This is a genomic window from Corallococcus sp. CA041A (assembly GCF_003612075.1).
Classification (GTDB): domain Bacteria; phylum Myxococcota; class Myxococcia; order Myxococcales; family Myxococcaceae; genus Corallococcus; species Corallococcus exiguus.
In genome coordinates this window covers 1-56,398 of sequence record NZ_RAWF01000012.1, presented here as the reverse complement: position 1 = coordinate 56,398, position 56,398 = coordinate 1, and the positions used below count along the sequence as shown (strand labels likewise).

At 69.4% G+C, this 56,398-nt stretch carries 51 protein-coding genes and 2 tRNA genes (1 of these 53 cut by a window edge); 20 read left to right on the top strand and 33 right to left on the bottom strand.

What is annotated here, in order from left to right; genetic code table 11:
• The 4 genes in view from D7V77_RS04140 to D7V77_RS04125 are tightly spaced (at most 60 nt apart) and all read right to left on the bottom strand, a layout consistent with a single transcriptional unit that may run on beyond the window.
• Positions 1-244 carry the 5' portion of a two-component system response regulator gene (locus tag D7V77_RS04140; protein WP_120566495.1) on the bottom strand. 170 nt of this gene lie to the left of the window's left edge, so only the first 244 of its 414 coding nucleotides appear in the window; it begins with the start codon at positions 242-244; its stop codon lies beyond the left edge, outside the window.
• Positions 241-1,827, bottom strand: coding sequence for a methyl-accepting chemotaxis protein (locus tag D7V77_RS04135; protein ID WP_120574973.1), 1,587 nt, complete (start codon positions 1,825-1,827; stop codon positions 241-243). The genes D7V77_RS04140 and D7V77_RS04135 overlap by 4 nt, the downstream gene beginning before the upstream one ends.
• A gap of 60 nt (positions 1,828-1,887) precedes the next feature.
• Positions 1,888-3,354, bottom strand: coding sequence for a CheR family methyltransferase (locus D7V77_RS04130; protein WP_120574960.1), 1,467 nt, complete (start codon positions 3,352-3,354; stop codon positions 1,888-1,890).
• Positions 3,351-3,914: a chemotaxis protein CheW gene (locus tag D7V77_RS04125; RefSeq protein ID WP_120574959.1), complete on the bottom strand. Its 564-nt coding sequence runs from the start codon at positions 3,912-3,914 to the stop codon at positions 3,351-3,353. Before D7V77_RS04125 ends, D7V77_RS04130 begins: the two co-directional genes overlap by 4 nt.
• Positions 3,915-4,161: 247 nt before the next feature.
• Between D7V77_RS04125 and D7V77_RS04120 the strand changes: the two genes are divergently transcribed.
• The gene (locus D7V77_RS04120) at positions 4,162-6,219 is read left to right on the top strand and encodes a TonB family protein (RefSeq protein WP_120574958.1); all 2,058 of its coding nucleotides are present in this window, start codon (positions 4,162-4,164) and stop codon (positions 6,217-6,219) included.
• Positions 6,220-6,247: 28 nt separating this feature from the next.
• On the opposite strand, the gene D7V77_RS04115 is transcribed toward D7V77_RS04120, so the two are convergent.
• Genes D7V77_RS04115 through D7V77_RS04100 form a run of 4 tightly spaced genes read right to left on the bottom strand, consistent with a single transcriptional unit; the run spans position 6,248 to position 9,419 of the window.
• Positions 6,248-6,967 carry an HAD family phosphatase gene (locus tag D7V77_RS04115; protein WP_120574957.1) on the bottom strand — a complete coding sequence of 240 codons (720 nt, stop codon included), beginning with the start codon at positions 6,965-6,967 and terminating at the stop codon, positions 6,248-6,250.
• 9 nt (positions 6,968-6,976) lie between these two features.
• Complete coding sequence (locus tag D7V77_RS04110) at positions 6,977-7,942, bottom strand: myxosortase-dependent metalloprotease, MXAN_2677/MXAN_2678 family (protein WP_120574956.1); 966 nt, start codon at positions 7,940-7,942, stop codon at positions 6,977-6,979.
• Entirely contained in the window at positions 7,939-8,838 is a 900-nt protein-coding gene (locus D7V77_RS04105; protein WP_120574955.1) for a myxosortase-dependent metalloprotease, MXAN_2677/MXAN_2678 family, read from the bottom strand. Before D7V77_RS04105 ends, D7V77_RS04110 begins: the two co-directional genes overlap by 4 nt.
• The gene (locus D7V77_RS04100) at positions 8,838-9,419 is read right to left on the bottom strand and encodes a hypothetical protein (protein WP_120574954.1); all 582 of its coding nucleotides are present in this window, start codon (positions 9,417-9,419) and stop codon (positions 8,838-8,840) included. Before D7V77_RS04100 ends, D7V77_RS04105 begins: the two co-directional genes overlap by 1 nt.
• Positions 9,420-9,507: 88 nt before the next feature.
• On the opposite strand from D7V77_RS04100, the gene gltX reads away from it, so the two are divergent.
• From gltX to D7V77_RS04080, 4 genes are all read left to right on the top strand, one after another.
• A complete protein-coding gene (gene gltX / locus D7V77_RS04095; RefSeq protein WP_120574953.1) occupies positions 9,508-10,959 on the top strand; it encodes a glutamate--tRNA ligase in 1,452 nt (483 codons plus the stop codon).
• A 46-nt stretch (positions 10,960-11,005) separates the two neighbouring features.
• Entirely contained in the window at positions 11,006-11,416 is a 411-nt protein-coding gene (locus D7V77_RS04090) for a hypothetical protein (protein WP_120574952.1), read from the top strand.
• A gap of 68 nt (positions 11,417-11,484) precedes the next feature.
• Positions 11,485-11,555, top strand: a tRNA-Gln gene (locus D7V77_RS04085).
• A gap of 81 nt (positions 11,556-11,636) precedes the next feature.
• A tRNA-Glu gene (locus tag D7V77_RS04080) sits at positions 11,637-11,708 on the top strand.
• A 130-nt stretch (positions 11,709-11,838) separates the two neighbouring features.
• On the opposite strand, the gene D7V77_RS04075 is transcribed toward D7V77_RS04080, so the two are convergent.
• Complete coding sequence (locus D7V77_RS04075) at positions 11,839-12,807, bottom strand: response regulator (protein WP_167548480.1); 969 nt, start codon at positions 12,805-12,807, stop codon at positions 11,839-11,841.
• Between the two features lie 72 nt (positions 12,808-12,879).
• Here D7V77_RS04075 and D7V77_RS04070 point away from each other — a divergent pair, with 72 nt between their 5' ends.
• Positions 12,880-13,452, top strand: a complete 573-nt coding sequence (locus D7V77_RS04070; protein ID WP_233596675.1) for a hypothetical protein — start codon at positions 12,880-12,882, stop codon at positions 13,450-13,452.
• Here the strand turns inward: D7V77_RS04070 and D7V77_RS04065 are convergent.
• Positions 13,430-14,587, bottom strand: coding sequence for a sensor histidine kinase (locus D7V77_RS04065; RefSeq protein ID WP_120574972.1), 1,158 nt, complete (start codon positions 14,585-14,587; stop codon positions 13,430-13,432). The genes D7V77_RS04070 and D7V77_RS04065 overlap by 23 nt on opposite strands.
• A gap of 136 nt (positions 14,588-14,723) precedes the next feature.
• A complete protein-coding gene (locus tag D7V77_RS04060) occupies positions 14,724-14,984 on the bottom strand; it encodes a DUF2795 domain-containing protein (protein WP_233596674.1) in 261 nt (86 codons plus the stop codon).
• Positions 14,985-15,179: 195 nt separating this feature from the next.
• Between D7V77_RS04060 and D7V77_RS04055 the strand changes: the two genes are divergently transcribed.
• On the top strand, positions 15,180-15,386 hold the full coding sequence (locus D7V77_RS04055; RefSeq protein WP_120574948.1) for a hypothetical protein: 207 nt from the start codon (positions 15,180-15,182) through the stop codon (positions 15,384-15,386).
• Positions 15,387-15,449: 63 nt separating this feature from the next.
• Here the strand turns inward: D7V77_RS04055 and D7V77_RS04050 are convergent, their stop codons facing one another.
• The 7 genes from D7V77_RS04050 to D7V77_RS04020 form a co-directional block, all read right to left on the bottom strand.
• Entirely contained in the window at positions 15,450-17,087 is a 1,638-nt protein-coding gene (locus tag D7V77_RS04050; protein WP_120574947.1) for a pyruvate dehydrogenase complex dihydrolipoamide acetyltransferase, read from the bottom strand.
• A 6-nt stretch (positions 17,088-17,093) separates the two neighbouring features.
• On the bottom strand, positions 17,094-18,080 hold the full coding sequence (locus D7V77_RS04045) for a pyruvate dehydrogenase complex E1 component subunit beta (protein WP_120574946.1): 987 nt from the start codon (positions 18,078-18,080) through the stop codon (positions 17,094-17,096).
• A 54-nt stretch (positions 18,081-18,134) separates the two neighbouring features.
• Entirely contained in the window at positions 18,135-19,262 is a 1,128-nt protein-coding gene (gene pdhA, locus D7V77_RS04040; protein WP_120574945.1) for a pyruvate dehydrogenase (acetyl-transferring) E1 component subunit alpha, read from the bottom strand.
• 132 nt (positions 19,263-19,394) lie between these two features.
• A complete protein-coding gene (locus D7V77_RS04035; RefSeq protein ID WP_120574971.1) occupies positions 19,395-20,162 on the bottom strand; it encodes a hypothetical protein in 768 nt (255 codons plus the stop codon).
• 45 nt (positions 20,163-20,207) lie between these two features.
• On the bottom strand, positions 20,208-21,803 hold the full coding sequence (locus tag D7V77_RS04030) for a hypothetical protein (RefSeq protein ID WP_120574944.1): 1,596 nt from the start codon (positions 21,801-21,803) through the stop codon (positions 20,208-20,210).
• Between the two features lie 101 nt (positions 21,804-21,904).
• Complete coding sequence (locus D7V77_RS04025) at positions 21,905-23,374, bottom strand: MFS transporter (protein ID WP_120574943.1); 1,470 nt, start codon at positions 23,372-23,374, stop codon at positions 21,905-21,907.
• A gap of 83 nt (positions 23,375-23,457) precedes the next feature.
• Positions 23,458-24,138 (bottom strand): NUDIX hydrolase, encoded by a 681-nt coding sequence (locus D7V77_RS04020; protein ID WP_120574942.1) that lies wholly within the window; start codon positions 24,136-24,138, stop codon positions 23,458-23,460.
• Between the two features lie 130 nt (positions 24,139-24,268).
• Here D7V77_RS04020 and D7V77_RS04015 point away from each other — a divergent pair, with 130 nt between their 5' ends.
• The 3 genes from D7V77_RS04015 (at position 24,269) to D7V77_RS04005 (ending at position 30,281) form a co-directional block, all read left to right on the top strand.
• On the top strand, positions 24,269-26,665 hold the full coding sequence (locus D7V77_RS04015; protein WP_120574941.1) for a bifunctional UDP-sugar hydrolase/5'-nucleotidase: 2,397 nt from the start codon (positions 24,269-24,271) through the stop codon (positions 26,663-26,665).
• Complete coding sequence (locus D7V77_RS04010; protein ID WP_120574940.1) at positions 26,665-28,647, top strand: hypothetical protein; 1,983 nt, start codon at positions 26,665-26,667, stop codon at positions 28,645-28,647. Before D7V77_RS04015 ends, D7V77_RS04010 begins: the two co-directional genes overlap by 1 nt.
• 101 nt (positions 28,648-28,748) lie before the next feature.
• Positions 28,749-30,281 (top strand): hypothetical protein, encoded by a 1,533-nt coding sequence (locus D7V77_RS04005; RefSeq protein WP_169820980.1) that lies wholly within the window; start codon positions 28,749-28,751, stop codon positions 30,279-30,281.
• 66 nt (positions 30,282-30,347) lie between these two features.
• On the opposite strand, the gene D7V77_RS04000 is transcribed toward D7V77_RS04005, so the two are convergent.
• From D7V77_RS04000 to D7V77_RS03970, 7 genes are all read right to left on the bottom strand, one after another.
• Positions 30,348-32,186: a GspE/PulE family protein gene (locus D7V77_RS04000; RefSeq protein ID WP_120574938.1), complete on the bottom strand. Its 1,839-nt coding sequence runs from the start codon at positions 32,184-32,186 to the stop codon at positions 30,348-30,350.
• Positions 32,183-33,940, bottom strand: a complete 1,758-nt coding sequence (locus tag D7V77_RS03995; protein ID WP_120574937.1) for an MYXO-CTERM sorting domain-containing protein — start codon at positions 33,938-33,940, stop codon at positions 32,183-32,185. The genes D7V77_RS04000 and D7V77_RS03995 overlap by 4 nt, the downstream gene beginning before the upstream one ends.
• A 73-nt stretch (positions 33,941-34,013) precedes the next feature.
• The gene (locus D7V77_RS03990; protein ID WP_120574936.1) at positions 34,014-34,775 is read right to left on the bottom strand and encodes a uroporphyrinogen-III synthase; all 762 of its coding nucleotides are present in this window, start codon (positions 34,773-34,775) and stop codon (positions 34,014-34,016) included.
• Between the two features lie 11 nt (positions 34,776-34,786).
• Positions 34,787-35,728, bottom strand: coding sequence for a hydroxymethylbilane synthase (gene hemC / locus D7V77_RS03985; RefSeq protein WP_120574970.1), 942 nt, complete (start codon positions 35,726-35,728; stop codon positions 34,787-34,789).
• Positions 35,729-35,733: 5 nt separating this feature from the next.
• Complete coding sequence (hemA, locus tag D7V77_RS03980) at positions 35,734-37,074, bottom strand: glutamyl-tRNA reductase (RefSeq protein ID WP_120574935.1); 1,341 nt, start codon at positions 37,072-37,074, stop codon at positions 35,734-35,736.
• 2 nt (positions 37,075-37,076) lie between these two features.
• A complete protein-coding gene (locus D7V77_RS03975; protein ID WP_120574934.1) occupies positions 37,077-37,889 on the bottom strand; it encodes an inner membrane protein YpjD in 813 nt (270 codons plus the stop codon).
• 55 nt (positions 37,890-37,944) lie between these two features.
• Positions 37,945-38,307: a hypothetical protein gene (locus D7V77_RS03970; RefSeq protein ID WP_120574933.1), complete on the bottom strand. Its 363-nt coding sequence runs from the start codon at positions 38,305-38,307 to the stop codon at positions 37,945-37,947.
• A 174-nt stretch (positions 38,308-38,481) separates the two neighbouring features.
• On the opposite strand from D7V77_RS03970, the gene trxA reads away from it, so the two are divergent.
• Together trxA and D7V77_RS03960 are read left to right on the top strand one after the other, a co-directional pair.
• Positions 38,482-38,808 (top strand): thioredoxin, encoded by a 327-nt coding sequence (trxA, locus tag D7V77_RS03965; protein ID WP_120574932.1) that lies wholly within the window; start codon positions 38,482-38,484, stop codon positions 38,806-38,808.
• 438 nt (positions 38,809-39,246) lie between these two features.
• The gene (locus tag D7V77_RS03960) at positions 39,247-39,588 is read left to right on the top strand and encodes a hypothetical protein (protein ID WP_120574931.1); all 342 of its coding nucleotides are present in this window, start codon (positions 39,247-39,249) and stop codon (positions 39,586-39,588) included.
• A 16-nt stretch (positions 39,589-39,604) separates the two neighbouring features.
• Here the strand turns inward: D7V77_RS03960 and D7V77_RS03955 are convergent, their stop codons facing one another.
• Genes D7V77_RS03955 through mreC form a run of 5 tightly spaced genes read right to left on the bottom strand, consistent with a single transcriptional unit; the run spans position 39,605 to position 44,817 of the window.
• Positions 39,605-40,246 (bottom strand): PilZ domain-containing protein, encoded by a 642-nt coding sequence (locus tag D7V77_RS03955; RefSeq protein ID WP_120574930.1) that lies wholly within the window; start codon positions 40,244-40,246, stop codon positions 39,605-39,607.
• Positions 40,247-40,264: 18 nt separating this feature from the next.
• Complete coding sequence (rodA, locus tag D7V77_RS03950) at positions 40,265-41,392, bottom strand: rod shape-determining protein RodA (protein ID WP_167548497.1); 1,128 nt, start codon at positions 41,390-41,392, stop codon at positions 40,265-40,267.
• Between the two features lie 7 nt (positions 41,393-41,399).
• Positions 41,400-43,457: a penicillin-binding protein 2 gene (mrdA, locus tag D7V77_RS03945; RefSeq protein WP_120574928.1), complete on the bottom strand. Its 2,058-nt coding sequence runs from the start codon at positions 43,455-43,457 to the stop codon at positions 41,400-41,402.
• Positions 43,454-43,954, bottom strand: coding sequence for a hypothetical protein (locus D7V77_RS03940; protein WP_120574927.1), 501 nt, complete (start codon positions 43,952-43,954; stop codon positions 43,454-43,456). The genes mrdA and D7V77_RS03940 overlap by 4 nt, the downstream gene beginning before the upstream one ends.
• Positions 43,951-44,817, bottom strand: coding sequence for a rod shape-determining protein MreC (mreC, locus tag D7V77_RS03935; protein WP_120574926.1), 867 nt, complete (start codon positions 44,815-44,817; stop codon positions 43,951-43,953). Before mreC ends, D7V77_RS03940 begins: the two co-directional genes overlap by 4 nt.
• A gap of 230 nt (positions 44,818-45,047) precedes the next feature.
• Between mreC and D7V77_RS03930 the strand changes: the two genes are divergently transcribed.
• A complete protein-coding gene (locus tag D7V77_RS03930; RefSeq protein WP_120574925.1) occupies positions 45,048-46,625 on the top strand; it encodes a SurA N-terminal domain-containing protein in 1,578 nt (525 codons plus the stop codon).
• Here D7V77_RS03930 and D7V77_RS03925 read toward each other — a convergent pair whose 3' ends face one another.
• The gene (locus D7V77_RS03925) at positions 46,626-47,726 is read right to left on the bottom strand and encodes a sensor domain-containing diguanylate cyclase (protein WP_120574924.1); all 1,101 of its coding nucleotides are present in this window, start codon (positions 47,724-47,726) and stop codon (positions 46,626-46,628) included.
• 64 nt (positions 47,727-47,790) lie between these two features.
• On the opposite strand from D7V77_RS03925, the gene D7V77_RS03920 reads away from it, so the two are divergent.
• Both D7V77_RS03920 and D7V77_RS03915 read left to right on the top strand, forming a co-directional pair.
• Positions 47,791-48,384 carry a nucleoside triphosphate pyrophosphatase gene (locus tag D7V77_RS03920; RefSeq protein WP_120574923.1) on the top strand — a complete coding sequence of 198 codons (594 nt, stop codon included), beginning with the start codon at positions 47,791-47,793 and terminating at the stop codon, positions 48,382-48,384.
• Positions 48,381-49,049, top strand: coding sequence for a YggS family pyridoxal phosphate-dependent enzyme (locus D7V77_RS03915; RefSeq protein WP_120574922.1), 669 nt, complete (start codon positions 48,381-48,383; stop codon positions 49,047-49,049). Before D7V77_RS03920 ends, D7V77_RS03915 begins: the two co-directional genes overlap by 4 nt.
• Positions 49,050-49,056: 7 nt before the next feature.
• Here D7V77_RS03915 and D7V77_RS03910 read toward each other — a convergent pair whose 3' ends face one another.
• Positions 49,057-49,275 (bottom strand): hypothetical protein, encoded by a 219-nt coding sequence (locus D7V77_RS03910; protein ID WP_120574921.1) that lies wholly within the window; start codon positions 49,273-49,275, stop codon positions 49,057-49,059.
• Positions 49,276-49,568: 293 nt separating this feature from the next.
• On the opposite strand from D7V77_RS03910, the gene D7V77_RS03905 reads away from it, so the two are divergent.
• The 5 genes from D7V77_RS03905 to D7V77_RS03880 all read left to right on the top strand — a co-directional run bounded on the left by D7V77_RS03905 (position 49,569) and on the right by D7V77_RS03880 (position 55,805).
• Positions 49,569-50,375: a DUF3108 domain-containing protein gene (locus D7V77_RS03905; protein ID WP_120574920.1), complete on the top strand. Its 807-nt coding sequence runs from the start codon at positions 49,569-49,571 to the stop codon at positions 50,373-50,375.
• A 36-nt stretch (positions 50,376-50,411) separates the two neighbouring features.
• On the top strand, positions 50,412-52,097 hold the full coding sequence (locus D7V77_RS03900) for a DUF4091 domain-containing protein (RefSeq protein WP_120574919.1): 1,686 nt from the start codon (positions 50,412-50,414) through the stop codon (positions 52,095-52,097).
• Positions 52,098-52,122: 25 nt separating this feature from the next.
• Positions 52,123-53,103 carry a DUF3108 domain-containing protein gene (locus tag D7V77_RS03895; protein ID WP_120574918.1) on the top strand — a complete coding sequence of 327 codons (981 nt, stop codon included), beginning with the start codon at positions 52,123-52,125 and terminating at the stop codon, positions 53,101-53,103.
• A gap of 492 nt (positions 53,104-53,595) precedes the next feature.
• Entirely contained in the window at positions 53,596-54,453 is an 858-nt protein-coding gene (locus tag D7V77_RS03885; RefSeq protein ID WP_233596673.1) for an imelysin family protein, read from the top strand.
• Between the two features lie 20 nt (positions 54,454-54,473).
• Entirely contained in the window at positions 54,474-55,805 is a 1,332-nt protein-coding gene (locus D7V77_RS03880) for a di-heme oxidoredictase family protein (RefSeq protein ID WP_120574969.1), read from the top strand.
• Between the two features lie 9 nt (positions 55,806-55,814).
• Here the strand turns inward: D7V77_RS03880 and D7V77_RS03875 are convergent, their stop codons facing one another.
• Positions 55,815-56,165, bottom strand: a complete 351-nt coding sequence (locus D7V77_RS03875) for a hypothetical protein (RefSeq protein ID WP_120574916.1) — start codon at positions 56,163-56,165, stop codon at positions 55,815-55,817.
• Positions 56,166-56,398: the final 233 nt, after the last annotated feature.

The following is a 56,398-nucleotide window of genomic DNA, read 5'->3' as shown; positions in this document are numbered from 1 at the left end:
GGTCGCCCCGGATGGCCGCGCACAGCGCGAAGCCGTCCATCTCCGGCATCTGCACGTCGGAGATGATGAGGTCCGGCTTCTGCTCGCGCGCCCGCTTCAGTCCCACCGCGCCATTGGGCGCGTCCACGAAGTCCAGCCCCCACCCCATCAGGTAGACCTGCAGGAGGTTGGTGATGGTCTTCGTGTCCTCCACGATCAGCACCTTCGCTGCCTTGCGTGCCCCACCCGTCACGTTGCTGTTCATAGCTGGTACCTGCCTACAAGTTCAGAGAAGCGCTTCGACAAGATGGAGAGATTGCCGGCCACCTGCTCGATGCGCCGGGTGCCCTCCACCGAATCACTCATGGCGGACGTCAGCTCGCCCATCGCCGTGGCGATCTGCTCCACACCAATGGTCTGCTGCCGCGTGTTGCCCGCGATCTGCCGCGCCGCCCCGGACGACTCGCGGATGACCTCCGACAGGCCCAGGATGGTGGAGCCCGCGCCGCGCGCAAGCTCCATCGCCGCCTGGGCGCGCCGGCTGCCCTCGTCCGTCGTGGTCACCGCCAGGCGGGTGCCCTTCTGCACTTCACCCAGGAGCACGCGCACCTGCTCGGCCGCCATGCGGGACTGCTCCGCCAGCGTGCGCATCTCCGTGGCCACCACCGCGAAGCCGCGTCCGTGCTCGCCCGCCTTCGCCGCCTCGATGGAGGCGTTGAGGGCCAGAAGGTTGGACTGCTCCGCCACGTCCTTCACCTGTCCGATGATGTCGCTGATCTGCAGCGTGCGCTCGTTCAGGTCGGTGATGGCCAGGGCAATGGCCTTCACCTGTTCGCCCAGCTTCTCCATGCCCTCCACGCTCTCCGTGACGACCTTCTGTCCCTGAGCGCTGAGCGACTCCGACTTCTGCGTCTGGGCGATGACCGCGTCCGCGTAGGACGTGGCCTGCTTGGAGGTCTGGGCGATCTCCGCCACCGTGGTGCTCGTCTCGTTGATGGCGGACGCCTGCTGGTGCGCCATCGCGGACTGCTGCGTGGAGGTGGCCAGCACGCCCGCGGCCTCGTGCTCCAGGTCCGTGGCCGCGCCGCGCAGGTCGTGCAGCAGGTGCACCAGCGCGTCCGCCATGGTGGCGAAGCTGCCCGCCAGTTCGCCAATCTCGTCCGTGCCGGTGGTGTCGATCTGCTGGCGCAGGTCCCCCGCCGCGATGCCCACCGCCGCGCGGGCCAGCCGCTCCAGCGGCTGGATGAACAGGCTGGCCATGCCGGCCGCCGCCAGCAGGCCCAGCACCAGCACCAGCAGGCCCAGGCCCGCGGTGCGCCAGGTGCTGGAGGACAGCGAGTCCGCCAGCGCCTCGCGGTCCAGCGCCAGCTGCACGGTGCCCACGCGCTTGAGCGCGCCGCCCGGCGGGCCGAAGAGGATGGGCGCCGTCGTCTCCACCACGGGCAGCGTGCCCGCCGTCAGCAGGCGGTCCACCACCGCGTCGCCGTCCGCGGGCTCCACGGCGGCGGCGGTCGCGAAGTGCTCGTCCGCGGAGCGCGCCAGCACCTTGCCGCTCGCGTCGCGGATGACGATGTACGCGATGTCCGGCACGCTCTTGAGAGCCGCGTCGGTGCCCAGTTGGAGCATCATCGCGTCGTTCGCCGCGGCGGACGCACCCACGGCGAACGCCATGCCGATGCCCACCGCGCGCGAGCGCTTGGTCAGCTCATCCAGCAGGCCGTCGCTCATCTGCATCCAGAACGCGAAGGTCAGGATGCCGACCAGCACGACGCCGAAGATGCCCGTGCCCCCGAGGATCTTCGTCCGCAGGCTGAGCCTGGTCGAATCCGCCCCTTGAGGCGACGCCATCTTCAAACCTTTCGCTTCCACGTTGTCCCCACCTCACGTGTACCGGCGCGCCCCACGACTTCAGCGCGCGCCCTGCCAGCCCATCTGCGAAGGCCGGGGAGCCAGCGCCTGCCGCAAGCCCCCCGCCGTCATCGTCGTCTCCACGCCTCGCAGCGGGTGCTCGTCATCCAATCCATCCAGCGCGCGCAGCGCGTTCTGCCTCGCGCGCTCCGCGTCCTCGCGCCGATCCAGGCGGCTGTAGAGCGCCACCAGCGTCGCATGTCCCAGCGCCAGCTGCGGCTCCAGATACAGCGCCTTGCGCACCGCTTCCACCGCCGCGTCCAGGTCGTTGCGCGATTCGGCCACCATCGCCAGGAGCAGGTACGCCTCCGGAGACAGCGCCCGCGCCGCCTCGCGCGCCAGCGCCTCCGCCTCCTCGAAGTGGCCCGCGTGCGCCGCCTCCAGCGCCCGCGTCAGCAGTCCCGCGTCCTGGGCCGCGCGAGCCGCCGGCGTGGACGCCTGGGCACGCGGGGCGTCCGCCACCGGAGCCGGGCTGGACGGCCGCGCAGAGTAGACCGCCATGGGAGCGGACGGCGTGGGGCGGCGGGACGAAATCCGCAAGCTGCCCGGCACCGGCGTCTCCCGGCGGAGCGAGGCGGCGGTGAAGGCCGAGGGCGCGTCGCGACGCGGAGGGGACACGGTGGCGGACTCGCCCGCGGTCCACAGCTGCTCCAGGGGCATGCGCAGGACGGGGGTGCCGTCCACGTCCAGCGTCTCCAGCCCCATCCCGTTGGTGAGCGGCACCTCCGCGGGCGACACGAAGAGCAGCCCGCCCGGCGCGAGCGCGCTCACCAGCCGGCTCAGCACCGCGCGCACCAGCTCCGGCGTGAAGTAGATGAGGACGTTGCGGCAGAAGATGGCGTGGAAGCCCAGGGACGGCACCGCGTCCGTGGCCAGGTTGTGGCGGCGGAAGTCCACCGTGCGCACGACCTCCGGAGTGACGGAGTGCTGCGTGTCATTTCCCGACGAGCCCGGGTGCGGAACGAGGAAGCGCTTCTCCAGGTCCGGCTCGATGCGCCGCAGCGACCACGGGCTGTACACGCCGGCCTTCGCGCGCTGCAGGGCCCGGCCGGACACGTCCGTCGCCAGCACGCGGAAGCGCCCGCCGTTGCCCAGCCCCGCGTCCATCAGCGCCATGGCGATGCTGTAGGGCTCCTCGCCGCTCGCGCAGCCCGCGCTCCAGACGTTGAACGGGCCGCCCTGGTGCAGGCGCGCCCGGGAGGCCAGCGCGCGCAGGTGCTCCGGGTGGCGGAAGAAGTAGGTCTCGCCGATGACGGCGTGCTCGATGAACGCCTCCACCGCCGTCGGCTCGCGAATGAGCAACTGGCGCAGGAAGGCCGTCTCGGACAGGTTGCGCGACAGCGCCGCGCGGGACAGCGCGGGCTCCAACGAGCGACGCAGGCTGCTCGCGAGCGTCAGGCCGCAGGCGCCCTGGAGCACCTCCTCGACCTTCGCGAGCGTGGCGTCGTCGAGAAGCCCGTCGCTCACAGGCCCTCCGTCCCGTTCAGCAGCGCGCTCGTGCGCAGGAGCGGGCGCAGGCCCTCCGGCGTGCGGCACAAGCCCGCCATCAGCCCGGTGCCGTCCCACGGCAGCTTCTCATCGCCGCTCTGCGAGCCGTCCACCAGCACCGGCGTCTCCACCAGGTCCTTCACCCGGTCCACCAGCAGTGCCACCATGCGGCCCGCGTCCACCACCACCAGCAGCGAGTCCAGATCCGGCGTGCGCTTGACGCCCATCAGGCGCGCCACGTCCACCACCACCGCCGGGCTGCCGCGGTAGACGAATGAACCGGACACGTGCACCGGCGCGCCGGGCAGCGGATCCAGCGCCACCAGCCGCACCACCTCCTGCACCTGCCTGGCGGGCACGAGCGCGGTCGTGTTGCCTGCCTCCACGGTCAGGTAGAGGCCCGGCAGGCGGACCTCGCCCTGCAAGGTGACGAGCTCCTGACGCAGCTGGTTCTGCTCCGCCTCCAGCGCGCTCAGGCGCTGTTGCACGGAGAGCCGGCGCGCCTGTGGAGGGACGGGGACTCTGGGGGTTTCGGCCATCGAAGAACTCGGCCCGCCGGATGGCAGGCAGGAAGAAAAACCGTAATCCGGGAGCCCCACCCAAAGCAATGCGGGCTTACCCGAAGGTCGCGACTCACATCCCCCCCTACGACCGGGGTCGCGCTTGCCCCGACGTGGTGGATTCCGGACCCCCTTGGCGTGCGCCGCACCGGCGAGTTGTGCTTGGATACGGAACTGCTGCTTTTGCCGGAGAAACCATGTTGCACGCAGCTTCTAGGGGACACGAATGATCAAGAGCGATTCCCCGAGCCCTGAGGCCCCGGGAACGGATCCGCTCATCGGCCGGACGTTGAACGGCCGCTTCAGCATTCTGGAGCCCCTGGGCGTCGGTGGAATGGGCAAGGTATACCGCGCCCTCCAGGCCCCCTTGGAGCGCGTGGTCGCGCTCAAGGTGCTCAACCCCACCTTCCCCAGTAGCCGCGACCCCGGCTTCCAGAAGCGCTTCCTGCGCGAGGCGTCGCTGACGTCGAAGCTGCGGCACCCGAACACCGTCACCGTCATCGACTACGGGCAGACGGACGACGGCATCTACTACATCGCGATGGAGTACCTGGAGGGCCGCACGCTCCAGCAGGTGCTGGGTCAAGCCGGTCCCCTGCCCTGGGCGCGCGCGGTGTCGGTGGCGCAGCAGGTGTGCCGCTCGCTGCGCGAGGCGCACGCCCTGGGCATCATCCACCGCGACCTCAAGCCCGCGAACATCATGATCCTCAATGAGGCGGATCAGGACCTGGTGAAGGTCCTGGACTTCGGCCTCGTGAAGTCCGTGGGGCCGCAGGAGGGACCGGTCAGCCCCGAAATCACCCAGAACGGTACGTTCCTGGGCTCGCCGCAGTACATGGCGCCGGAGCAGGCGCGCAACGTGGCGGACGCGCGCAGCGACGTGTACTCGCTGGGCATCATGCTGTTCCAGATGCTGATGGGCCGGCCGCCCTTCATCGCGCGCGACCACATCGAGCTCATCTTCGCCCACTACAAGGAACCGCCCCCCACCTTCCAGGCCGTGCGCCCGGATCTCGCGGTGCCGCCGGAAATCGAGATGGTGGTGCGCCGCTGCATGGAGAAGGATCCGGCGCGGCGCTTCCAGACGATGGACGAAGTGCTGGAGGGCCTGCGCGAGGCGCACATGGCCGCGGGCGGCAACAGCGGCGTGTTCCGCCGGCTGGGCGGCGCCTCGACGACGGGCCCCTACCCCTCGCCGCCGACGACGGGCCCCTACGCGTCCCCGCTGTTCGCCAACGTGGGCAACGCGGAGCCCGCGGACGGTGGGCTCGCGGTGGACATCAGCGTGGAGGTGCCGGCGGACGTGCAGCGCGCCCGCCAGCGCACGCTCATGATGGGCGCGCTGGGTGGCGTGATGGTCGCGGGCCTGGTGGGCATCACGCTGTTCTTCCTGCGCGGCGGCAGCCCGGATGAGCAGCCCGCGCAGCCGGTGACCCAGGCCACGGCCCCCGCCGCACCGGCCCCGGTGGCGGAAGCCCCCACGACGGCGCCCGCGCCGGGCAAGGTGCGCTTCCGGCTGATGAGCCAGCCGTCCGGCGCGCGCGTCTATTACAAGGGCAAGGAAAAGGGCGTGACGCCCTTCATGTTGGAGCTGCCGCTGGGCAGCGAGGGCAGCATCACCGCGGAGCTGACCTTCGCGCTGGAGGGCTACCAGACGGAGACCATCATCACCGGCGGCTCCGGTGAGGTGGTGCTGTCCCAGAAGCTGACCAAGCGCCGGGGCGGCGGTGAGCGCCCGAGCCGCGTGGACCTGGCCACCGCCTCCACCCCCGAGGACTTCGAGAACGTGGCCCCGGCGACGCCGGGTGGACTCGCGGCGCCGGTGATGATGACGGCGAACCCGGCCACCCCCGCGGCCGTCCCCGCCACGACGACGGACAAGGCGCCGGGCGCGGTGGGCGTGTCCGCCGCGGCACCGGTCAGCGCGGCGGGCAGCCTCGCGGTGCCGTCGCTCACGACTGGCGCGCTCGCGCCCGTCAACCCGAACGCCGTCATCCCCTTCAACGACGCCATGGAGCGGCCGACGCTGCTGGAGGAGGGCCGGGACATCGCCTACACGCGCGAGGCGCTCGCCATCAAGGCGGAGGGGCTCGTGGCGGTGCGCTGCACCATCACCAACAAGGGGCGCGTGGAGAACTGCCGCATCCTGAAGATGGTGCAGCACATGGACAAGGCGGTGCTCGACTCGCTCCAGTCGCGCGTCTACAAGCCCATCCAGTACCAGGGCCGCCCGGCGAACGTGGACTACACGTTCACCATGCGGCTCGTGTCCCCGCGCCGCTGAAAGAAGCAACGCGCCTCCACCGCGTCCTTCAAGGGCCGGTGGAGGGAACGAGCGGCGGCGACGGAGGGACGGACGGGGTGGCGCCTCCAGAAGGCACGCCCCAGTCCACCACCGGCCAGCCCCGCCTCCGCGCCTCACGGCGCAGCCGGTGGTCCGGGTTCACCACCACCGGGCGCCCCACCACCTCCAGCACCGGCAGGTCCGAGTACGAGTCCGTGTAGAAGGCGCACGCGGACAGCGGCACCCCCGCCTCCTTCGCGGTGGCCTCCGCGTAGAACCGCTTGCCCTCGCCGAAACACACGGCCCCCAGCGGACGCCCGGTGTGCAGTCCCGCCGCGTCCACCTCGAAGCGGTTGCACAGCACGCCGTCCAGGCGCAGCTCGCGCGCCACCAGGTCGGACAGGTAGCCCGAGGACGAGGTCAGCAGTACCAGTCGGTCTCCGGCCTCGCGGTGGGCCTCCAGCGCGAGCAGGGCCCCGGGCCGGTACTGCCCGCGCACGGCCTCCGCGTAGAAGTCCGCGGAGCGCGCCTCCAGGGCCCTGGCGTCGGAGCCCGAGAGCAGCGCCGTGGCGCGCAGGAGCACGTCCTGCATGGCCACGAAGCCCAGGTGGTAACGCGCGAGCAGCAGGCTGGCGCGCAGGGCCTCCCAGCGGGAGATGTGCCCCAACGCCAGCTCGCGGCGCACCCAGAGCGACGCGGAGTTGGCGGCGAGCAGCGTCCTGTCCAGGTCGAAGAAGGCGACGGCCACGGTCAGAGTCTAACCGCGAGGGCCGCCCGGGGCAGCGCCGGGGAGGCCAGCCCGAGGGGCCGCTGACCGCCTGCCCCTGCGCATCAGAGCCACGCCCCAGAGCAGCACGACGGCCACACCCGGTCCTCCCGCGGAAGCGCCGCAGCCGGTGCCCTTCCCGTCCGCCACGAGCTTCAAGCCCGGGTCCTCCGGGATGCGGCACTGCGTGGGAGGCAGGCCGCGCGGATAGGCCGAGCAGAAGCCGGACGCGGAGCCCGCGTCGATGACTCGCTTGGACGTCTCGCCCTGGGAGGCGGTGGCCTCCATGGTGGAGCCCGCGGAGTAGACGTGGTCCAGCCCGACGACGTGGCCAATCTCATGCGTCATCGTGTTCTGCACGTCCGTGGCGACGCAGTCGGTGGACGGTGGGCCCGAGCACGGCGGCCCATTCACGGTGGTGAAGAGGAAGCTGGGACCGTAGTCGGTCTCCGCCGCGTTGAGCTCGATGTCCGAGTCCACCACCGAGCCGTCCTTGAAGCTGAACGACGAAGTGGTGAGCCCGATGGTGGCGCCCCCGTGCGCCCAGCACTGGTAGACGTTGCCGCACGTCTCCTCCGCCCAGCACGCATCGTCCGGAGGGGCGACGTCCTGGCAGTTGCGCTCGCGGAAGGTGACGACGTTGTAGTTGTCGAAGCGGTGCTCCTCGTCGTAGCCGATCTCGACGGGGCGCGACCAATCCTCGCCCCGGATGAAACGGAAGTCGCTGCACGTCGAGGACAGCGCCCGCCACGCGTCGAAGGCCGCCTCGATGGCGACGACCTCCGTGTCCCCGGGCGTGCGCGTGCTGCCGGCCGCGTCCAGGTGGTAGACGTAGTCACGCCCCGGCCAGACCAGACACAACGGCCGGCCCGGCACGAGCGTGCGCTTGAAGTCCTGCTGCGCGCCCGCCGCTCCCGCGCACAGAAGCACTCCCAGGAGCAGCAGGCGACAACTCACCGTCCACCCCGCCGGCGGCGCGCCAGCAGCGAGGCCGCGGCCAGCAGCGGCAGCACCGCCAGTCCGCCAGCCGCCGCGGTGCAGCCATCGCCGTCCCCGTCGCCATCTCCACTCCCGTTGCCGTTGGAGTTGGTCACCGGGAAGCAGGGCTGGCTCGCGCTGCCCTTGGGGTACGCGGCGCACACGAAGCTGCGCGAACCGGGGTCGATGTTGCGCTTGGACGTCTCGCCCGGAGGGGCGCTGGGGTTCATCGTGGAGCCCGTCGCCAGCGTGTGGTCCAGGCCCACGAAGTGGCCCACCTCATGGGTGGCCGTGTTCTGCACGTCCGTGTCCACGCAGTCCGGCGTGGCCACGATGCCGCACGGCCCGGCGTTGCCGGTGGTGAAGTTGAAGCGCGCGGCGTTGAAGGAGATGTCCGAGTCGTAGACGATGCCCGTGCGCTCGTCGTACGTGGTGAGCGTGATGGCGATGGTGCCGTCGCTGTCATCCCAGCAGTCGTACGTGTTCGCGCACGTGTCCTGGGTGAAGCAGGCGTCGTTGGAGTCCACGACCTCGCGACAGGCGCGGCCCCGGAAGAGGATGAGGTTGATGTTGTCGCCAGAGCGGTTGTAGCCCACCGTCCGGGAGTTCACGCGCGCGCCCTCCGCCAGCGTCAGGTTGCCGCAGCTGGCGAAGATGTCCTGCCAGCTCTGGAACGAGCGGGTGATGGCGTCGAACTCCGTGTGGTTCGTCGCCTTCGGGTTGCCCACGGTGCTCTGCTGATAGGTGACGCGAGTCTGCGTCCAATACAGGCACTGCGTGTTCTCATCCCCGGGGGACACGCGGCTGCGCACGTACGGCGCGGAGCTCTGTCCCATCACCGCCGCCAGCACCACCCACGACGCGAGCGCGCCCATCACTTCGCCCCCTTCTTCGAGGGCGCCGCCTGCTGCGCCTGGACCGCCGCGCGCACGGACGCCTTCAGCTCCTCCAGCGTCACCGTCTTCGCGTTGGACGCCGTCTCCTGGCGCGTCTTCGGATCAATCAACACCGCGTCCCCGGTGGACGCCGGCACCGCCATCGTGCCCGGGCCGGTGCGCTGCACCTGGTATTTGCCCTGCGCCATGCCCGCCAGCTGGAACGCGGCCGCGCCGCGCTTCTCCAGGAAGACGACGACCTCCTCGCCCTCGGAGAAGGACGCCAGGCCACCCACCACCTGGCCAATGTCCCCCACCCGGCCTCCCGGCTGGGTGACGACCACCGTGCCGCCGGGCTGCCCCTTGAGGGTCTCCGTCACTTGAATCTCCACGTCGGTGACGATGCGGCGCTTGTCCCCGCTCCAGCGGCTCTGCACGCGGCGGACGACGCCCTGCACCACCGCGTCCGACGTCTGCGCCATCTGCGGCAGGTCCGCCCGCAGCATCGTGGTGGCCCCCACCGGCAGCCCTCCGAGCAGGGTGGCCAGCACCACCGTGCGAACCGCGTGTCGAATCGGCATGGATAGTCTCCTTGGCCGCGCAGCCTAACCCCAAGCGGGCGGCTTGCGTTGACCCTCGTGCACCCGTCCTGCTATCGCGCGCCTGCCCATGGCTCCGTCAAAAACCCGCGTCCGCTTCGCTCCGTCACCTACTGGATACCTCCACATCGGAGGCGCCCGTACCGCGCTCTTCAACTACCTCTACGCGAAGCGCTACGGCGGAACCTTCATCCTGCGCATGGAAGATACGGACCAGGAGCGCTCCACGCCCGAGTCCGTCAAGGCCATCCTGGATGGCCTCAACTGGCTGGGACTGGACTGGGATGAGGGCCCCGGCAAGGAGGACCCGAAGTACGGTCCCTATTTCCAGACCCAGCGCCTGGACACGTACCGCAAGCACGCGGACCAGCTCCTCGCGGAAGGGAAGGCCTTCCGGTGCTACTGCACCCGCGAGGAGATCTCCCAGCGCCGCGAGGCGGTGGAGAAGGCGAAGGGTCAGGGCAGCTACCGCTACGAGGGCACCTGCCACGACCTGAAGGGCCCGCCCCCCGGCAAGAAGCAGGAGGACGCCGTCCTCCGCTTCCGCATGCCCGCGGGCGAGGGCACCGTGTCCTTCGACGACAAGGTGCTGGGCACCATCACCAAGGCGCACTCGGACCTGGATGACTGGGTGATGATGCGCGCGGACGGCATCCCGCTCTACAACTACGGCTGCGTCATCGACGACCACCTGATGGACATCACCCTGGTGTCGCGCGGCCAGGAGCACGTCAACTCCACCTTCCCGCAGTTGATGCTCTACAAGGCGCTGGGCTGGACGCCGCCGGACTTCGCGCACCTGCCGCTCATCCTGGGGCCGGACCGCGAGAAGCTCTCCAAGCGCAAGCATCCGGAAGCGGACGTGATGCTGCACAAGCGCACGGGCATCATGCAGGAGGCCCTGCTCAACTTCGTCATCCGCCTGGGCTGGAGCCACGGCAACGACGAGGTCATCACCCGCGAGCAGATGGTGGAGTGGTTCGACTTCGACGGCGTGGGCAGCACCTCCGGCGTGTGGAACCCGGAGAAGCTCCAGTGGCTCAACCAGCAGTGGTTCAAGCTGCTGCCCCCGGCCGTGGTCGCGGAGCGGCTGGTCCCCTTCCTGGAGGCCCGCGGCTTCCAGGCGAAGGGCGACGCGCGCCTGGAGCCGCTGGTGCTCGCGCTGCGCGAGCGCTCGCGCACCCTGGACGAGATGGCGAACACCGCGTCCATCTACTTCAAGAGCGGAGTCACCCTGGATGAGAAGGCCGCCGCCAAGCACCTGAGCGGGGACTCGCTCAATCTGCTGCGCCAGGCCCGGGAGCAGCTGGCCGCCCTGCCCGCCTGGACGGTGGAGCCGCTGGACGGCGTGGTGAAGACGGTGAGCGAGGCGGCCCAGGTGGGCATGGGCAAGGTGGCCCAGCCCATCCGCGTGGCCATCACCGGCAACACCACCAGCCCCGGCATCGGAGAGACGCTGCTGCTCGTGGGGCGCGACGAAGCCCTGCGGCGCATCGACGCGGCGCTGACTCGCGGGACGTGAGATTGACGGTGGACGCGGGCATCGCCGGGCCCTATCTTGGCCGGCGATGACGCGACCGCTTGACAGCCTGCGACCCCATTTCTATAAGGCGCGCCCGCTCGGGGCGGTGCTGCTGGCCCTCTGGGCAACGGCTTCCGGCGCCGAGCTGGTGAACGGCGCACAGATTCCGGATGGTGCCCAGAAGGTGGGCGAGAACAGGTACCGGGCTTCGCGAGACTTCGAAGCGACGCTCGACTACTACAAGAACGTCTACCCGACCTCGAGCTACCCGAGGCGGTCGATCGTCAACCAGCCGGGCGTCAAGGCCGTGCACATCTCCAACCCCTCGGGGAAGAACTTCGAGGGGCTGAACATTTACGAAGCGAACGAAGAGGTTCGCATCTATGTCGTCCCGCTGCAGGGGGCGGCGAAGCCGGCGAAGAAGACTGAAGGCAAGCCGGTCAGGAAAACGAAGTAGTTGAAGTCAGCAGCAGAAGTCGGTAGTAGAAGCGCCCGCAACAAGCAGCGCCGCAGCACGCAGCTCCTTGGGGAATCGTCTAACGGCAGGACAGCAGACTCTGACTCTGCTTATCTAGGTTCGAATCCTAGTTCCCCAGCTGAAAATCTCCGGTTGACTGGTCAGAACGGAGAATGTAGGAAGCAGCAGCAGAAACACAGCGGTTGTAGGGAAGCAAGCCGGCCCTGTCGTCTAGCGGTTAGGACGGAGCCCTCTCACGGCTCAAACTCGGGTTCGAATCCCGGCAGGGTCACTCAGAAACGCCCACCTTCGGAAACGAAGGTGGGCGTTTCGCTTTGCGGGCTACCGCACTCCGCCCTGCCCTTCCGGCCAGCCTCCGGTGCTGCCGCGTCCAGACACCTGGACGCGGGCGCTGCTCCTCTTCAGTTCGGGGTCGCGATGCTCTGGCGGAAGGTGTCCAACGCGGCGGTGAGCCGCTGCTGGGCGCGCTGGATGCCCCGGCGCATCAGCAGCATCCGCACCTTCTCTGGCAGGACGCGGGTGGCGTTGGACTGGCCGTAGCCCACCAGGTCCATGCGCAGGGTGATGGCCTCCAGCAGGTCGCTCAGGTCCGCGTCCGCGCCAGCCAGGAGCACCACGTCCGGCGAGCGCCCCTGAAGCCGCTCCGCCAGCGTGTGCCACTGCGGATCCCCGGTCTCCACCACCACCACGTCCGCGCTCTCCAGTTGGGGCGAGTACGGCGGCAGCTCCACCACCTCGAAGGACGCGTCGCGCAGCACCTTCACGGCCTCGGCGCTGCCCACCACCGCGACGTTGCCGGTGTGGCCCAGGCGCACTGCCTGCTCGTAGTTGCGCAGCTCCGTCTCCAGCGCCTCATGCGCGGGCTCCGGAGCATCCCGCCCGGCGTCCAGCAGCGCGGCGGCCTGCCGGGCCATCTCCCGGGCACCGTCACGCGTGCGCACGCGCTCCGAGCGGCGCTCCAACGCTGCGCGCACCTTGGCGCGCAGCACGCGCAAATCATCGAAGGGCTTCACGATGTAGTCGCTGGCACCGGCGGCGAACGCGGCGATGACGGACTCGGAGCTGGCGTAGGCGGTGATCATCACCGCCTCCAGCGCGGGCTGCATCCGCCGCGCCTCCGCGATGAGCTCCACCCCACCCATGCCGGGCAGGTTCTTGTCCGTCACCAGCACGTCGAAGCGCTGGTCCTTCAAGAGGACGAGCGCCTCCTCCGCGCTGCCCACGGGGGAGACGATGAGGTCCGCCTCCCGCCCCAACAGGCGCACGCAGATATCCAGCACCACTGGCTCGTCATCCACCAGCAGCACCTTCGAGGCGAGCGTCCCCCGCCCTTCCCCTTCACCTTCACCGGTCTCGAACGGGAGATCCATGAATTGGGAGGATCGCACAGCTCTCGTCCAACTTCGAGGGTGGGAAACAGTCGCGACCACTATGCTCTCCCGGTGAGCTTCGAAGACGCGCTGCGGGAGAACCGGGTGCCGCCGCGGCTGGGCGACGTCCGGCTTTTCTACGACGGGGGCCGCCTGGTGGGGGAATCCCTACCGCCAGCCTGGACGCTGCGGCTCTTGCCCACGCTCCTCGTGGCCCTGGCCGCCGTGTGCACGGGGGTGGGGTTGCTGCTGCTCGTCCTGGACTCGGCCCGGACGCCGGGCGCCGCGGCCCTGCTGCTCGTGCTGGCGGGAGCCATGGTGGGCGGCGCGCTGGTGACGGAGGCGCGGCTTCAACGGCGGCGCTTCGTGCTGCACTTCAAGACGGAGTCGCTGCGACTGGAGACGCTCGCGTGGGCCCCGGGCGCGGCGCGCACGGAGGTGTTCCCCTTCGACGACGTGCGCGCGGTGCACATCGTCCAGCCTCCGAAGGGCGGATACTCACTGGTGGTGGAGTACGGCCCGGAAACAGCGCCCAGACGCGCACTGCTGGTGCGGGACGTACGGGCGCAGGAGAGCGACACCCTCTACCGGGTGTGGCGGCTCCTGCACAACGCCTTCGGGCTCAAGGGAGCAGGGCTCGCTTGAAGATGAGCTCGATTTCGGTGCCCTCGCCCGGCGTGGACGACAGGCGCAGCTGACCGCCGAACTGCATCACCAGCTCGCGGCAGATGGACAGGCCCAGCCCCGTGCCGATGCCCACGGGCTTCGTGGTGAACATCGGCTGGAACACCTTCTCCTGAAGCGCCACGGGGATGCCGCAGCCGTTGTCCGACACGGTCAGCACCACCTCCTCGTCGCGCGCATCCCACCGCACGTCGATGCGGCCCGGACGGCCCGTGCCCTCCATGGCCTGCGCCGCGTTGACGATGAGGTTGAGCAGCACCTGGCACAGCTTCACCGGCCCGAAGACGATGCGGAGGGGCTCGCCGTTGCTGCTGAGCCGCGCCCGGTCCCGCACCTCCGCTCGCGCCAGCTTCACCGCGAAGGAGACGACCTCCGCCACGTCCGCGGTGGCCTCCATGTCCTCGCCGCGCGCCTGCGCACGCAGGCCCAGCGCCACCCCGCGCAGGTGGCTGGCGCCCTCGGACAGGTCCTTGATGAGCGACGGCAGGTCCTCGATGGTGGAGGACACCTCCGCGTCCGGATCCGTGGCCAGGTGCCGCGACACGTACTGCACCACGCGCTCCATGTCGCGCTGGAGCGACGACACGTTCTGCGTGAGGTAGCCCACCGGGCCCATCAGCTCGTGCGCGATGCCCGCCGTCACCTGTCCCAGCGTGGCCAGACGCTCGGACTTCATCATCCGGCCTTCCACTTCGCGGATGCGCAGCTCCAACCGGGCAATCTTGAGCGCGTCCTCGAGCGCCGCCAGCAGCTCCGCGCGGTCCCACGGCTTGACGAAGTAGCGCGTCACCTGGCCGCGGTTCACCGCGTCGATGACGGCCTGCATGTCCGCGTACGCCGTCACCAGCATGCGCTTGGCGTCAGGCGCGATGGTGCGAGCGCGCTCCAACAACTCCACGCCCGTCATCCCCGGCATGCGCTGGTCGGACAGCACCACGCCAATCTCCAGGCGTCGCTGCTCCAGCAGCGCCAGGGCCTCGTTGGGAGACGAGCACCGGAAGATGCGAAACCTCTGCCCGAAGTTGGCGTCGAACACCCTCAGGTTGAGGGCGTCGTCGTCCACGTACAGCACGGCGGGCAGGTCCGAGGCGTTCATGGAGCTCCTCCAGACCATGGCTTCCTCATCCGGAAGACAGGCTGGTCGCGCCGAAGATAACGCGCACGTCCGTCAGCGCGCCTGGGGGTACCTTGTACCCAGGCCGAAAGAGAACGTCGCGCGAAAGCACTCCGCCTCAGACGGAGGCGTTCCCGAGCGCGAGGGCCACCGTGTCCACCGACGGAAAACGGCCCCGCGGCAGCGTGCCCAGCAGCGACACCACGTGGGACGGCGCCTCGTTCTCCCGCGCCACCCAGACCAACTGCTCCGCGCTGAGCGGATACACCGCGCCGCGCAGCGCCTGCTGCAGCGAGTGCGCCAGGGACACCGCCGGAGTCAGGGGGGCCGGTGAAGGCTCCACCTCCCGCAGTCCAAGTCCCAGGCGCTCGCGAGTCATGTCGTCGTTCATTGAGTAAGAAGTTAAGCAGCGAACCGCGCCGCCTGCCGACCTTTTTTCGCCGTCCGAAGGGAGTCAGGCAGCCAGGCGCTCTGCCCCTCCATCCCACCGGGTGGCCACGCCAGCGTGGGCATCCCACCGTACCGCCACGGAAGTCCTACCCACACCCCTGACTTCAGGGAGGAGTGACGCACCATGGCGAACAAGAAGAACGAGGACGTGAAGCCGGTGAAGCACGTGGAAGCCACGCGTCCAGAGCCGTGGCCTGGCATCCAGGGCCGCAGCCGCGAGCACGAGGAAGACCTGGAGACGGGCACGCGCCGCGCGGAACAGGCGGACGTCACGGAGGCCCAGCGCAAGTTGGAGAAGGACGTCGAGTCGGACGAGCCGACGCGGGAGTAGTCCAGGCCAAGCCCCGCCCCCGTGCGTGTCACACGGGGGCGGAGGCGGCGGACCGCTCGACCGCTAGAACAACAGCCGCGACGGGTGCTCCAGCAGCCCCTTCAGCTCGCGGAGGTACTCCGCGCCGGTGGCCCCGTCGATGACGCGGTGGTCACCCGACAGCGTCACCGTCATCATCTTGCGCACCGCCAGCTGGCCGTCGCGCACCACGGCCTTCTCCGCCACGGCGCCCACCGCGATGATGGCGGACTGGGGCGGGTTGATGACGGCGATGAACTGGTCGATGCCGTACATGCCCAGGTTGCTCACCGTGAGCGAGCCGCCCGTGTACTCGGCGGGCTTCAGCGAGCGCTTGCGGGCGCGCTCCGCCATGTCGCGGGACTCGGCGGAGATGGCCTGCAGGCCCTTGAGGTCCGCGTCGCGGATGATGGGGGTGATGAGCCCATCCTCGATGGCGACGGCGATGCCCACGTCCACGGTGCCGAAGTGCAGCACCTGGTCGCCCTGGAGCGACACGTTCATCTTCGGTGAACGGCGCAGCGCGATGGCCGCCGCCTTCACGATGATGTCGTTGACGGACACCTTGAGGTCCAGTGCCTTGGCCTCCTCGCGGATCTTCACCGCGGCGTCCATCTCCACTTCCACCGTGAGGTAGAAGTGCGGCACGCCGGGCTTCACTTCCGACATGCGCTGGCCAATGACCTTGCGCATGGAGGACATGGGCACCGCCTGCGGCTCCGGACGCGTACCGAAGGCGCGAACCTCCGGCTGCGCTCCGGCCTTCTTCGCCGCCGGCGCCTGCGCGGGAGCCTTCGCCAGGCCCTGGCCCAGCGCCTGCTCCACGTCGCGCTTCACCACGCGGCCCAGCGGGCCCGTGCCGCGCACCTGGCTGATGTCCAGCCCGCGATCCTGGGCCATGCGCTTCGCCAGGGGGCTGGCGCGCAGCCGGCCGCCAGCGCCACCACCGGCTGCCGGAGCCTGGGGCTCGCGGCGCAGCGGAACGACCTGTCCTCCGGCGGGCGCGGACGGAGCCGCGGCGGCGGGGGCCTTCGGAGCCTGGGGCGCGGCCGCCGGAGCGGAGGCCCCGGCCTTGGCGCCCTTGGGCGTGAGGAACGCGATGGGCGCGCCGACCTTGGCCATGTCGCCATCGCGCACGGTGATGCGCGCGAGCGTGCCGTCGTCGTACGCCTCCACCTCGAGGTTGGACTTGTCCGTCTCCACCTCGGCGATGGCGTCCCCGGAGGAGACCTTGTCCCCCTCCTTCTTCAGCCACTTGACGATCTTCCCCTCCGTCATCGTCGGGGAGAGGGAGGGCATCAGGATGGCAATCCCCTCGCCCGCGCCGCTGGCGGCGGGAGCCGGGGCCTGCTCGGGAGGCTTCGCAGCGGCGGGAGCGGCGGCCTTGGGGGCCTCCGCCTTCTGGGGCGCCGGAGCCGAAGGCGCACCACTGGTGGCCTTCTCACCCTTGGCGCCGAGGAAGCCGATGGGCGAACCCACCGCGGCGACCTCGCCCTCGGGCACGGCGATTTGGATGAGGTAACCGTCGTCGAAGGCTTCCACCTCGAGGTTGGACTTGTCCGTCTCAACCTCGGCGATGGCGTCTCCGGAGGAGATCTTGTCTCCCACCTTCTTCAGCCATTTGACGATCTTCCCCTCCTTCATCGTCGGGGAAAGGCTGGGCATCTGGATGGGCGTCGCCATACGCGTTCAGGCTCCCTCGCGGTACAGGACCTTCTTGATGGCAGCGATGATCTTGGGCGCGTCCGGCTGGGTCGCGTTCTCCAGGTTCGCCGCATAGGACATGTTCACATCCAACCCGGTGACGCGCGCGACGGGCGCGTCCAGGTCGTCGAACGCCTGGGACTGGATGAGGTCCACCACGGACGCGCCAATACCGGCCAGCGCCCAGCCCTCCTCGCAGATGACCACGCGGTTCGTCTTGCGCACGCTCGCGAGGATGGCCTCCTCGTCCAGGGGCCGCAGGGTGCGCAGATCCAGCACCTCCACGCTGATGCCTTCCTTCGCCAGGGCCTCCGCGGCCTCCATGCAGAAGTAGTACATCCGGCTCCAGGTGATCAGCGTGACGTCCGTGCCCTCACGCTTCACGTCCGCCTTGCCCAGGGGGACGATGTGCTCGCCCTCCGGCACCTCGCCCTTGATGGCGTAGAGGCGCTCGCCCTCGAACATGACCACCGGGTTCTCGTCCCGGATGGCGCTCTTGAGCATGCCCTTGGCGTCCGCCGGGGTCGCCGGGGCAATCACCTTCAGGCCGGGGAAGTGCGCGTAGTTGGCCTCCAGCGACTGGCTGTGCTGGCTGGAGAGCCGGCCGCCCGCGCCACCCGGGCCGCGGAACACGATGGGGCAGCGCAGCTGGCCGCCGCTCATGTGGCGCAGCTTGGCCGCGTTGTTGACGATCTGGTCCATCGCCAGGATGGCGAAGTTCCAGGTCATCATCTCCACCACCGGGCGCAGACCCACCGCCGCCGCGCCCACGGAGAGACCCGTGAAGCCCAGCTCACTGATGGGCGCGTCGATGATGCGCGCGCTCCCGAACTTGTCCAGCAGGCCCTGGGACACCTTGAAAGCGCCGTTGTAGCGGCCCACTTCCTCGCCAATGAGGAACACATTGGCGTCGCGCTCCATCTCTTCGGCGAGCGCCTGGTTCAACGCTTCGCGATACATCAACTCGGGCATCGTCGGCTCCGAACTCGAATCTCGAAAGGGTAGTGGCTTGAGGGAACGTGAGCGCTAGCGGATCAGGCCCGCCTTCTTGTCCGCCTGCTCGGCCTCGGCGCGGGGCTCCAGGTCCCAGGTCACCTTCAGCTCCTGGCCCGTCGGGTAGCTCGGCCAGTTGGTGACCTTCACGCCCAGCACGCGCTCGCGCGGGCGCACGTCCTGCTCGCCCTCCTCCACGATGGTGTCGCGCCACAGCTCGTCCACGCTGGGCTCGGGCGACTCGTCGGCGAACTTCACCGCCGCGTCCACCGCGCGCTTCTCCTCTTCCTCGATGGCCTCGAAGTCCGCGTCGGTGAGGTTGAAGCCCTGCTTCATCGCGAACTCGCGCAGCTTCGGGATGGGGTCGCCCTTGCGCTCTTCCTCCACCTCCTGCTTGGTGCGGTAGTTCGCCGGGTCCGCCATCGAGTGGCCGCGGAAGCGGTAGGTGTTCGCCTCCATCAGCACGGGGCCCTTGCCCGCGCGGCAGTACTCGGCGGCGTCCTTCACCGCCTCGTACATCTTGAGGACGTCCATGCCGTCCACCGCTTCACCGCGCATGCCGTACGCGGAGGCGCGCTTGTGGATCTCCGGCACCGCGGACGTGCGCGCGATGGCCGTGCCCATGCCGTAGCGGTTGTTCTCGCAGATGTAGATGACCGGCAGCTTCCACTTCTGCGCCATGTTGAAGGTTTCGTGGAACGCGCCCTGGTTGGCGGCCGCGTCGCCGAAGAAGCACACCGTGACGCGGTCTTCGTTGCGATAGCGGCTGGCGAAGGCCATGCCCGCCGCGAGCGGAATCTGCCCGCCGACGATGCCGTAGCCGCCGTAGAAGTGGTGCTCGATGTCGAAGATGTGCATCGAGCCGCCCTTGCCCTTGCTGTAGCCGGAGCCCCGGCCGAACAGCTCCGCCATGACCATCCCGGCGTCGCTGCCACGCGCCAGCGGCTGGCCGTGGTCGCGGTAGGCGGACAGCATGTAGTCATCCGGGCGGATGGCCTCGTTGCAGCCCACCGCCACGGCCTCCTGGCCGATGTAGAGGTGGCAGAAGCCGGCGATCTTCCCCAGCGTGTACTGCTGGCCGGCCCGCTCCTCGAAGCGGCGCAGGAGGTACATCTTCCGGTACATCGTCAACAACAGGTTCTTCGAGTACGCGCTGGCCACCGCGGCATGCCTCCGTCTGGGCCGCCCCTTGAAGACCCGAGGGGGAAGGGCGGCGAACGCCGTGCGCCTCTTAGCGCGCGGCCAAGGGACTTCCAAAGCCTTTCAGAAACCGTCGTCCACCGTGCCTTTCTTTCAGGCGCGGTGCGTCACATCCTCCATGGAGAAATGCGGCACCGACACGATGCCATCCTTCAATTCCACGACCCGTCCCGAGTGGTCCGTGGCCAGGTGGATGACCGTCGCCTCCGGGAAGCGGTGACGGTAGTCATTGGCGTGCGTGGGTTCATTGTCGAACGCCGCCACCACGGTGCCCATGCGGCCCAGGCGCGCGTGCGCCTCGCGCTTGAAGGCGTCGTCGTTCTCCGCGAGCGTGGGCTTCATGACCAGGTGCACGCGCCCGTCCGCGCCGGGGGGCGTCACCATTCCGCAGCGCGCGAGGCATGACACGGTGCCTTCACGCATCGCTTCATGGCGGCCCGTCAGGTAGACGACCTGCGCGCCCGTGGCGGCCACCGCCTGCGTGAAGGCGGCCGCGCCGTCAATCGCCTCGTCGGAGACGCAGTAGGCGCTGGTGAAGAAGCGCTCCTGCCAGAAGGCGCGCGCGTCCGCATAGCGCTGCTCCACCTCCGCGTCCTCCATGCCGCACGCGCGCATGGCGGCGCGCATGTCCCAGCCGGTGTCCCAGTGGCGCGGCTCGCACACGGAGAGCAGGCTCAGGGACCGCGCGTCACCGTACTCGCGCAGGATGCGCGCCTGGCGGGGCCGGTTGTCGAAGAGGGTGGAGTCCAGGTCGAACGCCAGGACGGCCTGCGGACCGAGCGAGCGGGCCTTCTCCAGGATGCTTTGGAGCGTGTCGCGCCAGTCCGGCCGCACGCGCTGCTTGAGATCTTCAAATGCCATGGATGCCGGAAGATACATGCCCCCGGCGCGAGGCTGGCCATCAAATCACGCGCCCTGGCGCAACGCGGCCGGCCGGATGGGCAGCGACCCCGTAGGCTCCGAGGCCTCCACCCGAGCCCCCACCGGAGCCTCTGGGGCCCGGGCGAAGTTCTGCATGCGCTGGATGCCGTTGCGGTCCAACACCAGGCGGACCAGCTGCGCGGATTCATGACGCACGCCGTCCTCCATCACCGTGAAGCGGAAGACCAGGTCCACCGGGTAGCGCTTCGCGCCGCGGATGTGGCCCACGGAGAAGTCCTCCAGGTCCACGTACTCCAGCGCGAACTCCGGCTCGTCCATGTCGCGCAGGAAGCGCCCCACGTTCAGCCGGAGGATGTCCGTGACGCCCGTGAGGCCGCGCTCGGAGCGGGGCAGCAGGCGCGCGTCCAGCACGATGCGCTTCTGGTAGCGGATCACGGCTTCCGACAGCTCGCCCTGGGACACGGTGAGGAAGTCATCCTGCAGCCGCAGCGACGACACCGCCTGCGGCACCTTCACCGCCGCGCCGTAGTCCACGCGCTCCTCGCAGATGCCAATGGCGCGCGCCGTGACGGGGTCCACCAGGTCCGTGGTGCGGTCGTACAGGTGCGTGGCGGCCACGCGGCTGAACATGCGCCGCAGCCCTTCCTTGATGCGGTCCTTCATCATGTAGCCGACCACGGCCACCAGGAAGAAGTTGAGGCTCACCTGCGTGAAGCGGACCTGCGCCCAGAGCGCCACCGACGTGGCGAAGGCCATGGCCACGCCCGCCGCGATGGCGAACAGCACCTCCTCCCAGCCCTGCCGCCGCTGGCGACGGCGCGAGGACAGGAAGAGCACGTTCATGCAGAACTTCTTCAGGAAGCCCAGCCGCTGCATGTACTCCTCGTTGTCCCCGGTGGGGCTCAACACGGAGCGCAGCCGGTGCTCCTTGCGATAGGACTCCTCGCGCAGCACCGCCTCCATCAGCCCCTTGCGCAAGGGCAGCCACGGCCCCGTGCGAGGCAGCGCGTCCATGTCCGCCACCGCGCGGCGGAAGAACTGCTCCACCAACAGGCTCACGTACTCGTCCACCAGCCGCAGCGACGCGCGCGTCTTCTCCTGGAGCTTCGCCTCACCTGTGGCGCGCAGCCACGCACGGAAGCGCTCCAGCACCACGGGCACGGACTCCCCCGCCTGCCGCACCACCGTCTCCAGGTCCACCCTTCCCGCCTCGCCCGTCTTGGCGTCACAGCGCGTCTCCACCGTGGTGGCGAACCTGCGCAGCGCGCCGCGCAGCACGCACGAGAAGAGCTTCGCCTGGTAGACGACGTCCGACTCCGGAGCCAGGCCAATGCGCTGCCACGCCTCCAGCTTCACCAGCGGCGAGCCCTCCGAGGACAGGAGTTCGCCCAGCCCCATCACCGGCGTCTTGAAGCGCACGTAGTTGTGGATGTCCGCGTAGAAGTCCGCGCGAGGGTACGTCTCCGCGTCGATGTTCAGACTCGACGGCAGGAAGAGGTAGGCCTCCACCAGGTAGCGCGTCTCATCCGCGCCCGTGGGCTGGTACTCGAGCTTGATCTCGAACTGCTTGCGATCGTGGACGTCGAATCGGCTGTGGAGCGCTTCAGGTACCTGGGACACAGACTCCAGTCTATGTCACAGGGCTGTCACACGGGAGTCACCCTCACTTCGGGGCAGTAGAGCGTCCGGGGGGGCACACCGGACGCCCTTCCGCTGGAGCCTCAACCGTTGGTGCCCGTACGAGAAGACGCACCCGGCACGGCGCCCGGGACGACGTCGCCCACCGGCAGGGGCGCCGCCTTGGGCTGGGGCTTCGCGTTCCACACCCGCGTCGCCAGCACCAGGCCCACGACTGCCAGCGGCAGCATGGCCAGGGGCCAGGGCTTCCAGTTGGCGGGGTCCTTCATGGCGTCGCCAGTGGGCAGGATGGCCCCGTAGACGAGCGCGTGGATGGCCGTGCCCGCGTACACCGCGCCGTCGATGATGCCCACCACGATGCCCGCGTTCTTCTTGCCGCCGAAGTCCATGGTGGCCGTGCCGGACAGCATGCCGTGCACGCCGATGACGCACAGGGACATGAACACCACGGACCAGCCGGCGCCCGGCGTCCCCAGGAGGAACACCGCGCCGACAGCGCCCAGGAGCAGGCCCGCGTAGAGCACCGCGGACACGGGGCCCCGGCGCGAGTCGAAGATGCGGTCGCTGATGACGCCCGCGAACATGCCGCCCAGGATGCCGGCGACGCACGACAGCATGCCCCAGTTGGAGGCCACGAAGCCGCCGGACTCCCCAATGGCCTTGGCGTACTTGGGGAACCACTGCATCACCGCGTTGCGCAGGAAGCCGCTGCAGAACTCCACGCCCAGGATGATGAGGATGACGCGGTTGCTCAACAGCTTGCCGAACATCTGCGGCACGGTGAGCGCCGGGCCCGTCTCCCCGCTGGAAGCGTCCGCCGTGTCGAAGTCCGGGTGGCCCGTCTGCGACGGCGTGTCGCGGATGACGAAGAAGTCCAGCACCAGGAAGCCCAGCAGCAGCGCCGCGGGCACGAAGAACACCCACCACACCGGCGCCGCGTCCGCGATGAAGCGGCACCAATCGAACGCGAAGTACAGGCCCAGCGAGATGAGGATGCCGAACACGCCGCCCAGCTGGCCGCGCTCGCGCACGTGGAACCACGACGCGTTCACCTTGACGATGGAGACCGCGCCGAAGCTCTGGAAGTACATGTTCACGCTGTAGAGGAACGCGAGCCACGCCACCACGCCGCCCGGCGGGGCCCAGCCGTTCTTCAGCACCGCGTACACCAGCCCGCCCATGGCGATGTTCGCCACCGCGCTGCCGCCCGCGGACAGCAGGATGGTGAAGCGGCCGCCCAGCTTGTCCGTCAGCGGGCCATTGAGGAGGAAGGCCGCGCCGTAGGTCAGCGTCCCCCAGAAGAAGATGGTGGCGAAGTCCGCGTTGGACGTCTGCGCGCCCATGGCGCTGGTCGCCACGTTGACGTTGTAGCGCCCCATATAGAGGAACGCGTACGTCAGGCCCAGCGGGAACCAGTTGAAGAAGCGGCGGCGGCGGAACGCATCGGTGTGCCCCAGCTCCACCTTCGGCAGCCGTGAGAGCACCAGGCCAATGGCCCCGAGCAGGATGACGATGGGGAGCAGCTGGGCCAGCCACGGGGGCAGCGACGACATGCGACGAACCTCGCCTGCAGGAGGAAGCGGAACGGGGCAGCACCCTACCCCGTCCGTCCTCCCCCCGGAAACAGCAAGCGGCGTCAGGAAAGCCGGGCGAGCAGCCGCGTGAGGGACACCTCCGTCTTCGCGTCCGCGATGTCACCCCGACGGCACGCGTCCAGCACCGCGCTCAACGACCGCCACTGAAGGTGGATGCCCTCCTCCAATGGAGAGCCGTCTCCCTCCACCTCACCCTGCGCCACGCCGGTGACGTCCACCGCGGCCGGGAAGACCTTCTCCGACAGGATGCCCGGCGCCAGGAAGAACGCGCCGCCCAACAGCTGGATGTCCTCCGGCCGCACCGTGTAGCCCGCCTCCTCCTTCACTTCTTCCGCCGCGCGGCGGCGAAGCCCCTCCTCACCTTTGTCAGCGGGCTCCAGCAGCCCCGCGACGATTTCCTCCACGCGCAGATGGCTCACCGTGTCAGGCACGGTCATGGACGCGGTCTGCTCGCGGCGGAAGTACGCCGCGGGGCGCAGGTTCATCCGCGTCAGGACTTCCACGTTTCCATCCGACGCACGGCGGTAGATGAGCACCGACACCGCGTCCAACCGGGGCCGGTCCACCACATCCACCCGGTACACCGGAGACGACGAGCCATCCGCGCGCCGGTTGCGGCAGCGCAGCCGACGCACTCGGAGGAAACCCTCGTCACAACGCGCCGTGGCGGAGAAATCCTCGATGATCTCGATGTCAGTTACATTGGAACTGCTGGGACGCATGTCTGCCTGCTCTCCTGGTGTCCTGGTAGGTGGAGGTGCCACGGTGGCGTTGCTTGCCCGTGCACCCTTGATCCCGTAGGTTGCGCCGTCCTCAAGTCGTCACTCTCTACGAATCACGGATCCGCCACGAATGTGTCGCGCACTGCTCGGCCTCTTCTGCGCCTGCGCCCTGGCCCTCGCCTCGTGCATGCCTGTGCTGGAAGGCCAGGATTACCACCTCGAAGGTCAGGAGGTGCGGCTTACCCTCCTCCATACCTCTGACATCCACTCGCGGCTCGTCCCGTACGACTTCACGCCGCTGAAGACGGACCAGGACCTGGAGCTCATCCCGGAGGCCGGTCCCTTTGGCGGTGCCACGCGCATCGGGTCCATCCTCAAGCGCGAGCGCGCGAAGGGCGACCGCGTCCTGCACCTGGACTCTGGAGACTGCTTCCAGGGCGCGCCCATCTTCAACGTGAACACGGGCGAGGCGGAGTTCCGCTTCCTCTCCGAGACCCGTCTGGACGCCGCCGTGGTGGGCAACCACGAGTTCGACGCGGGCGCCCTCAACTTCGTCCAGAAGGCGCGCAATTTCGCCAACTTCCCGCTGCTGGCCGCCAACTACTACTGGGACGACCCGAAGACGACCGGCACCAACGGCGCCTCCATGGTGACCGCCCCCTACAGCATCCGGACGGTGAAGGGCCTGCGGGTGGGCGTCATCGGCATGGCGAACATCTCCTCGCTCAACTCCATCGTGGAGGGCGGCAACAGCCTCCAGGTGACGCCGCTGGAGCAGAACGAGGCCGCGCGCGCCTACGTGGAGCTGCTGCGCCCGGTGACGGACCTGATTGTCATCGTCAGCCACCTGGGCCTCACCGAGGACCAGGATCTCATCCAGGGCTACGAGGGCTACTATGAGTACGGCCGCGCCAAGCCCTTCATCAACCGCTCGCACGACGCGTGGAAGGTGCTGGAGTGGTTCGGGCCGGAAGGCAACGACAAGTCGGTGGTGCGCGTGCACATCGCGGGCGTCACCGGCATGGACGTCATCCTGGGCGGCCACCTGCACGTGGTGCTCAACCCGCCGCAGCTGGTGACGGACCCCGCCGGCCGCAAGGTCGTGCTGTCGCACTCGGGCGCGTTCGCCAAGTACGTGGGCCGCCTGGAGCTGGTCGTGAAGATGCCCAACCAGCTGGGCGAGGGCGAGGGCGCCGAGGTCGTCAGCCAGGACTACCACGCGTTCCCGGTGGACGCGCTCTGGTGCAACGAGGCGATGCGCAAGTACCGCTTCGACGACAACATCTTCTGGGACCCGGGCGAGTTCATCAACGCGCCGGGCGTGCGCGAGGCCATCGCCGAGTGCGGCCGTCAGGAGGACGCGCAGGTGACGGACCTGCTCATCCCGTACCTGCTGGGCATGGACGTGAAGCTGCAGCTCACCTCCATCTTCTCCTACGCCCCCCTGGACGTGCAGCGGCGCAACAACTCCAACGGCGGTGACTCGCCGCTGGGCAACATCGCCGCGGACTCCATGCGCAAGCGCAACCGCGTGGAGGCGGAGATGGCGCTCACCAACTCCCTGGGCATCCGCGACAACCTCTACGCGGGCGTGGTGACGCAGGAGGCGATGTTCAACGTGTTCCCCTTCGAGAACACCATCAACATCATGTACCTGTCCGGCGCGGAGATGCAGGAGATGTTCGACTTCGTCACCGAGCGCTCCGCGGAGCGCGGGTGCGTGAGCCAGGCGCAGGTCTCCGGCGCCCGCTTCACCATGGACTGCGCCCAGGTGCAGCTCAACGACCTGCGCGTCGCGTGCACCCCGGCCACGGTGGCCACCGCCTGCCCCCAGGAGAACCGCGAGGGCCACGCGCCCTGGCAGTGCCTGGAGGACACCGCGGGTTCGCGCTGCTGGGCGCACCCGGGCATCAACATCGAGATCAACGGCCGGCCGCTGGACACCAACGGCACGTACAAGGTCGCGGTGAACGACTACATCGCCAAGGGCGGCTCCGGCTTCACGGTGCTCAAGCGCAACACCACGCGCATCGAGACGGGCATCAGCCTGCGCGACTCGCTCATCGGCTACATGCAGGGCTTCTGCAACTGCGACGACCTGCTCAACGGCCGGGAGACGTCCAGCAACGGCACGCGCTGCGGCTCGCTGGTCGGCGGCAAGTGGACGGTGGACGAGAAGACGCTGAACTCCTGCAAGGTGTCCAAGGCCTTCGAGGAAGGGCTCGACAAGACCGTGGGCAGCTGCTCGTGCCGGGACCTGCTCAAGGTGACCGACAATGCCCAGGAGCAGCCGGCGGCCATGGCCCGGTGCGGCCTGGCGGACACGACGAAGCAGGCGGCCCTGGAGCAGTGCGCGCTGCCGCAAGGCCCCTACACCGGCCGCTGCACCTGCCGGGACCTGCTGACGGGGAACAACCCCACGTGCGGCAACGTGACGAGCCAGCTGCGTTCATTCTGTGAGAAGCCCACAGCCATGCCCATCGCGAGCGCCATCGAGGATGGCCGCATCGGGCGGAGGGTGAAGTAATGAAGCGACTCTTCCTGCTGTCCACGCTGGCCCTGGCGGCCGGCTGCTACACGAAGGAGTCCGAGGAGCCCACCGGACTCACGTCCTTCCGCGTGGAGGTGACGAGCATCACCACCGGGGGCTCCGCCGCGACGCTGCTGCCGGTGGTGAACGCCTGCGCCGGGAAGTACGGCAACGACCAGGCCGCGGTGCCGCCCGAGGTGCGTGGCACCACGGACTGCCCCTACACCCTGCCCCGATCGGACGTGGACATCGGTCTGTCCATCACCGCGCTGGACGGCACCGGCGGGGAGATGACGACCTTCAACGGGCCGGTGTCCTTCCGGGTCATCCCGGGCGACCTCACCGGTGAGTACGGCCAGCGCTGGACGCAGCTCACCAACGGCAAGGGCACCGGCACCGTGCGCGTGGCCCACCTGTACGGCGAGACGCACGTCTGGGTGCAGGACCAGGACCTGGAGCTGGTCTACGCGGACGGCGGCGTCGTGGGCGACCTGTCCCAGCTGCCCCAGGAGCCGGCCACGCGCACCCTCGCGACCGGCCTGTCCCACGGCATCCGGTTCGAGGAGCCCTCCCTGGCCACCATCAACCTGCCCGAGGGCGGCTCGGAGACGAGCGTCTTCATCAAGCAGTTCATGCGCGTGGGCCGCAATCCGGAGTCCGGCGAGCCGCTGACGCAGAACTGCGACCCGTCCGACCCCAACAACGGCAAGCAGATGATGCTGCTGGTGACGGGCACGGACTCCAGCGGCTTCTACGTCACGGACATGACGGCCTGCCGCGTGCTGGAGAAGAGCGTCACGGGCGCGAACGTCCAGACCGCGGAGCCGGATGGCTTCAACCCGGGCCGCTTCAACAGCATCTACATCTACAACTACTCCTTCCCGGAAGGGCTGGACTCCGGCGACCTGCTCTGGACGCTGTCCGGCACGGTGGCGGAGTTCACCAACACCACGCAGATGAGCTTCCCCGCCTGGACGCTGCGGGAGAACGTGCGCCTGTTGCCGCAGGACCAGTGGAACAAGTACCTGGCCCAGGTGCCGCCCGTGGAGATCAACGGCCGGCTGTGCGGCTACAGCGGTTCGCCGTACCTGGACGACATCCTGTGCGGCTACAGCTACAAGAACTACAAGATGGAGAGCCTGGAGTCTTCGCTGGTGAAGCTGCGCCGGGTGAAGTTCCCCAAGGTGTTCCGCAACTGCGACGCCAACGGCAACAACGACATGCCCATGTTCTGCCCGGTGGGCAGCAGCGCGTCGCGCACCTGGCAGAACTGCTTCGAGGAGCCGCCGGATGATCCGGACCTCCCGGAGCGCCAGTGCGTCATCGACTGCACGCTGGGCATTGGCGAGTACGCCGGCACCATCTGCGCGGAGAAGACGACGTACACGAGCTTCGGTCAGTTCGTGGTGGAGATGAACGCCACCGGTCCCGCGTCCATGGGCATGGACGAGTCCGTCCCCAACCGCATCATGAACGTCAACGTGGGCACCACGCCCGTGCGGCCGGACAAGTCGCTGCCCCAGGGCTACCGGATGAACATCATCTGCACCCAGCCGGTGCACGCGCGCTTCGGCCCGGTGAGCGTGACGGCGGACCAGACGGACACGCTCATCGCGGCCAACACCCGCTTCGAGTACACCCTGAAGGGCTCCGAGGTGACGGTCGCGCTGGTGCGCGACGCCGCCGCCACGGCCAACGCCGCGTGCAAGGTCGCTCCGGACACGCGCTCGCGCATCAGCCTGCAGATCAAGGACGCGGTGCCGGACCTCAACCCGGACTGCAACGAGAACGATGCCGACGCGGCGAAGGCGCTCCAGTGCAAGCAGCTGCGCGCGGCCACCTTCGACGTCGTGGGTCACCTGAAGCACGTGGGTCCGGCGCGTCCGCGCTGGAACGTCCTGCCGAGAGACCAGGACGACCTGTGCTGCTACCCCGGGCCCGGGATGGAGTGCCCGAAGCCCATCAAGCCGTGCCCGTAGTCGCCATTCACCTTTGATTTGAGCAGTCGCATTGCGCGCCCCGGCGGTAAGCCGGGGCGCTGGGAGGAGCGGTCTCCCCCGGACCGCTTCCTGGAGGGAATTTGAAAACGTTGCAGACGCTGGCCCTGGCGGGCCTGACAACCCTTTCCGCGCCCGCTTGGGCCGGGGACTTCGTGGACACCCGTTTGTCGTTCGTCTTCGCGGACGACAACGTGCTGGCGGGCGCGGGAGAGACCACTCCCAACAGCCCGAACGCGCGCTTTGGCGCGGGCAACCAGAACACGCAGTTCTACGACAACTTCAACACCCGGTTCTCCGGCTTCGAGTCGCTGTCGAACGTCGTGCTCTACAAGCGCATGCCGGCGTTCTTCGAGGGCCTCACGACGGAGGCGGCCCTCACGCTGCTGGTGCTGGAGCGCCCGTCTGGCGGTGTCGACATCCTCGACAACTCCAGCTACGTGCGCCTGAACTACCAGCCGCCGGGCTGGGGTGAGAAGGAAGGCATCTCGCTCACCGGCTTCCCGGTGTCCGCGGACCGCTTCCGTCTGGGCTATGCGTACCGCATCTCCTGGGGCGGCAGCTCCATCTTCACCAACCGCGCGTCCGCGGCGGGTGTGCCGGGCGCCAAGTTCCAGGTGACGCGCGACCGCTGGTACGCGTACGTGGGCGGCAAGACGGCGCTGGTGCTCAACGACCTCATCCTGGAGCAGGAAACGCTCTACGGCGTGATGGCCGGCGCGGGCTGGGACATCCTGGAGACGCTGCGCGTGGAGGCCGGCGGCGGCTACTTCCAGAAGGGCATCGTCCCGGGTCTGGCGAACCAGTCCATCGAGGCGGGCGTCAACTCGGCCGGCGTGTCCGGGCAGGTCGTCTACCACGTGGGCGTGCCGGTGGGCACGAGCGTGGACTTCCGGCTCTACAAGAACGACCCGGAAATCTACCAGCGCTTCTTCGCGCCGGAGACGTACCCGGGTGGCCTGTCGTACTCCTTGTCGCTGGAGGGCAGCTACCTCACGCAGACCCTGCAGGACCCGGACAAGTTCGGCGCCACCAAGCCCCAGGGGGCCGTGGCGCTCGCCTTCCAGGGCCGCGCGAAGCTGAACCGGTTCCGCTTCAACGCGCTGGCGCTGGTGCGCAGCCTGTCCTTCATCCAGTTCGACGTGCCGGGCTTCCCCCCGTTCCAGGACTTCCCCACGGGCACGGTCCTGAAGCCTGAAGTCTTCGGCGCGCTGGGCGTGGACTACAACATCGAGAAGCTGCACCTGACGCCGGGCTTCATCATCGGCGCGCAGCAGCCGGCGTCCTTCCGCAGCCCGGTTCCGCTCGTGGGCGGCAGCAACCCGCCCCCCAGCCTCACCGGGACGCGCACGGTCGTGGTGCGTGACGCCAACCAGCTGAGCATCCTGCCCAGCACCTGCGGTGGCACCAGCGCCTGCGAGGCGGAGCTCATCTGGTCCGCGAAGGCCACCTTCCGGTGGGACCTGTCGGAGACGGTCGCGGCCGTGGGTGAGGTCTACTACACGTACGACACCAACCGGACCACGTTCGAGGACGACGTGACGGGCATCGCGCAGCCGAACTTCGAGAAGCCGCACGCGCTGGGCTTCAACACGCTGCTGCAGGCGCGCTTCTAGGCCGCCCTGCCCTCTTCGGGCAGCTTCGCGGGGCCCGCCGTGCATCACGGCGGGCCCTTCGTGTTTCTAGAAGGCGGACGTCATCCGCACCACCTCGTCGAAGGCGGTGAGGCCCTGCGCCAGCTTGCGCACGGCGGCCTCGCGCAGCGTGCGCATGCCACCGCGGCGCGCCGCCTGTACCAGGTGCTCGTAGGGCGCCTCGCGGGCGATGAGCTCACGCACCTCCCGGTTCGTGGAGACGATTTCGAAGACGCCGGTGCGGCCGGAGAAGCCTGTGCCGCGGCAGCGCACGCACCCCGCGCCCTTGGACAGCTTCACGCCGCCGGGCAACAGCGGCAGCGGCGCATCGAGTGCCAGCAGTTCGTCCGGCGTGAGCACCGCGTCCTCCGCGCAGTGCACGCAGACGCGGCGCAGCAGGCGCTGGGCCATGACCCCCAGCAGGCTCTGAGCGAGGAGGAAGGCCGGCACGCCCAGGTCCTTCATGCGCGCCACCGCGCCCAGCGCGTCGTTGGTGTGCAGCGTGGAGAGCACCAGGTGGCCGGTGAGCGCGGCTTGAATCGCGTTCTCCGCCGTCTCCGCGTCGCGGATTTCGCCCACCATGATGACGTCCGGGTCCTGGCGCAGGATGTGGCGCAGCGCCCCCGCGAAATCCAGGCCCACCTTGGGCTGCACCTGCACCTGGTTGAAGGTGTCCCACACCATTTCGATGGGGTCTTCAATCGTGGTGACGTTGACGTCCGGCCCCGCCACCGCCTTGAGCGCGGAGTAGAGCGTCGTCGTCTTGCCGCTGCCCGTGGGGCCCGTCACCAGGATGAGGCCGTGGGGTTGATCAATCCACGACTCGAAGTGGCCCTTCTCGTCCGGATCGAAACCCAGCTGGGCGATGTCCTGCACCAGCGTCTCCGGGTCGAAGATACGGATGACCACCTTCTCGCCGAACGCGGTGGGCAGCGTGGAGACGCGGAGCTCCACCTCGCGGCCGTCGCGCTCCGTCTTGATGCGGCCGTCCTGGGGGCGGCGCTTCTCTGAGATGTCGATGCGCGACAGCATCTTCACGCGCGACACGATGGGCGGGTGCACCTGCGCGGGCAGCGTGTAGACGGGGTGCAGCACACCGTCGATGCGCAGGCGCACCACGGCGGTGGCCCGCTTCGGTTCGATGTGGATGTCCGACGCGCGATTGTCGAACGCGTAGCGCAGCAGGTAGTCCACCGCCTGCACCACCGGCCGGTCGGACGCCTCCAGCTCCTGCGTGCCGCTGAGCGACACCAGCTGCTCGAAGTTGGCGATCTGCGCGTTCGCGCCACTGAAGTCGTCCGCGGCCTGGGCCAGCGTCTTCTTGAAGCCGTAGATGTCCGCGATGGAGCGGAGGATGTCCGTCTTCGCGGACAGCACGGGCTCCACCGGCTCGCCGGTGAGCCGGTGGAAGGACTCGAAGAGCTCGCGGTCGAAGGGGTTGGCCACCGCCACGCGCAGCCGCCCCTGTTCGGTGCGCTCCAGGGGCAGCAGCACGTGCTTCTGCGCGTAGGGCCGGGACACCGTGCGGGTGGCCAGCGCCATGTCCATCTTCAGCGGATCCAACTTCCGGTAGGCCAGCCCCGCGGCGCGCGCGGCGGCCTCCGTGACGCGGTCCTCGTCCAGCACGCCACGCCCCCCCGGCGCCGGAATCTGGAAGGCCGCGACCAGTTCCACGGGTGACACGTCATAGCGTGCCGCGTCCTTGCCCGTTCCGGCCTGCGCCTTGATGACGCGGGCGCGCGCGGCGGGCTCTCGCGCCAGCACCTCCTGCGCCTGCTGTGGTGTCAGCAGGCGCTGGGCGACCAGGGCCTCCAGGACGAAGCCGAGAGTGAAATCCGTGGCGCCGCGCGAGGGGCCGCTGCTTCCGGGGGGAGCCGCCTGGGTCACACGTTCCTCCTTCTGCGGGTGGCCAGGAGCAACACCCCGAGCCCCACGAGGAATGCCGCGGAGGAGGGGCCGCTCTGGCAGCCGCAACCGCCGGGGTCGTTGTTCGTTCCGCCCGTGCCGCCGTCCAACGGAGGGGGCGGCGGCGTGCCACCGTCACTGCACAGGGTGCAGGTGCCGCCGTCCGTCTTCACGTACGGGTCGTAGCACTGGCCGCCATTGCCGCAGTACAGGCCGTTGGGGCAGTCCTGGTTGGTGCGGCAGGGGGCGATGCAGGCGGTCCCCTCCTGGAACGGCACGCACTGGAGCGGCGAGGAGCAGGTGCCCGTGCCGCAGTCGCGGAAGCAGAAGCGGTCCTCGCCGGTGCCCGCCGAGCGGCAGGTGCTGCCGGGGCCGCACGTGCAGGCGGCCACCGAGCACGGCTCCGCGCACACGCCCTGCGGGTTGCCGTTGAGCTTCAGGCACTGCTGGTTGAAGCCGCACTCCGAATCCTGGAGGCACGGGTCGCCAACGCTGCGCGTGCCCGTCAGCTGCTGCACGCAGGCGTGGTCGCACGAGCGGCAGGCGTAGTTGGAGCCACAGTCGTTGTTGGTGGAGCAGTCGGCGACGCACACGTCGCCCCCGCCGTTGGGCAGCGTGTTGCAGGTATAGCCGTCGCGACAGTCACCCTTTCCCGGGCGGCAGTTCTTCAGACAGCGCTTGCCCACGGAGCCCACGGATGCGCACGTGGAGCCGGTGGGGCAGTCCGCGTTGGCGACGCAGGACTCCGTGCAGTAGCCGTCCTTCCAGGCCGGGAAGGCGGGGGTCTTGTCCGCGTCCGTGAGGCAGCGCGAATCCGCCGCGCCGCACGAGGAGGCGCTGGCGCAGGGGTTGCCCACCTTGGTGCCCGTGCCAATCGCCTCCGGCAGACAGGCGAACTGCGAGCCGGCGATGAGCGTGGACGCGCGGCACTGGTAGGGGTCCGGGCAGGCTCCGGGCGCACCGGACGGGCACGCCTTGGAGCAGATCTTCATCGAGTTGCCGCTGGTGGTGGACTGGGTCGTGACACAGGTGAGCCCCGCGGAGCACGCGGTGGTGTCACAGGGCGAGCCCACCGCTCCCGTCTGCGGGTAGCGCTGGCAGAACGCGCCCCGGTCATAGGACGACAGGGTGCGCCGCTGCACGCCCGTCTCCTGCGCGAAGTACATCACCGAGTCCGGGTACTCATACGTGCTGCCCAGGCCCAGGCAGTGGCCCACCTCGCGCATCACCGCCGTCTGGATGTCCATGAAGCCCGCGGGCGTGGGGGTGAACGAGGTGAACTTGTAGCGCACGGCGTTGAGGAAGATGTCGCACTGGTAGACGTTGCCGCCGTGGCTCAGAGGCACCGCGACGGACACGCTCGTCTCGTTGAGCACGTCCTTGTACTGGGTGCTGAGCGGGTCGGTGACCCAGATGGCGGCGACGCTGAAGCCGTCCAGCCGATCGTTCACGTCCGGGATGGGGACGATGGTGGAGCGGCCCTTGTACGTGAAGGCGGGCCACGCGCAGTCCACGTCCTGCCAGGCCTGGAAGGACTTCTTCACCGCGTCTTCCACCAACGAGATGTCATTGCCCGCCGGCTGGTTGTTGCGCGCGTCCACGTAGTACGGGAACGGGTCCTGGCTGTTGTTGAGCACCCAGTGATCCAGGAACTGGTAGCCCCCCTGGGCCTGCGCCGTCGTGGCCAGCGCCAGCAGTCCAAGGAGGAAGACACTCCGCTGCGTCCCACGCATCATCACCCGCACCTCGTCACGTCACGTCCGCACGGGGCGCTCCGACTGGGCGCCCGGACGTCACCGGGCGCGCAGTCTACCCGTGAACGGCGCGAACGGTGGCATCCACCAGCGCTTCGGGCGTGGGACGCTCGGCCACGGCGGCCACGGGGATTCCCAGCTGCGTCAGCGCGGTCGCCGTGGTGGGGCCAATGGCCACCACCTTCGCGGAGGCCAGCGGCTCACGGCCCACCCCCTCCACGAAGGCCTCCGCGGTGCGCGGCGAAGCAAAGAGCACCACCTGGGGCGGGGACGCGGCCAGCTGGGCGAGCGCCTCCGGGTCGACGGCGGCCGGCGCGCTGCGATAGGCCGTCACGCGCGTGACACGCACGCCCAGGTCGCGCAGGCCGTCCTCCAACTCCCGCCGCCCCTCCTCCGCCGCGGGCAGGAGCACGTCGTCCTCCGGCCCCAGCACGTCGCGCAGGGCGGTGAAGAGCGCCGCGCCGGTGCCCTCGTGGGGTTCTGCCTCCACCTTCAGGCCAAAGCCCTCCACGGCCCTCGCGGTGCGCGGCCCCACGGCGGCCAGCTTCACGCGGGACAGCCGGTCCAACGTGCCGGCGAGCCGCAGGGCCTCCAGGAAGGACTCCACGGCGGAGGGGCTGGCGAACACCACCCAGTGGTAGCGCTGCACGTGCTCCGCGGCGGACGCGAGCGGGCGCGGGTCCTCCGGCGGATGCAGCTCCAACAGCGGCAGGCTGAGGACCTCCGCGCCCTCGTCCTCCAGGAGGAAGCACAGCTCCTCTGCCCGCTCACGGGGGCGCGTCACCAAGATTCGGATGCCATCCAGTCGCCGGTCCACGGGCTGGCACTCTAGGCGCGGGACGCGCCTTCGCGGCGGCCGAAATCGCGCAGGATGTCTCCCGCCCCGCGCGACAGGAGCTCGTCCGCGAGCGATTCGCCCAGCCGCTCCGCTTCCGGTACGGGCCCCTTCACCTCGCCCCGCACCACCAGCGAACCGTCCGGCCGGCCCACCAATCCGCGCAGGTACACCTGGCCGTCCTCCACCGTGGCGTGGCCGGCGAGCGGCACGCTGCAGCCGCCCTCCAGCTTCGCCAGGAAGGCGCGCTCGGCCCGCACGGCGTTGCGCGTGAGGGCGTCTTCCAGGGGGGCGAGCAGCGCGCGCACGTCCGCGTCCGCCTCGCGGCACTGGATGGCCAACACGCCCTGCCCCACCGCCGGCAGGCTCTCCGCCACCGGCACCACCTGGGTGATGTGGTGGTCCAATCCCAGGCGCTTGAGCCCCGCCGCCGCCAGCATGGCGCCCGCGAGCTGCAAATCGCGCGTCTTCTGCAGGCGCGTCTGCACGTTGCCGCGCAGGGAGACGATCTCCAGGTCCGGCCGGCGCGCGCGCAGGATGCAGCTGCGCCGCAGCGACGACGTGCCCACCTTCGCGCCCGCGGGCAGCATCGCCAGCGTGTGCCCGTCCGGGCTGCAGAATGCGTCGCGCGGGTCCTCGCGCGCCGGCACCGCCGCCAGGATGAGCCCCTCCGGGAACACCGACGTCATGTCCTTGAGGCTGTGCACCGCCACGTCCGCGCGGCCGTCGAGCAGGGCCTGCTCAATCTCCTTCACGAACAGGCCCTTGCCGCCCACCGCGGACAGCGGCGCGGACAGGAAGCGGTCGCCCTCGGTGATCATCTTCACCAGGGTGACCTCCAGGCCGGGGTTGCGCTCGGTGAGGAGCGAGGCCACGTGATTCGCCTGCCACAGCGCCAGCGGGCTCTCCCGCGTCGCGATGCGCACCGTCTTCATCGCCTTCATCGCCGGCTCCCGGTGGCCACCACGGTGTTGCGCGCCTCCTGTGGAGGTGCGGCGGATTCTTCCGGAGCGATGGCGGCGGCCTCCGCCTCCGTGAGGCCGAACAGCTCCGCGGCGGCGCCAGCCAACCGGTTGCCCTCACCCTGCGGGCCCACGGCGCGCAGGCGCGCGGTGGGCTCATGCAACAGCTTGTTCACGATGGCTCGCCCCATGGCCTCGATGCTCTTCTTCTGCTTGTCGGTGAGGCCGTCGCCCAGGCCCAGCAGCGTGCGCTCCACCTCCGCGCGGGCAATGGCCTCCGCGCGCTGACGCAGGCGCGCCAGCACGGGCATGCCGTCGCGCAGCGCGCGCTCCCGGGCGAAGCGCGCCACCTCCTGCGCCACCAGCCCGCCCGCCTTGTGCGCCTCTTCCGCGCGCGCGGCGGTGTTGTCCGCGACGAACTTCTGGATGTCATCCACGTCGTACGCGTGCACCCAGTCCAACGTCCCCACCGCCGGGTCGATGTCTCGCGGCACCGCCAGGTCCACCATGAACAGCGGCCGTCCCTTGCGCGCCTTGCCCAGCGCGCCGACATTTTCGCGCGTGAAGATGGGCACCGGCGACGCGGTGCTCGTCACCACCACGTCCGCGGCGCCGAGCAGCGTGAAGAGCTCCTCGTAGGGCTTCGCCACACCGCCCACCTCCGCCACCAGCGCCTCCGCGCGGGCGAGCGTGCGGTTGGTCACGATGAGCTTCCCGGCGCCCGCGTTCTTCAGGTGCCGCGCCGCCAGCTCACCCATCTCTCCCGCGCCCACCACCAGCACGGTCTTGTCCTTGAGCCCGTCGAACACCTTGCTCGCCAGCTGCACGGCCGCGGACGCCATGGACGTCGCCGCGCGACCCACCGCCGTCTCCGTGCGCACGCGCTTGGCGCAACCGAACGCCGCCGCGCACGCACGCGTCAACTCACCGCGCACCGCGCCCGCGCCCTGACCGCGCTCGAAGGCGTCCTTCACCTGCCCAAGAATCTGCGCCTCGCCCAGCACCATGGAGTCCAGGCTGGACGCCACGCGGAACAGGTGCACGAGCGCCGCCTCGCCCTGGTGCTCGTACAGGTGCTCCAACGCCTCCGCGCCGCCCAGCGAGTGCAGCGTCTCCCGCGCGCGCTCCCGCGCCAACTCCGCGCTGGGGGCCGCCAGGTACACCTCCACGCGGTTGCACGTGGACACCCAGAGCGCCTCCACGGGCGATTGCGCCAGCCGCTGCAACACTTCCGACTGCCGGGCTTCAGGCAATGCCAGCCGCTCGCGGACACCCAGGGGCGCGGTGCGGTGTGACACGCCGATACAGATGATTTCCATGGCTACGGCATCCCCGGGCCAGCGGCGGACAGGTCGTAGGACGACAGGAAGGAGACCAGCACCAGGCAGAAGCCGGCCATGGTGAGCAGCGCCACCCGCCGGCCACGCCAGCCGGCGAAGATGCGCGCGTTGACGAGCGCGGCGAACACGCCCCAGGCGACGAACGTCGCCACGTGCTTGGCTTCGAGCGCCCAGGCGAGCCCCCGCAGCGTGGTGGTGAACAGGGCGCCGGTCGCCAGCGTGAGCGACAGCGCGATGAACCCCCACACCACGAGCCGCCGGTTGAGCGTGTCCAGGAACTCCAGGGACGGCAGCCGGGAGAAGAGCAGCCCGAAGTGCTTGGCCTTCACCTCCCGCTCCATCAGCAGGTACATGACGCCCACCCCCGCCGCCACGCCGAAGGCCGTCATGCCCAGAAGCGCGATGGTGACATGCACCGGCAACAGCGGCTGGCGCACCGCGTCCGGCAGCGGCGTGGACCCGCCGTGCAACAGCATCCCGATGAGCAGCACCGCCACCGCCAGCGGCGTGAGGAACGCGCCAATGACGGGCTTGCGGTAGCGCACATCCAGCGCCAGGAAGAGCGCCAGCAGCAGGAAGGCGAAGGTGGACATGCCCTGCGCGGGGCCCACCAACCGGCCCCCCTGCGCGCTCAGAAGGCCCATGAGCGCAACGCAATGCATCAGCAGCCCGGTCCCCACCAGCACCCGGCCGGTGACGGCGAGCACCTGGGACTGGCGGACCAGGAAGGCGAGGTAGACGAGCGCGGCCAGGCCGTAGGCGTGGCAGGCGAGCGAGACGAGCGTATGGCTCATGGCGGCAGGCTCATAACCCCGGCCGAGGAGGCATTCAGTCCTGCCTCAGCCCGTTTTACATTTTATTGAGAATGAAGGCCGCCAGCAGGTCGGTCTCCGAATTGGGCTTGCGCTCGGGGGCGGGCGCCCCCACCTCCGCGACATAACCCGGAACGACTTCGTACGCGGAGTCCCCGACCAGGATGGAGTCGGCCATCTGCTCGGCGCCCAGCCGGCCGAGCTGCTCCTCGGTCTTCACCCGGGATACCAGTTGGTGCGTGTCCTCCCCGGACACCAGCTGCACCACGTGGACAGCGGGTGTGAGCGGCCAGGTGCTCCCGCCTTCGGCGGCGACCACCAGGCGGCCCTCGCGCAGGTCTGCTTTGTCCTCCAGCGCCCACTCCTCGAGCTGGGCCTGGGACAGGAAGAGCTTCGTCACGCCCCACAGACTACACCACCCTCATGTCCGGCGGGCCTGGAAATGGGGTGCAACCTCCGGCCAGATGCGGCATCCGTTCCACCGGAAGCGGCCCGGCCTTCCCGCCCCCCTGGCACCCGCCGGACGCGAAGCTCAGGACGTATCCTACTCAAGCAGTAGACACGAGGTGACGACATGGCTGGCGACGTGATCAACATCAGTGATTCGGACTTCCAGAAGCAGGTCCTGGATTCTCAACAACCCGTGCTCGTGGACTTCTGGGCCACCTGGTGCGCTCCCTGCCGCGCCATCGCGCCCTCCGTGGAGGCGCTGTCCGCCCAGTACAAGGGCCAGGTGACGTTCGCGAAGATGGACATCGACGCGAACCAGGACACGCCTCAGCAGTTTGGCATCCGCTCCATCCCCACCCTGTTGCTCTTCAAGGGCGGCAAGGTCGTGGAGCAGATTGTCGGCGCGGTGCCGAAGTCGCGCATCGAGGACGCGATCCGGAAGAGTCTCTAAGTCCGTGTGTCCCCGGTGACGGGCCCGCGCTTCGCGGCCGTCTCCTTCGTCCCCTCCCACCCACGGCGCCGCTGGCTCTCACCGCCAGACTCCGCGCCCGGTGAGAGGGGACGCTGCGTCTGGGCTCCCAACCAGACACCCCGGCGTGACATGCCTGGCGGTTCGATATGTCTGTAGAAAGACAACTCACCGCGACGCTAAGGGCTTTCACGTACCGGGTGCAGGTTGCCCCCTGACGCAGACATTTCTCTGCCCTTGAGACAAACGCCCGACAGGGACGGCTGGGCGATCCTCCCGTCGTGTTTTGTTCAACAGACATTGAAACTGCATTGCGAGTCAAACACGACCCCAACATGTCTTGTTGACAGAGTTCGCCACAACAGACAGAAGTCGCGAGTACACGCCTGTCTTGATTGGCGAGTTTCTACAGGAGTTTTCATGGCACGCCTTCGCAAAGAATTGACCTCGCAAGCACCGCTGACCCCTGCCCTGACGTCGTGGGCGGAGGCCCTGGGTGATGCCATCGGCCGCGGCATGCTGCGCGCGCTGAACACGGGAATGCCGAGCATGGGCGCCGTCACGGCGTCGCCGGGCAATGGCGCGGTGATGGCGGGTCGCCGCCGCGGCCGTCCCCCCAAGACGGTGGCGGGCGGGCCGGTGCCCATGGACCGCCGCTGCACGGTGAGTGGTTGCACTCGCGAGCAGCGCTCCAAGGGCCTGTGTTCCGCGCACTACCAGGCCGAGCGCCGCAGGCAGATCGCCACCGGCAAGCCCGCCTGACCCCCGTACCGGGGCCCTACTCGCCGCGCCAGGGGTCTCCGGGCGTGGTGGCCTTGAGCAGCTCCCAGGCCGCCATCACGTCGATGACCCGCTCCAGCTCATTGGGCAGGGAGCGGGCGCGCTGGGACTTGAGGTAGTCCTCCGTGAAGGCCCTCAGGCGCATGCCCAGGAAGAGCCGGGCGAGCGCCACCTCCGTCTGACCTGAGAAGTCCAGGAAGCGCAGGGCGAACCCGCTGCGGCCCTCATCCTCCGGGCCACGCTCCTCCCGCACAATCTCCGCGCGAGCCTCCACGGGGGCGGCCCCCTCCTCCAGCGCGAAGCGCGCGCGCACCACCGAGCCCATGGGCAGGAAGAAGGTGCTCGCGAGGAAGGCACCGCTGACGCTCACGTTCACGGACGTGAGCCCGGCGGAGAAGCGCCGGCCGCCCGCGTCGTCCTCCATCCAGAGGTCGAAGTGCGTGGCCAGCTGCGCGCGCGGGAAGTGCCGGTGCTCCGGCTCCCCCTGGTTCATTTCGATGCGGGGCACCGCGCCGGGCAGGGGCACGTTGCGTGAAGTGCCCACCGGCGGAACCAACGGCCGGGGTGCCTGCGTGTCCTCCGGCCCGCGGACCGCCGTGCCGGCCTTCGCCGTCGTCACACCCTTCCTCTGCACCACCATCGGAAGCCTCCGCGGCCGTCAGAACATGTGACGGCGCATGCTGATGTTCACCAGCAGCCCGATGCACAACATCACCGACAGCATCGAGGAGCCGCCGTAGCTCATGAGGGGCAGCGTGATGCCCGTCACCGGCAACAGGCCAATGACCATGCCGATGTTTTCGAACACCTGCCAGAAAAGTGTGGCCACCACCCCCACCGCGACGAACGCTCCAAAACGGTCTCGTGCACTGAATCCCACGCCCAGCCCGAGAATGAAGATGCCGCCGTAGAGCACGAGCAACAGGAGACAAGAGAAGAAGCCGTGCTCCTCGGCCCACACGGAGAAGATGAAATCCGTGTGCTGTTCCGGCAGGAAGCGCAGACCTGTCTGGGTTCCCTCACGCCAGCCCTTGCCGGTGAGGCCACCGGAGCCCACGGCAATCTTGGATTGCGCGGCGTGATAGCCGCTGCCGCGCAGGTCCGCTTCCGGGTCCAACCACCCGGAGATGCGCTGGCTCTGGTGTTTCTTGAGGTAGTGGCGCACGACGGTGCTGCGAGGCTCGGGCATCTCCCGGACGTAGTCGTTCCAGATGATGAGGCCGCCCACCAGCACGCCCGCCACGATGGTGGCGCCCAGGTACCAGCGCACCTTGCCGAAGAGGATGACGGTGCCGGAGGACAGGAAGATCATCAGCGCGGTGCCCAGGTCCGGCTGCACCAGCACCAGCGTGAAGGGCACCATCACCACCAGTACCGGCTTCCACAGCCGTACGAGCCCGTAGGACGGCTGATTGGGCTGGAAGTCGTCGTGGTAGACCTTGGCCAGCATCAGCACGACGCCAATCTTCATGAACTCGGCGGGCTGCAGGCGGAACGGGCCAATGACGAACCAGCTCTCCGCGCCCTTGGCCGTATGCCCCACCAGCCGCAACGCCAGCAGCGCCAGGATGTTGAGCACGTAGATGGGGAAGGCCATCCGCTGGATCCAGCGGTAGTCCACCAGGCACACCATCAGCACCGCGCCCAGGCCCACGCCCAGGTAGAGCGCCTGGCTGGTCCACACCGGCGCCATGGGGGGGCGGGACGCGGACGCCAGGTTCCAGATGCCCAGCGCGCACACGCCCAGCACGCACACGACGAGCCCCCACGGCACGTGGGGCATCATCCGGCGCTCAATCCGCAGTTGCACTGTCGTCTCCGGTTTCCGAGGGCGGCTGGATGGGCTCTCCCGGCAGGTTCACCTTGGGCGGCGGCACCGCGCGGGTGAGCGAGGCTTCATCCAGGCTGGGCGCCGGCGGCAGCGACGGCGTGTAGGGCTGGTTGGCGCGGGGCGGCGGTGACGTCGCGTCCTGCGCCTTCAATTCGAAGTACTTCTTCATCACGGCCAGCGCCGTGGGCGCCGCGTCCACGCCACCATGGCCGCCGTGCTCGTTGAGCACCACCACGGCCAGCTCCGGCTTGTTCGCGGGGGCGAAGCCGGCGAACCACGCGTGGTCGCGCTCGAAGTAGCTCATCTGGTGCGTCTTCAGACGCACGGCGCCGATGCGCGCCACCTGCGCGGTGCCCGTCTTGGCCGCCACCAGGAAGTCCGCGGGCAGGCCCGACTTGAGCTTCGCGCGGTACGCGGTGCCGCCGGGCTCCTGCGCCACCGCCTCCAGGCCCTCCACGATGGCCTTCAGGTGCGCGGGGTTGATGTCCGTCTGAGACACCACCTCCGGCTTGAACTCCTCCATCACCTGCCCGTCCAGGTTCTCCAGCCGCTGCACCATCTGCGGCTTGTAGAGCTTCCCGCCGTTGGCCACGGCCGCGTAGACGAGCGCCAGTTGCAGGGGCGTCACGTTGTCGTCGCCCTGCCCGATGGCGCTGTTGAGCGCCATGCCCTTGGTGTAGCCGCCCGGCGAGGCTTTGTCGTGGTACGCGCTGGACGGCATGATGCCCGGCACCTCCGCCACCACGCCGATGCCGGTGGGGCGGCCCAGGCCCAGCGACTTGCCCATCTCCGCGATGGGGTCCAGGCCGATGGTGTCCGCCACCTTGTAGAACCACGCGTCGCACGACGCCTTCATGGCGCCCCGGCCGTCCAGGGGCCCGTGGCCGCTGTCCTTGTGGCAGCGCCACACGCGCGCGCCCAGCCGGTAGCCGCCGGAGCAGTGCACCACCGTCTCCGGCCGGAACGCCCCGGACTTGAAGGCCGCCAGCTGCGTCACGACCTTGAACGTGGAGCCCGGGCTGTAGTGCTCCGCGGCCACGCGGTTGATCATCGGGTGGAGCGGATCCCTCGCCAGCGTGGCCATCTGTGACGGCGTCACGCGGCCCGTCAGGAGATTGGGGTCGAAGCCGGGGCGGGACACCAGCGCCTTGATGAAGCCGGTGTTCACGTCGATGGCCACCACCGCGCCCGTCACGCCCGGGAACGCGCGCTCCGCTTCCTCCTGGAGGCGCATGTCGATGGAGAGCACCACGTTGCTGCCGGCCGTGGGAGGAATGACGGCGTTCTCCCCCAGCTTGTCGTTGAGCTCTTCAATCGTCTGGCCGCGCGCGTTCACCACTTCCTTGCGCACGCCGTCCCGCCCGCGCAGCTTGGACTCGAAGTAGCGCTCCAGGCCGCGCCGGCCGATGTAGTCGCCCAGCGCGTACTTCGCGCCGTCCCCGTTGAGGCGCTCCAGCTCCTCCTGGGTGATTTCGTTCATGTAGCCCAGCACGTGCGACAGCACCGTGTCCGCGCGGTAGTTGCGGTGCGGCACGGGCACCACCTCCACGCCGTCCAGGATGTCGCGCCGGGCGTTGAGCCGGTCGTACTCGTCGCGCGTCAGGTCCACGCGCACCGGCACCGGCTGGAAGGGCGCGTTGCGGCGGCTCGAGCGGACCAGGTCTTCAATCTTCTTGCGCTGCTCGGGGTCCCACTGGAGCAGCTCGCCCAGGCGGGGAATCACCTGCTCGAAGCAGTCCGTGCAGAAAGCCGGAGTGACGAAGGCGTCGAACGACGGACGGCTGTCCACCAGGATGGTGCCGCGCGCGTCCTTGATGACGCCGCGGTCGGCGCGCAGGCGCACCTCCTTCACGAAGTTCGCCACGCTCTTGGCGGCGTACTCTTCATGGCGGATGAGCTGGAGCCGGTACAGCTGGATGGCCAGCGCCACCATGCCCAGCGACATGGCCAGGCCCAGCCACAGGAAGCGGCGCTTCAGGTCCCGGCCTGGAGTGGTGTTGCCAATGGTCGGAGGCGTCAACGGAGCAACCCCGCCGGGCGCTCCTGCGCCACTTCAAACCGCTTGAACAGCGGGAAGAGCAACAGGGCCGCCACGCCCGTGAGCGCCAGCTGCACCGGCATGCCGGAGAGCTGCGGCGCCGTGGAGCCGTCCTTCAGCGTGAGCCACGTGAAGAACGTGGACAAGAGGGCGTGCCCCAGGTCCGCGCCCATGGCGAACAGCGCGAAGGCCACGGGCCCTCGCACGTCCACGAACGACGCCACCAGGCGGCCCACCAGGAAGGTGAACACCGCGAGGAACGTGAACAGGCCCGTGGGCTGGCCGCTCATCAGGTCCAGCAGGTAGCCCACCGCGAAGGCGGAGCACGCCCCCTCGGTGAGGCTCGCCCGGAGCGCGAGGAAGGCCACCAGCACCACCGTGACGTCCACGCGGCCCAGCACCAGCCCTGCCTGTTGGACGAACACGGACTCCAGCGTGAGCAGCACCAGCGCCAGCATGACGGTCACCAGGAACTTCATTTCTGCGTGCCCTCCGTGGAGGCCCCGCCGGTGGCGGTCATCTCACTGTACGGACTGCCCACCACCAACACCTCCTCCAGCCGGCTGGTGTCCACCGCGGGAGTGATGTCCGCGCCCTGGAACATGCCGTGCTCCTTCTTCTCCAGCTGCGTCACCCGCCCCACCACCAGCCCGGGAGGATAGATGCCGTCCGTGCCGGAGGTGATGATGAGGTCGCCGTCCTCCACGTCCTCCGTGCGCAGCATGTTCTCCAGCGTCAGGGGGCCGCTGCCCGCGCCCGCCGCCGTGCCTCGGGCCCGCGAGCGCTGCACGCGCACCGCCACCCGGCTCTGCGGATCCGTCACCAGCGCCACGTCCGCGTAGCCGCCCGTGGACCGGATGACCTGCCCGACAATCCCGTCCGGCGTCACCACCGACATGCCCCGGAACACCCCGTCCTTCTCCCCGCTGCTGATCCGCACCGACAGGAGCTTGGCCACCGGATTGACGCCCACCACCCGCGCCGGAATCTCCGGCCCGGGCACGGCCTCCGCGTACGCCAGCAGCTTTCGCAGCCGCCCGTTCTCCGAGCGGGCCTCGCCCAGGGCCTGCACCGTCGCCCGCAACTGCAGGTTCTCCAGCCGCAGCGCGTCATTGTCCTGACGGACGCCGCGCAGGTCCAGGTAGTTGCGCACCGCGGCCACGGCGCCGTCGATGCCGGCGGTGAGCCCCTGCTGCACGGGGGCCGTGAGCGCGATGACGCCCCGGTCGACGAAGTTCGGGTCGCGGCCGCGCCGCCCGCCCAGCAGGAAGGCGCCGAGGGGGTACAGGAGGAGGGCGGCTACGAGGAGGAAGCGGCGGTACCGCTTGAGAAGAGACAGCACGGACGGGGGCTTTCCCGGGGTGGGCGAAGGACGCGGATGGAAGGGGGAGAGGGTCGGGCTAAGCTGGCTGAATCGCTTGCATTTTCCGGTCTGTTGTCCTAGGCAGTCAAGGCCCGGATGAGGGGGTGTTGACACTCATGCATCCCCACCGGCCGGGCTACCAACAACACGGCGCCGCGAGACCTTCCGCAAGGTGATTCGCGGGCGCTTCCGACCGTGAAGTGACCACAATGGACGGTTTGAATCCCCGGAAGGTCTTCTCCCTCCTGTTCATCATCGGCATCGCCGTGGTGTTCACGCTCCAGTTCGGCCCTGGCAGCAACGGGTTCGCGGACAAGGGCAGCCAGGCGCCCACCGCCAGCGCGGTGGCCACGGTGAATGGCAAGGAGATCCCTGTACGCGACTTCAGCATGGCCTGGTCGCGGCAGATGAACTTCCTGCGTTCGCAGGGCAACCCCATCCCGGAGTCGGTGGCCCGCCAGTTCGGCCTGGACAAGCAGGTGCTCGACCGGCTGGTGAACGCGGAGCTGCTCGCCCAGTCGGCGGAGCGCCACGGCATCAGCCCCTCGGATGAGGAGCTTCGCAAGCTCATCCACGAGAACACCGACTTCCATAACAAGGAAGGCGCGTTCGACTTCGCCCGCTACCAGCAGGTGCTGCGCGACTTCTACCGCCGCACGCCCCAGGAGTACGAGCAGGAGCTGCGCCGGCAGATGGCCGCCCAGAAGATGCTGGACGTGGTGCGCACGGGTGCCGTGGTGTCGGACGACGAGGTCCGCGCCCGCTACGAGAAGGAAGGCAACCAGGCGAAGCTGGTGTTCGCCCGCTTCCTGCCCACGATGTTCGCGGACAAGGTCCCCGCGCCCACGCCCGCGAAGCTCGCGGAGTTCCAGAAGACGCACGAGAAGGAGATCGCCGACTATTACGCGGCGAACAGCTTCGTCTACAACGTGCCGGAGCGGATCCGCGCCCGCCAGATTCTGGTGAAGGTGGCCCCGGACGCCACGCCCGAGCAGAAGGCCCAGGCGAAGGCGAAGGCGGAAGGCCTGCGCAAGGAGCTGGATGGCGGCAAGGACTTCGCCACGCTGGCCAAGGCGAGCAGCGACGACGACGCCACCAAGCTGAAGGGCGGCGAGCTGGGCTGGGTGGAGCGCACCACGTGGGACCCGGCGCTGGCCGACGCGGCGTTCTCCCTGAAGGCCGGGGAAGTGACGCAGCCGGTGGAGTCCGCGCTGGGCGTGCACCTGGTGAAGGTGGAGGAGAAGAAGGAAGCCCAGGCCAAGAAGCTGGACGACGTGAAGGGCGAGATCGCCACCAGCCTCTACAAGCAGGAGCAGGCGAAGGGGCTGGCGAAGGCGGAGGCCGAGAAGGCCCTGGCGGCGGCGAAGGCCGGCAAGTCCCTGAAGGAGCAGTTCCCGGTCCCCGCCGGCCAGCAGCCCGCGCTGCTGCGCTTCGAGGCGGAGACGAAGCCGGAGGCCGTGGAGACGGACAGCTTCACCGCTCAGGGTGACTCCGTGCCGCACCTGGGTCCGGCGCCGGGCCTGGTGAAGGCCACCTTCGAGGCCAGCGGTCCGGCGGTGCTGGGCGAGGTCTTCACCGTGGGCGAGGCGAACATCGTCGCGCAGGTGGTGGAGCGCGAGAAGCCGGACACCGCGGGCTTCGACAAGCGCAAGGAGGAGCTGCGCACCCAGGCCCGTCAGGCCAAGCAGATCGAGCTGACGGAGTCCTTCCTCAAGTCGCTGAAGAAGAGCGGCAACGTCGTCACCAACAACGAGGCCATCGACTCGGTGTTGGGCGCCGCGGGGTAGTCACCCGCCGGAGCGGGCGTAGGGGACCTCCAGCGGGGTCCCCTCCGCCGAAGGGGCCTCGGAGACCGCGATGCGGTCCCGGCCCCGGCCCTTGGCCGCGTACATGGCGAAGTCCGCCGCGCGGATGAGGTCCGTGGAAGTGGTGGCGTGCTCCGGGAAGGAGGCCACCCCGACGCTCGCGGTGAGCGCCACGTCCAGCCCCTGCGCGCGCAGGAAGCGCTGGCCGCGGAACGCCTCGCAGATGCGCTGGGCGATGACCTGGGCCCCTTCCTTGTCCGTCTCAATCAACATCACCGCGAACTCGTCGCCGCCGTAGCGGAAGACGGCGTCCAGGTTGTGGCGGCCCAGGCTGATGAGCAGGTCCCCCACCTCCTTGAGCGTGGCGCTGCCCACCAGGTGCCCGTGCCGGTCGTTGATGGACTTGAAGTGGTCCAGGTCCAGGAACACGAGCGACAGCGGGTGGCGGAAGCGCGCCGAGCGCTTCACCTCCTGCTCCAGCTGCGCGCGCAGGTGCCGCGCGTTGAAGCAGCCGGTGTGCTCGTCCGTGATGGTGAGCTCCTGGACGCGGCGGAAGTTGCGCGCGTTCTCGATGGCGATGGCCGCGTAGTCCGCGATGGCGGACAGGGCGGTGAGGTCGTCATGCGTGAAGCCGGGCTCGGTGGGGCCGTTGACCAGTTCAATCACGCCCAGCACGCGCTCGCGCGCCACCAGCGGCACGGCGAGCAGCGAGCGGGTGTGGAAGGCGGAGGCCTCATCGAAGCGGGGCGCGAAGCTGGAATCGCCGGCCACGTCGTGGACGAGCCGCGCGACGCCCGAGGAGAACACCGCCCCGGCGATGCCTTCCCCCGGATTGAGCTGGAGGCCCTTGAGCGCTTCGGCGCCCTCCCCCACGGCGATTTCGAAGTAGAGCTTTGCGCTGCGCTCGTCCTGGAGGATGAGCGACCAGTTGCGCGGTTTGAGCAGTGCGCTGACCTTCTGCATCACCAGCGCGAGCACTTCGCGCAGCTCCAGCGTGGAGGTCAGCGCCTTGGCCATCTCGTTGTAGGCGGCCAGTTGCTCCACTGTCCGCTTCATGGCCGACAGGAGGTCCGCGGGGTTCATCGAGGTGCCCTCTGGAGCGCAAGTCTGCTAAGGCCCGCGAGCGCGAAACATCCCGCACCCGCCCATGGATCCAACCGAACGCTTCGTTCTCGCCTCCGCATCGCCCCGGCGCAAGGATTTATTGGCCCAGTTGGGCCTTCGCTTCACCGTGGCGGCGGCGGATATCGATGAAACGCCGATGGCCGGAGAAATTGCGTCGGACTACGTGCTCCGGCTGGCCGTGGAGAAGGCTCGCACGGTCGCCACCCGACACCCGGACGCATGGGTGCTGGCCGCGGACACCACCGTGGCCCTGGGGTCGGAGCTGCTCGGCAAGCCCCGGGACGCGGCGGAGGCGCGGCGGATGATCGCCCGGCTGTCCGGCCGGATCCATGAGGTCTTCACCGGCATCGCGGTGGCCGGCCGTGCCCGGGACGCCCAGGTGGTTCGCACGCAGGTGACTTTTCGCACGCTCTCGCCGGATGAGATTGCCTGGTACGCGGACACCGGCGAACCGCTGGACAAGGCGGGCGCCTACGCCATCCAGGGCAAGGGCGGTTTCCTGGTGCAGGGAATTGACGGCAGCCACTCCAACGTCGTGGGCCTGCCGCTGGGAGAGACGCTGGCGTTGCTGAAGCGCGTGGGCATGCCGCTGCCCTGGACGGAAGGTCAGCGATGAGCAGCGTGGCGGACAACCTGGCGCGGGTGCGCGAGCGCGTGGCGAAGGCCTGCGCGAGCGCGGGGCGGCCGGAGTCGTCGGTGACGCTGGTGGCCGTGTCCAAGCTCAAGCCCGCGGCGCTCATCCGCGAGGCTTACGCCGCGGGGCAGCGCGACTTCGGGGAGAACTACGCCCAGGAGCTGCGGGACAAGGCAGAGGAGCTCAAGGACCTGGACGGACTGCGCTGGCACGCCATCGGGTCGCTGCAGACGAACAAGGTGAAGTACGTGGCCCGCGTCGCGCACGCCTTCCATGCGCTGGAGCGGCTGGACGTCGCCACGGAGCTGTCGAAGCGGCGCGCGGGCTCCCCTCCCCTGCCCTGCTACGTGGAGCTCAACCTGGGCGGCGAGGACACCAAGCACGGGCTCACCCCGGACGCGCTGGGCGGCTTCCTGTCGCAGGTGCGCGAGCTGCCGAACCTCCAGGTGGTGGGGCTGATGGCGCTGCCGCCGCCCACGGACGACGTGGCGCGGATGCGCGAGGGCTTCGCCCGGCTGCGCGAGCTGGCGGCGACGCATGCGCTGAGGGCCCTGTCCATGGGCACCACGCACGACTTCGAGCAGGCCATCCTGGAGGGCGCCACCGCCGTGCGCGTGGGCACCGCCATCTTCGGCGAGCGCGCCTGAAGCCCGCTCACAGCTCGCGGAACCGCACCCGCCCCTCCTGGTTGACGAGCGCCTTGTACTCGCAGCCGCAGTAGTTGCAGCGCACCTCGTCCCCGTCGGTGAACGTCTCGTCCACGGGGTTGTTGGCGTTGCAGCCGGGACAGTCGAACTCCTTCAACACGCGGCTGCCGCCGGAGCCCGAGTCCTTGGCGAAGTCGTCGTCGTCGAAGTGGAAGTCGTTGGCCATGGCCCCGGACGCTAGCACCGGGCGTTGCGTCCGGGGGTACCCTGCCAGGCATCCAGGCAGGCGCGCCGGACTGTCCGCCATTTGTCAGCGACCCTTGCGGGCGTGTACCCCTGCGGGCCGCCATTTCCGTCCCCTGTCAGTCTTTCCCAGGCGCGTCCGGAGGGCGGCCGGACGGCTTTGAATGCTGTCCCACGGCCGCCCGTCCTGGAAATGTCCGGTGGCGGGGGCGGTTGAGGGGCGCGGTTGGCTTGGGCGGGCCGGCCACCTAACTTGCAAGCAAGGGAGCACACCCGATGCGCAGTCTGTCCAGGTGGGGGTTCACGGCGGCGGTGGTGGGACTCTTGGGGTCCACGCTGGCGCATGCCCAGGAGCCCACCGGCGCGGCGTTTGGCCCGGGTGAGCAGGCCCAGTACCGGGTGCGCTACCTGGGGCTGACGGCCGGCACGGCGACGGTGACGGTGGGCTCGCCCATGACGCAGTGGGGCCAGAGCGTGTGGCCCATCGTGTCCATGGCGAAGTCGGACGACCTGGTGGGCGTCTACCCGCTCAAGAGCCGCTTCGTGTCGTACTGGGACGCGGGCACCCAGCGGGTGACGGGAAGCGACCTGCACTCGGAGGAGAACCGCAAGCGCCGCCGTCAGCGCATCCAGCTCTCCGCGGACGGCGCGGGCGCGAAGGTCATCAAGCAGAAGGAGAGCGACCCGCCGCGCGAGTCCGAGCACACGCTGCCCGAGGGCACCATGGACGTGGCGGGCGCGACGTTCGCGCTGCGCGGCCAGGAGCTGGTGGTGGGCCGCTCCTATTCCTACCCGGTGTTCACCGGCAGCAAGCAGTTCACCATGAGCGCCACGGTGGAGGGCCGCGAGACGGTGACGACGCCCGCGGGAGCGCGAGACACCTTCCGCGTGCGCGTGCACACCGACTTCGGCGGCAAGCTGGAATCCAAGCGCGACCTGGTGGCGTACCTCAGCGCGGATGCGCATCACGTGCCGGTGCGAATCGAAGCGGACTTCGCGCTGGGCACCGTCGTGGCGGAGCTGACGGACTACAAGCCGGGCCGCGTGGTGGCGGTGGCCCGGGCGGACAACTCGGGCGACTGAAAAACGTCGTCCGCCAACCAGGGGAAGGCAGGGGGCATGGGCGTGGGTTGGGCATGGGCAGTGGCGGCGGCGCTTTCCGCCGCGCCGGGCGGCGTGCAGGTGGTGTCGCCGCTGGTGAAGGTGCGGCCGGACGCGACGCCGAAGGGCGCGAAGGAGGCCCGCCTCAGCGCGGCCCGGGGTGAATGCGAGGGCACGCAGCTGGTGCTCCCCCAGGGCGTGACGCGCGTGACGATGAAGCCCCTGGCCCTCAAGGGGCCGGGCGCGCCGCTCACCGTGGACGCGTGGCGCGAGGCCTTCCTGGACGTGAAGACGCCCTCCAACGGCGAGGGCAAGACGGGCCCGTGGCCCGACGCGCTGGTGCCCCTGTCGGCGCCCGCCAATCCCAGACATCCGACGGTCGTCTACGTGGAGGTCTGCGTTCCGGCGAAGCAGGCCCCGGGCACCTATGCGGGGAGCCTGAGCGCGGCGGTGGATGGAAAGGAACTGCCGGCCGTCCCCTTCAGCGTGGAGGTGCAGCCCTTCGAATTGCCCGCGACGTCGTCGCTGCCCAACAGCTTCGGCATCTCGCTGTACAGCATCGCGAAGGGGCACGGCATCCCGGCGGAGTCTCCGGAGGCGAAGGCGCTCCTGCGCGAGTACGGCAAGACGCTGCTGGAGCACCGCGTGAGCGCGCACGGCATGGGCATGGATCCGCCGCCGGTGAAGTTCCAGGACGGCCGCGCGGTGCTGGACTGGACCGCGTACGACGCGGAGCTGGGGCCCTTCCTGGACGGAAGCGTGCTGCCCTCCGGCGCGCGCTTCACCACGGCGGACGTGCGTGACAACCGCAAGGCCTCCACGGACGCGGAGAAGAGCGCGTACTACCGCGCCTTCCAGAAGCACTTCGAGGACAAGGGCTGGAAGGCGCAGCTCTTCTTCTACGCCAAGGACGAACCCAAGCCCGCGGACTTCCCGCTGGTGAAGGCGCAGTCCAAGCGCGTGCGCGACGCGGGGGCGGACATCCCGGTGCTCGTCACCACGTCGCTGAATCCCGCGCTCCTGGGCTCCGTGGACATCCTCACGCCCATCATCAACTGCTTCTACCCGCGCGAGGGCCCGCAGACGTGCCACAACGTGGCCAACGCCGCGACCGCTCGCGCGAAGCTGAGCTCGCGCGCGAAGGTGTGGTGGTACCAGAGCTGTATGGCCCACGGCTGCACGGGCGGCCCGCCGCCGGACAAGGCGCTGGACAGGGCGTACAGCGATTGGGCCTCGTACATGGTGGACCACCCCGCCCCGCTCAACCGCGCCATGGGCCCGCTGGCCTTCGAGAGCGGCGTGGACGGCGAGCTCTATTTCGACACCGTCTTCGCCTACAACACGAAGAAGGATGTCTGGGCGGACCTCTTCGAGTTCGGCGGCAACGGCGACGGCACCCTCTTCTACCCGGGCACGCCCGCGAAGCTGGGGGGCACCCAGCACCAACCCGTGGTCTCCCTGCGGCTGAAACACATCCGTGACGGCCTGGAGGACTACGAATACCTGCGCCTGCTCACGTCGCTCGGCGACGGCGCCTTCGCCAGGGCGGCGGCGAAGCGGCTGGCGAAGTCCGGGTACGAAATCACGAGGGACCCGGCGGAATGGGAAGCGGTGCGCAAGGAAGTGACCGAGCGCATCGTGAAGCGGAAATCGGCTGAACAAGCGAAGCGCTCCGGACGTCGGACTTCCGGGGGAACCCCGTAGTCACTCCCCCCTGGGAGGAAGCAGAATGAAGCCCATGCGCACCCTCGTCGCGGCCTGCCTCGCCTTCAGCGCCCTTGGCGCCATCCCGGGACAGGCCCAGGAGGCCCAGCCCCGTCCCATCAACATCCTGAGTCCCTCCAGACTCCCGACGGTGACGGAACCCTCCGACCCGGCGAAGCCCGCGGCGAACGCGGAGAACACCGGCGACGCGTCCTCCACCCCGGCCCCGGACGAGCCCGTGGTCGCGGTGAAGCCCTGTGAGCAGGCCCTGCCCGTGCTGCGCTCACCGCTGGCCTTCAAACCGGGCGAGCTGCTCGAGTTCGACATGGACGCCATGGGCGCGAAGGCGGGCAAGCTCACCATGCGCGTGCAGCGCCCCGCCAACGGCTCGCTGCCGGTGTTGGTGGAGGCGCAGACGAACACGCTGTTCTCCAAGGTGCGCCGGGTGCGCGGCAGCGCGACCAGCTACCTGCACCCCAAGACGCTGCGCCCCTCGCGCTACACCGAGGAGGCCGTGGAGAACGAGCAGCGCCGCAAGGTGAACGTGGACTTCAGCGCGCAGGACAAGAGCGTCAAGGTGGACTACCAGATTGGGGATCGCCCCAAGGGCCACTTCGACTACGCCTACGACAAGGACGGCCTGGACGTCGCGGGCGCCATCTACCTCATCCGCCAGCTGCCCCTGAAGAAGGACATGCCGGTGTGCTTCGACGTGTACGGCATCCGCCGCATGTGGCGCATGACGGCCACCGTGGTGGAGCGCGAGCACGTGTCGCTGCCCCTGGGCGAGTTCGACGCCTGGCACCTGGCCGGCACCGCCGTGCGCATCGACCGGCCGTCGCAGACGCGCGACATCCACGTGTGGATTTCCGACGACGACCGCCGCCTCCCCCTGGCCGCCGTGGGCGCCATCGACCTGGGCGCGGTGCGTCTGACGCTGACCGGCGTGAAGCGCCCCGGTGAAAAACCCCTGGAGGCGCAGGGCAAGGAAGATCTCAAGTGGTGACGCGGGGTTGAGCCCCCGCCCCAGGCCCGCCTCCCGCATGGAGCGCGGGCTTTTCATTGCCTCCAAATTGAGAATGGTCTGCAAAGTCAAAAAGCCGAGCGTAGGGTGCGCGCCGCTCGATGCGTCCCCAACACTTGCACCCCCTCCTGAGTTTGCTGTGCGCCCCCCTGTTCCTGATGCCTTCCGCGGCCCGCGCCGACGAAGGCCGCGTCGGTGAGAACGAGAAGGAGCGCGTCCTGACGGTAGGCAGCAAGCCGAAGCTGGACCTGTCCGTGAACGCGTACGCGGACCTCCAGTTCGCGTACTTCAACTACGGCGAGAACCAGAACCGGGCGAACGGCTCGCAGAAGGACTCGCGGCTCGTGTTCGACACGACGCGCCTGGTGCTGGAGCTGGAGGCAGGGCTGCCGGAGTACGGGCTCGAGGCCGAGTTCGAGGTGGAGTTCGAGCACGGCGGCGCGGGCGCTGAGGAACGCCCCGAGCACGACGACGTTGAAGGGGGCACAGGACGCGTGGTTCGCCGCGCGCGTGCCGTGGGAGCAGAGCGAGTCCTTCCTGTTCGGGCCAGTGGACAGCAACGGGTGGGACCCGGCGATGGACAGCTGGCCGGTGAACCGCACGGACCTGGACGCGGTGCTCGGCAACAACGACACGCTGTCCCAGCAGTACGTGAGCAACCTGCAGGAGACGCAGAAGGGCTTCCACACGACGGAGTACCTGCTCTTCGGCGAGGGCCAGGTGAAGAAGCCGGAGGAGTTCAACGCGCGCCAGTTCGAGTACCTGCTCGCGCTGACGGCGGAGCTGAAGACGGTGTCCGGCAACCTGGCGGCGTCCTGGGCGACCGGCGTGAACGGCCAGGCGCCGTACCGCGACACGCTGGCCACCGCGGGTGGGTCTGGCAACACGGCGTACCCCACGGTGGAGGCGGGCGCGCAGGAGATGCTGGGCGGCATCCTGGTCATCCTGGACGAGGTGGCCAACGGGAAGATCGCCGACCCGTACGACGCGAAGGACGCGAACCTGGTGGAGAGCCAGTTCGCGCTCAACTCGCTGTCTGACTTCACCAACAACATGCGCAGCGTGGAGAACGTCTACCTGGGCCACCGCCCGGAGGCCGCGCAGAAGGGCCTGTCCATGTCGGACGTGGTGAAGGAGCGCGACGCGGCGCTGGACACGCGCGTGAAGGCGGAGATCGCGGCGGCCATCGCGGCGCTGGGCAAGGTGCCAGAGCCGTTCCCGGTGTCCATCAAGGACCCGGCCTCCGCGGATGAAATCGAGGGTGCGCAGGCCGCCATCCGCAAGCTGCACGACACCTTCCAGGTGGACGTGAAGGCTATCATCCTTCCCTGATGTGGGAGCGGGGGAACGCGATGCGACAGACGCTGGGACTCGGAATGCTGCTGTGGCTCGCGGGCTGCGGCACGGAAGCCGAAGCCCCTGGGGCTTCGCCACGCGCGGGGGGCGACACGACCATCGACGACCGCACGTCGCGAGCGTTCGCGCAGCCCGCCCCCAACCTCACCACGGAGCATGAAGCGCTTCACCGCGAGGGCGACGCCGCCTTCGCGGCCGTCTTCGTGCCCGGCCCCGCCCCGGTGAACCCGGGGTTGGGGCCCGCGTACAACAACGCCTCCTGCAATGGCTGTCACCTGCGCAACGGGCGAGGCATGCCGGTGATGGGGGGCGGACCGACGCGCACGCAATTGCTGGTGCGCGTGAGCCTTCCGGACGGCACGCCAGAGCACCCGAACGGCGCGGTGCCGGTGCCCGGGCTGGGGCTCCAGATTCAAGACCAGGCCGTCTACGGCGCGTCGCCGGAGGCCACCGTGACGCTCGCGTGGGAGGAGCGCGCGGGGAAGTACGCGGACGGGACGGCGTATGGCCTGCGCTCGCCGCGCATCACCATCGTGATGCCGGACGGGTCGTCTCCGCCCGCGGGCATGCTCACGTCGCTGCGCCTGCCGCCGCCGGTGGTGGGCCTGGGACTGCTGGAAGCGGTGGACCTGGCCACGCTGCGGGCGCTGGAAGACCCCACGGATGCGAACGGGGACGGGATTTCCGGCCGGCTGAACACCGTGTGGGACGTGCAGGCGCTCGCGCTGGTGCCGGGGCGCTTCGGGTGGAAGGCGAACAGCCCCAACCTGCGGCAGCAGTCAGCGGAGGCCTATTTCAACGACATGGGGATTACGAATCCCCTCTTCCCGGACGCGGGGGGCGGCTTCGAGCTGCCCATGAAGACGCTGGACTCAGCGGTGTTCTACGCGCAGTCGCTCGGGGTGCCGGCGCGCACGGCGCTGGACAACGCGGCGGTGAAGCGCGGCGAGGCGAAGTTCAAGGACCTGGGCTGCGTGAAGTGCCACCGCGACACGCTGGAGACCGGGGAGCACCCGGTAGCGGAGCTGTCGCATCAGCGCATCCACCCGTACACGGACCTGCTGCTGCACGACATGGGCGCGGACCTGGCGGACGGGCGGCCGGATGGGGACGCCACCGGCACCGAGTGGCGCACCGCGCCCCTGTGGGGCCTGGGACTGACACAGACGATTCTTCCGTACTCGGGCTACCTGCACGACGGGCGGGCCCGGACGTTGGAAGAGGCCGTGCTGTGGCACGGCGGTGAGGCGGAGCGGGCGCGGGAGGGGTTCCGCAACCTGTCCGCCAGCGACCGGGACGCGCTGGTGCGCTTCCTCCAGTCGATGTAGCGCCCGGCTTCAGCCGTTGCGGATCATCCCGGCGGCCTGCGACAAGCGGCGGCGCAGCTGCGTCACCACCTCGTTCAGGTCCTCCAGGCGCTGGAGCACGTGCAGGTTCTCGCCCGCGTTCATCAGGGCGACCGGCGTGAGCGTCTCGCGGTGGAGGGCCAGGAGCAGATCGTAGAAGTGCGCCTGCACGTCGCCCAGGGCATCCAGGCCCTCGCGGAGGTCGTCCTCCACGAAGTCCAGGAGGACGGTGGCGTCCTCGCGCACGGGCAGCGTCCGGGCCAGGCGCTCCACGGCCCCGCGAACGGGGTCGGTACGGCGCAACATCGCGGGGGTGGCGAGGGCTGCCACGGGAGGGGGCATGCTCAGGACGCTACAGGTCCGTAGCGCCCGGTCAATTTTCCCACCCCCTGCCCGCCGGTGCGAAACGCGGCCCCGTCAGAGGCGCGGCTCGCGAACCTGTCCGACTGGAGGTCTGCGCGGAATAGGGGTGAAGGCTGACTGGCTACTGAGCCTCAAGGGAGGCAGGGGCCTCCAGCACGAAGTAGACGCAAAAAAGCCGGCTGCGTGTCAGCAGCCGGCGGATGTTGTGGGCC

Coding starts and splice junctions, on each gene's coding strand:
- D7V77_RS04135 (WP_120574973.1), bottom strand. CDS start 1,827: ATGGCGTCGCCTCAAGGGGCGGATTCGACCAGGCTCAGCCTGCGGACG.
- D7V77_RS04125 (WP_120574959.1), bottom strand. CDS start 3,914: ATGGCCGAAACCCCCAGAGTCCCCGTCCCTCCACAGGCGCGCCGGCTC.
- D7V77_RS04120 (WP_120574958.1), top strand. CDS start 4,162: ATGATCAAGAGCGATTCCCCGAGCCCTGAGGCCCCGGGAACGGATCCG.
- D7V77_RS04105 (WP_120574955.1), bottom strand. CDS start 8,838: ATGGGCGCGCTCGCGTCGTGGGTGGTGCTGGCGGCGGTGATGGGACAG.
- D7V77_RS04100 (WP_120574954.1), bottom strand. CDS start 9,419: ATGCCGATTCGACACGCGGTTCGCACGGTGGTGCTGGCCACCCTGCTC.
- gltX (WP_120574953.1), top strand. CDS start 9,508: ATGGCTCCGTCAAAAACCCGCGTCCGCTTCGCTCCGTCACCTACTGGA.
- D7V77_RS04090 (WP_120574952.1), top strand. CDS start 11,006: ATGACGCGACCGCTTGACAGCCTGCGACCCCATTTCTATAAGGCGCGC.
- D7V77_RS04075 (WP_167548480.1), bottom strand. CDS start 12,807: ATGGATCTCCCGTTCGAGACCGGTGAAGGTGAAGGGGAAGGGCGGGGG.
- D7V77_RS04065 (WP_120574972.1), bottom strand. CDS start 14,587: ATGAACGCCTCGGACCTGCCCGCCGTGCTGTACGTGGACGACGACGCC.
- D7V77_RS04060 (WP_233596674.1), bottom strand. CDS start 14,984: ATGACTCGCGAGCGCCTGGGACTTGGACTGCGGGAGGTGGAGCCTTCA.
- D7V77_RS04055 (WP_120574948.1), top strand. CDS start 15,180: ATGGCGAACAAGAAGAACGAGGACGTGAAGCCGGTGAAGCACGTGGAA.
- D7V77_RS04050 (WP_120574947.1), bottom strand. CDS start 17,087: ATGGCGACGCCCATCCAGATGCCCAGCCTTTCCCCGACGATGAAGGAG.
- D7V77_RS04045 (WP_120574946.1), bottom strand. CDS start 18,080: ATGCCCGAGTTGATGTATCGCGAAGCGTTGAACCAGGCGCTCGCCGAA.
- D7V77_RS04035 (WP_120574971.1), bottom strand. CDS start 20,162: ATGGCATTTGAAGATCTCAAGCAGCGCGTGCGGCCGGACTGGCGCGAC.
- D7V77_RS04025 (WP_120574943.1), bottom strand. CDS start 23,374: ATGTCGTCGCTGCCCCCGTGGCTGGCCCAGCTGCTCCCCATCGTCATC.
- D7V77_RS04020 (WP_120574942.1), bottom strand. CDS start 24,138: ATGCGTCCCAGCAGTTCCAATGTAACTGACATCGAGATCATCGAGGAT.
- D7V77_RS04015 (WP_120574941.1), top strand. CDS start 24,269: ATGTGTCGCGCACTGCTCGGCCTCTTCTGCGCCTGCGCCCTGGCCCTC.
- D7V77_RS04010 (WP_120574940.1), top strand. CDS start 26,665: ATGAAGCGACTCTTCCTGCTGTCCACGCTGGCCCTGGCGGCCGGCTGC.
- D7V77_RS03995 (WP_120574937.1), bottom strand. CDS start 33,940: ATGATGCGTGGGACGCAGCGGAGTGTCTTCCTCCTTGGACTGCTGGCG.
- hemC (WP_120574970.1), bottom strand. CDS start 35,728: ATGAAGACGGTGCGCATCGCGACGCGGGAGAGCCCGCTGGCGCTGTGG.
- hemA (WP_120574935.1), bottom strand. CDS start 37,074: ATGGAAATCATCTGTATCGGCGTGTCACACCGCACCGCGCCCCTGGGT.
- D7V77_RS03975 (WP_120574934.1), bottom strand. CDS start 37,889: ATGAGCCATACGCTCGTCTCGCTCGCCTGCCACGCCTACGGCCTGGCC.
- trxA (WP_120574932.1), top strand. CDS start 38,482: ATGGCTGGCGACGTGATCAACATCAGTGATTCGGACTTCCAGAAGCAG.
- D7V77_RS03960 (WP_120574931.1), top strand. CDS start 39,247: ATGGCACGCCTTCGCAAAGAATTGACCTCGCAAGCACCGCTGACCCCT.
- D7V77_RS03955 (WP_120574930.1), bottom strand. CDS start 40,246: ATGGTGGTGCAGAGGAAGGGTGTGACGACGGCGAAGGCCGGCACGGCG.
- rodA (WP_167548497.1), bottom strand. CDS start 41,392: ATGATGCCCCACGTGCCGTGGGGGCTCGTCGTGTGCGTGCTGGGCGTG.
- D7V77_RS03940 (WP_120574927.1), bottom strand. CDS start 43,954: ATGAAGTTCCTGGTGACCGTCATGCTGGCGCTGGTGCTGCTCACGCTG.
- D7V77_RS03930 (WP_120574925.1), top strand. CDS start 45,048: ATGGACGGTTTGAATCCCCGGAAGGTCTTCTCCCTCCTGTTCATCATC.
- D7V77_RS03925 (WP_120574924.1), bottom strand. CDS start 47,726: ATGAACCCCGCGGACCTCCTGTCGGCCATGAAGCGGACAGTGGAGCAA.
- D7V77_RS03920 (WP_120574923.1), top strand. CDS start 47,791: ATGGATCCAACCGAACGCTTCGTTCTCGCCTCCGCATCGCCCCGGCGC.
- D7V77_RS03915 (WP_120574922.1), top strand. CDS start 48,381: ATGAGCAGCGTGGCGGACAACCTGGCGCGGGTGCGCGAGCGCGTGGCG.
- D7V77_RS03910 (WP_120574921.1), bottom strand. CDS start 49,275: ATGGCCAACGACTTCCACTTCGACGACGACGACTTCGCCAAGGACTCG.
- D7V77_RS03905 (WP_120574920.1), top strand. CDS start 49,569: ATGCGCAGTCTGTCCAGGTGGGGGTTCACGGCGGCGGTGGTGGGACTC.
- D7V77_RS03900 (WP_120574919.1), top strand. CDS start 50,412: ATGGGCGTGGGTTGGGCATGGGCAGTGGCGGCGGCGCTTTCCGCCGCG.
- D7V77_RS03895 (WP_120574918.1), top strand. CDS start 52,123: ATGAAGCCCATGCGCACCCTCGTCGCGGCCTGCCTCGCCTTCAGCGCC.
- D7V77_RS03880 (WP_120574969.1), top strand. CDS start 54,474: ATGCGACAGACGCTGGGACTCGGAATGCTGCTGTGGCTCGCGGGCTGC.
- D7V77_RS03875 (WP_120574916.1), bottom strand. CDS start 56,165: ATGCCCCCTCCCGTGGCAGCCCTCGCCACCCCCGCGATGTTGCGCCGT.